This is a genomic window from Dryocola clanedunensis subsp. sulfonylureivorans (assembly GCF_016756775.1).
GTDB lineage: Bacteria > Pseudomonadota > Gammaproteobacteria > Enterobacterales > Enterobacteriaceae > Dryocola > Dryocola clanedunensis.
In genome coordinates this window covers 115,343-173,013 of sequence record NZ_JAERMU010000006.1, presented here as the reverse complement: position 1 = coordinate 173,013, position 57,671 = coordinate 115,343, and the positions used below count along the sequence as shown (strand labels likewise).

Sequence of the window (57,671 nt, the reverse complement as noted above, 5' to 3'; positions counted from 1 at the left end):
GGATATGATGCTTGAATATCTTAATGCTGAAGGCATTCCGTGGCGTATTTCGTATGTTGCCTCTACGCTTTCTGCTGTACGTGCAGCGGTGAAGGCTGGTCTGGGTATCACTGCGCGCCCTGTAGAGATGATGAGTCCCGAGCTACGCGTTTTAGGGTCCGCAGATGGTTTACCGCCGATGCCGGACACCCGCTATCTGCTCTGTCGGGATCCGCACACCAGCAACGAAATGGCCCAGGCTATCTTCAGCGCGATGGAAACCAGCCCAAATCCCTACCGTTATGGCGAAACTTCGCCAGCAGGTGACGATCCGCTGCTCGCTGAGCGAGATACCGAGTAGTTTTGGGCATTTTGTTAGTAACAATTTGTTAGCTGTAAAAAACAGGCCGCTGAAGGGGATTTTCACTCCAGCGGCCTGTTTGTTTGCGATAAGTGCTGTTATTTATTTTTATCCAATAAAAAATATCTAGCAAACAATTAGTTAGTTGAAAGCGTGTATACTTCGCATCATTCAGCTTTGACAAGTTGAAAGTCCCGATAAATGTTAAAAAAAGGGCGGCAATGTTGCTCCTTTACAACGCGAATTAACAAAAGCGTGTCTCAGATCAAGAAAATACTCCCTATTAGGGGGAGGAATAGTTGTGATTTCCTGCCAAAATAGAGGGGCTGCATATTTTTCCATGCTTTACGGACACGATTCACCATCAGTCAAAGCTGATTAATAACTCAGTGACACCGAGTATTAACGCATTAATTGTTAATGAATTGACGTCGATGTAAATTAATGTGTGGATACTTTTGTTAAAGTTGACAAAAGGTTATAGAAAGGAGTAAAAAACCCCATCAATTTGCTGGTAAAATCTTATTTTCCGGCAGTTATTGTAAGGTTATTTGTTCCTCCCCATGAATCGATGTGGTGTCCGTCTGCAAGCCAAGTGCAGAGGTTTTTGGTGCCACTTTTGATGAGTAAGCAATGAGTATGTCAACATCCACTGAAGTTATCGCTCACCATTGGGCGTTCGCTGTGTTTCTTATTGTTGCTATTGGTCTGTGTTGCGTAATGCTGATCGGACCATGGTTCCTCGGCGGGAGAGCCCAGGGCCGGCACAAGAACACCCCCTTCGAGTCAGGTATTGACTCCGTTGGTTCCGCGCGTTTACGCCTTTCCGCTAAGTTTTACCTGGTGGCCATGTTCTTCGTGATTTTCGACGTGGAAGCCCTGTATCTCTATGCGTGGTCTACTTCCATTCGTGAAAGTGGCTGGATCGGTTTCGCGGAAGCCGCAATTTTCATTTTAGTGTTACTGGCAGGCCTGGTGTATCTGGTGCGTATTGGCGCGCTCGATTGGACTCCTGCGCGTTCGCGCCGCGCCCAAATCAACTCAGAAACCGACAGTCACACTAACCGTCATACGCAGTAACAGCGAGGCATTAAGATGGACTATACGCTCACCCGCATAGACCCCAACAACGGTGAGAACGACCGTTATCCCCTGCAAAAACAGGAAGTCGTAACCGATCCTCTTGACGCAGAAATTAACCGTAGCGTCTACATGGGCAAGCTCGAACATGCCATGCACGACATGGTTAACTGGGGACGCAAAAACTCTATTTGGCCATATAACTTTGGCCTTTCTTGCTGCTATGTAGAGATGGTGACCTCGTTTACCGCCGTGCATGACGTGGCCCGTTTTGGTGCAGAAGTACTGCGTGCGTCTCCTCGTCAGGCTGACCTGATGGTGATTGCCGGTACCTGCTTCACCAAAATGGCTCCGGTTATTCAGCGCCTTTACGACCAGATGCTTGAGCCAAAATGGGTTATCTCCATGGGGGCTTGTGCCAACTCAGGCGGCATGTACGACATCTATTCTGTCGTGCAAGGTGTGGATAAATTCCTGCCAGTTGACGTTTACATCCCAGGCTGCCCGCCGCGTCCGGAAGCCTACATGCAGGCGCTGATGCTGCTGCAAGAGTCGATTGGGAAAGAGCGTCGCCCGCTGTCGTGGGTTGTTGGCGATCAGGGCGTTTACCGCGCCAATATGCAGTCCGAGCGCGAGCGTAAGCGCGGCGAGCGAATTGCAGTGACCAATCTGAGGTCGCCTGACGAAATTTAATTTGCGCCTGTCGCCCGCACAACACAGCTTCGCATATCAATAATATTAGCGCGGAGCTGCTGGCCGACAGTCATTACAGAACCATTTGCAATGGTGAGAAATATGACCGATTTAACCGCGCAAGACGCCGCCATGCCAGCCTGGCAGACAAGGGATCACCTGGACGATCCGGTAATTGGCGAATTGCGTAACCGTTTTGGGCCGGATGCTTTCAGCATTCAGCCAACCCGCACCGGGGTACCGGTAGTCTGGGTGAAGCGAGAACAGCTACTGGAAGTCATCGATTTCCTGAAAAGATTGCCGAAGCCTTATGTCATGTTGTTCGACTTACATGGCATGGACGAGCGTCTCAGAACTCACCGCGACGGTTTACCGGCCGCGGATTTTTCCGTTTTCTACCACCTGATTTCTATCGATCGCAACCGCGACATCATGCTCAAGGTGGCCTTCTCAGAAAACGATCTGAACGTGCCGACAATCACCAAACTCTTCCCGAACGCCAACTGGTACGAGCGTGAAACCTGGGAAATGTTTGGCATCACCTTTACCGGCCACCCGCACCTGACGCGCATCATGATGCCGCCTACGTGGGAAGGGCACCCGCTGCGTAAAGACTACCCAGCTCGCGCCACCGAATTCGATCCGTTTGAGTTAACCAAACAGAAAGAAGATCTGGAGATGGAAGCGCTGACCTTCAAGCCTGAAGACTGGGGCATGAAGCGCAGCAGCGAACATGAAGACTTCATGTTCCTGAACCTGGGTCCAAACCACCCGTCCGCACACGGTGCATTCCGTATCATCCTGCAGCTCGACGGTGAAGAGATTGTCGATTGCGTACCGGATATCGGCTATCACCACCGTGGCGCTGAGAAAATGGGCGAGCGCCAGTCCTGGCACAGCTACATTCCGTACACCGACCGTATCGAGTATCTCGGCGGCTGCGTGAACGAGATGCCATACGTGCTGGCCGTTGAGAAACTGGCGGGCATCAAGGTGCCTGAGCGCGTTGATGTTATCCGCGTCATGCTCTCCGAGCTGTTCCGTATCAACAGCCACCTGCTGTATATCTCCACGTTCATTCAGGACGTTGGGGCGATGACGCCGGTGTTCTTCGCGTTTACTGACCGTCAGAAAATCTACGATCTGGTTGAAGCGATTACCGGCTTCCGTATGCACCCGGCGTGGTTCCGTATCGGCGGTGTGGCGCACGATCTGCCGAACGGCTGGGAACGTCTGCTGAAAGAGTTCCTCGAGTGGATGCCGAAGCGTCTGGCCGAATACGAAAAAGCGGCGATTCGCAACACCATCCTGAAAGGCCGTTCTCAGGGCGTTGCGGCTTACGGCAAGAAAGAAGCGCTGGAGTGGGGCACAACAGGTGCAGGCCTGCGCGCAACCGGCGTCGACTTCGATATCCGTAAAGCCCGTCCTTATTCTGGCTATGAAAACTTCGACTTTGAAATTCCAGTGGGCGGTGGCATCAGCGATTGCTACACGCGTCTTACTCTAAAAGTCGAAGAGCTGCGCCAAAGCCTGCGTATTCTTGACCAGTGCCTAAAAAACATGCCTGCTGGCCCGTTCAAGGCGGATCACCCGCTGACCACGCCGCCGCCGAAAGAGCGCACGCTACAGCATATCGAGACCCTGATTACTCACTTCCTGCAGGTTTCCTGGGGCCCGGTCATGCCGGCCAACGAATCCTTCCAGATGATTGAGGCAACCAAGGGGATTAACAGTTACTACCTGACCAGCGACGGCAGCACCATGAGCTACCGTACCCGCATTCGTACCCCGAGCTTTGCGCACCTGCAGCAAATCCCGGCGGCGATCCGCGGCAGCCTGGTCTCTGACCTGATTGTCTATCTGGGTAGTATCGATTTTGTCATGTCAGATGTGGACCGCTAACTATGCACGAGAATCAACAACCACAAACCGAAGCTTTCGAGCTGAGTGCGGCTGAGCGTGAAGCGATCGAGCACGAGAAACACCACTATGAAGATGCTCGCGCCGCGTCCATCGAAGCGCTGAAAATCGTTCAGAAGCAGCGTGGCTGGGTGCCGGACGGGGCAATTTACGCCATCGCTGACGTGCTGGGCATTCCTGCCAGCGACGTCGAAGGTGTTGCCACCTTTTACAGCCAGATTTTCCGCCAGCCGGTGGGCCGCCACGTGATTCGCTACTGCGACAGCGTGGTTTGCCACATCACGGGCTACCAGGGCATTCAGTCCGCTATCGAAGCGAAGCTGAATATCAAACCGGGCCAGACCACGTTTGATGGTCGCTTTACCCTGCTGCCGACCTGCTGTCTGGGCAACTGCGACAAAGGGCCGACCATGATGATTGATGACGATACTCACAGCCATCTGACGCCGGAAGCGATCCCTGACCTGCTGGAGCAGTATAAATGAAGACGATTATTCGTACTGCCGAAACCCATCCGCTGACCTGGCGGTTGCGCGATGACAAACAGCCGGTATGGCTGGATGAATATCGCAGCAAAAACGGTTATGAAGGTGCGCGTAAAGCATTAACCGGTATGGCGCCGGACGACATTGTTAACGCCGTAAAAGACGCGGGCCTGAAGGGCCGCGGCGGCGCGGGCTTCTCCACTGGCCTGAAGTGGAGCCTGATGCCGAAAGACGAATCCATGAACATCCGTTACCTGCTGTGTAACGCCGATGAAATGGAGCCGGGCACCTATAAAGACCGCCTGTTGATGGAAGAGCTGCCGCACCTGCTGATCGAAGGCATGCTGATTTCCGCCTTCGCGCTGAAAGCGTACCGCGGCTACATCTTCCTGCGTGGCGAATACATCGAAGCGGCAGCGAACCTGCGCCGTGCGATTGCCGAAGCGACTGAAGCGGGCCTGCTTGGCAAAAACATTCTCGGTTCTGGTTTTGATTTTGAACTGATCGTGCACACCGGTGCCGGGCGTTATATCTGCGGTGAAGAAACCGCGCTGATTAACTCCCTGGAAGGCCGCCGCGCGAACCCACGTTCAAAACCGCCTTTCCCTGCTTCCAGCGGTGTCTGGGGTAAACCAACCTGCGTCAACAACGTGGAAACGCTGTGTAACGTACCGGCGATTCTGGCGGACGGCGTGGAGTGGTACCAGGGCATTGGCGGCGGCTTGAGCAAAGACGCCGGCACCAAACTGATGGGCTTCTCGGGCCGCGTGAAAAACCCAGGACTCTGGGAATTACCGTTCGGCACCACCGCCCGTGAAATCCTTGAAGATTATGCGGGCGGCATGCGCGATGGCCTGAAATTCAAAGCCTGGCAGCCGGGCGGGGCAGGGACAGACTTCCTGACCGAAGCCCACCTCGACCTGCCGATGGAATTTGAAAGCATCGGTAAAGCAGGCAGCCGTCTGGGTACGGCGCTGGCGATGGCCGTGGACCATGAAATTGGCATGGTGCCGCTGGTGCGTAACCTGGAAGAGTTCTTTGCCCGCGAGTCCTGCGGCTGGTGTACACCTTGCCGTGACGGTCTGCCGTGGAGCGTAAAAATTCTGCGCGCGCTGGAGCGTGGCGAAGGCCAGCCAGGGGATATCGAAACGCTCGAGCAGCTGTGTCGTTTCCTCGGTCCGGGTAAAACCTTCTGTGCGCACGCGCCGGGTGCGGTTGAGCCATTGCAGAGTGCGATTAAATATTTCCGCGAAGAATTCGAAGCAGGCATTGCCAAACAGGATCTCGGAAATCTGCGTGCCATCGGTGGCATTCAGCCGAACCTGTTAAAAACGCGCTGGTGATATGGCCCCTCACCCCGGCCCTCTCCCCAAAGGGGCGAGGGAGTAAAACGGGCGGTGAAGGTCGCACAAGAATTTTTGATTAACGCCTGAGGTTACTCAGGCCAACTGGAAGCATGCTGACTATGGCTACGATTCATGTAGACGGCAAAGAATATGAGGTCAACGGGGCCGACAACCTGCTAGAGGCTTGTCTCTCCCTTGGGCTCGATATTCCTTATTTTTGCTGGCACCCGGCGCTGGGCAGCGTCGGTGCTTGCCGCCAGTGTGCGGTGAAGCAATATCAGAACGCAGAAGATACCCGTGGTCGCCTGGTGATGTCCTGTATGACACCGGCTTCAGACGGTACGTTCATCTCTATTGATGACGGCGAAGCGAAGCAGTTCCGTGAAAGCGTTGTGGAATGGTTGATGACCAACCACCCGCACGACTGTCCGGTCTGTGAAGAGGGCGGCAACTGCCACCTGCAGGATATGACCGTGATGACCGGTCATAGCTTCCGTCGCTATCGTTTCACCAAGCGTACGCACCGCAATCAGGATCTCGGCCCGTTCATCTCTCACGAAATGAACCGCTGTATCGCCTGCTACCGCTGTGTGCGTTACTACAAAGATTACGTAGACGGCAAAGATCTGGGCGTCTATGGCGCTCACGACAACGTCTACTTCGGTCGCCCGGAAGACGGTACGCTGGAAAGCGAGTTCTCCGGCAACCTGGTAGAGATTTGCCCGACCGGCGTTTTCACCGACAAAACCCACTCCGAGCGTTACAACCGTAAGTGGGATATGCAGTTCGCACCGAGCATCTGCCAGCAGTGCTCTCTGGGCTGTAACACCAGCCCTGGCGAACGTTACGGTGAACTGCGTCGTATCGAAAACCGCTACAATGGCACGGTCAACCACTACTTCCTGTGCGACCGCGGTCGTTTCGGCTATGGCTATGTGAACCTGAAAGATCGTCCACGCCAGCCAATTCAGCGCCGTGGCGACGATTTGATTACCCTGAACGCCGAGCAGGCGATGCAGGGCGCGGCAGATATTCTGCGCCAGTCGAAGAAGGTTATCGGTATCGGCTCCCCGCGTGCCAGCGTTGAAAGCAACTTCGCGCTGCGTGAGCTGGTGGGCGCTGCCAATTTCTATACCGGCATTGCGGCAGGGGAGCAGGCTCGCCTGCAACTGATGCTTAAAGTGCTGCGCGAAAGCGGAGTTCATACTCCTGCGCTGCGTGAAATCGAATCCTACGATGCGGTACTGATCCTGGGTGAAGATGTCACTCAGACCGGCGCTCGCGCCGCGCTGGCAATTCGTCAGGCAGTGAAAGGTAAAGCACGTGAAATGGCAGCGGCACAGAAAGTGGCTGACTGGCAGATCGCGGCAATCATGAACATCGGCCAGCACGCGAAGCATCCGCTGTTTGTCACCAACGTGGATAACACCCGCCTGGATGACATCGCAGCATGGACCTACCGCGCACCGGTTGAAGATCAGGCTCGCCTGGGCTTTGCGATTGCCAACGCGCTGGACAGCAACTCTCCGGCAGTCGAACTGGATCGCGACCTGAAAAACAAGGTCGACGTGATTGTTCAGGCGCTGGCGGGTGCGAAGAAGCCGCTTATCGTTTCTGGTACTAACTCCGGCAGCGAAGCGGTGATTCAGGCTGCGGCGAACGTCGCGAAAGCGCTGAAAGGTCGCGGTGCCGACGTGGGGATCACCATGATTGCCCGCGCTGTGAACAGCGTTGGTCTGGGCATGATTGGCGGCGGCTCTCTTGAAGAGGCGCTGAGCGAACTGGAAAGCGGCGCAGCCGATGCGGTTGTGGTGCTGGAAAACGATCTTCACCGTCATGCTTCCGCCGCTCGCGTCGATGCTGCGCTGTCTAAAGCGCCGCTGGTGCTGGTTATCGATCATCAGCGCACGGCGATCATGGACAAAGCGCATCTGGTGCTCTCTACCGCAAGCTTTGCGGAAAGCGACGGCACGGTCGTCAACAACGAAGGTCGCGCCCAGCGCTTCTTCCAGGTTTATGACCCGTCCTACTACGACAAAAACGTCGCGATGCTCGAAAGCTGGCGCTGGCTGCACTCTCTGCACAGCACCGTTCAGAGCCGTGAAGTGGACTGGACGCAGCTCGATCATGTTATCGACGCCTGTGTGAAAGCCCTGCCGCAGCTGGCCGGCATTAAAGATGCCGCGCCTGATGCGAGCTTCCGTATTCGTGGTCAGAAACTGTCTCGTTCGCCGATTCGCTCAAGCGGTCGTACGGCAATGCGCGCTAATATCAGCGTGCATGAGCCGCGTCAGCCGCAGGATAAAGACACGATGTTCGCCTTCTCTATGGAAGGGAACAACAGCCCGCTGGCCGACCGCCAGCAGATCCCGTTCGCATGGGCACCAGGCTGGAACTCGCCGCAGGCATGGAACAAATTCCAGGCCGAAGTGGGCGGCAAGCTGCGCCACGGCGATCCGGGCGTGCGTCTGATTGAAGCAGCGGACACGGGGATCGATTTCTTCACTACCGTTCCGGAAAGCTTCCAGGCAGAAGAAGGCAAATGGCGTATCGCGCCGTACTACCACCTGTTCGGTAGCGACGAGATGTCCCAGCGATCGGAGGTCTTCCAGAGCCGCATGGTCACACCACACATGACTCTCAACCCGGCAGACGCCGCGAAGCTTGGCGTGAATGCCGGCCAGCTGATCTCCTTCAGCTACGAAGGCCAGACGCTAAGTTTGCCGCTGCAGCTGTCCGAAGGTCTGGTAGCAGGGCAGGTTGGTCTGCCAATGGGCATGCCTGGCATTGCCCCGGTACTGGCCGGTGCCCGTCTTGAAAATCTGCAGGAGGCTGCGCAATGAGTTGGTTAACACCGGATGTTATCGACATTCTGCTTACCATCCTCAAAGCGGTGGTTATCCTGCTGGTCGTCGTTACCTGCGGCGCGTTCATGAGTTTCGGTGAACGTCGTCTGCTCGGTCTGTTCCAGAACCGTTATGGACCAAACCGCGTTGGCTGGGGCGGCTCGCTCCAGCTGGTTGCCGACATGATCAAGATGTTCTTTAAAGAGGACTGGATCCCGCGCTTCTCGGATCGCGTGATCTTTACTCTGGCACCGATGATCGCCTTCACCTCGCTGCTGCTGGCCTTTGCTATCGTGCCGGTCAGCCCAAGCTGGGTGGTTGCGGATCTGAACATCGGTATCCTGTTCTTCCTGATGATGGCAGGACTCGCGGTTTACGCCGTGCTGTTCGCGGGCTGGTCAAGTAACAACAAATACTCCCTGCTGGGCGCAATGCGTGCATCCGCGCAGACACTGAGCTACGAAGTGTTCCTTGGTCTTTCCCTGATGGGCGTGGTTGCTCAGGCGGGATCGTTCAATATGGGCGATATCGTCAACAACCAGGCGCACCTGTGGAACGTCATCCCGCAGTTCTTCGGCTTTATAACCTTTGCGATTGCGGGCGTGGCGGTGTGTCACCGTCACCCGTTTGACCAACCGGAAGCCGAGCAGGAACTGGCCGATGGCTACCACATTGAATATTCCGGTATGAAATTCGGTCTGTTCTTCGTGGGTGAATACATCGGTATCGTCACCGTCTCCGCCATGATTGTGACGCTGTTCTTTGGTGGCTGGAATGGCCCGTGGTTACCACCGTTCATCTGGTTCGCGCTGAAAACCGCGTTCTTCATGATGATGTTCATTTTGATTCGCGCAGCGCTGCCTCGTCCTCGTTATGACCAGGTGATGTCGTTTGGCTGGAAAATCTGCCTGCCGCTGACGCTTGTCAACTTGCTGGTGACCGCCGCGGTCATTCTCTATCAGGCACCATAAGGGGTGAAAAAACCATGACATTGAAAGAGTTAGTGGTTGGTTTCGGCACCCAGGTACGCAGTATCTGGATGATCGGTCTGCACGCCTTCGCGAAACGCGAAACGCAGATGTATCCGGAAGAACCAGTGTATCTGCCGCCGCGCTACCGTGGCCGTATCGTGCTGACGCGCGATCCGGACGGCGAGGAGCGTTGCGTTGCCTGTAACCTGTGTGCGGTTGCCTGCCCGGTTGGCTGTATCTCTTTGCAAAAAGCAGAGACCAAAGACGGCCGCTGGTATCCGGAATTCTTCCGCATTAACTTCTCACGCTGCATCTTCTGCGGCCTGTGCGAAGAAGCCTGTCCAACAACGGCGATTCAGCTGACCCCGGATTTCGAACTGGGTGAGTTTAAGCGTCAGGATCTGGTTTACGAAAAAGAGGACCTGCTGATTTCCGGTCCGGGCAAATACCCGGAATATAACTTCTACCGGATGGCAGGCATGGCAATCGACGGCAAAGATAAGGGCGAAGCGGAAAACGAAGCCAAGCCTATCGACGTCAAAGGCCTGTTACCTTAAGGAGTCAGGAATGGAATTCGCTTTTTATATATGCGCCTTAGTGGCGATCCTGACCACCCTGCGGGTGATCACGCACAGTAATCCGGTGCATGCGCTGCTGTATCTGATTATCTCTCTGCTCTCTATCGCCGGGGTGTTCTTCTCACTCGGCGCGTATTTTGCCGGTGCGCTGGAGATTATCGTTTACGCCGGGGCCATCATGGTGCTGTTCGTCTTCGTGGTCATGATGCTTAACCTGGGTAACTCCGTGGTGCAGCAGGAGCGTGAGTGGCTGAAGCCGCAGCTGTGGATTGGGCCGGGCGTCCTGTCCGCCATCCTGCTGGCCGTGCTGGTTTACGCGATTCTGGGTCTTAACGACCAGGGTATCGACGGCACGGCAATTGACGCGAAGCAGGTCGGCATCGCGCTGTTCGGGCCATACGTTCTGGCCGTTGAGCTGGCATCCATGCTGCTGCTGGCGGGTCTGATTGTCGCCTTCCACCTGGGTCGTGAAGACCGCACAGGTGAAGTGCTGAGCAACCGTCCAGAAATGGCTACAAAAAGAAAAACGGAGGAGAACGTATGATCCCGTTGCAACATGGACTCATCCTCGCTGCCATTTTGTTTGTGCTGGGTCTGACGGGTCTGGTTATCCGTCGCAACCTGCTTTTCATGCTGATTAGCCTGGAAATCATGATTAACGCCGCGGCGCTCGCATTTGTGGTTGCCGGTAGTTATTGGGGCCAGGCCGACGGTCAGGTGATGTATATCCTGGCGATTAGCTTAGCGGCCGCCGAAGCCAGTATTGGCCTCGCGCTGTTACTGCAGCTCCATCGTCGTCGCCAGAATCTGAATATCGATTCAGTAAGTGAGATGCGTGGATGAACCTTCTCTGGTTAACCATTCTTTTGCCATTTATTGGCTTTGTTCTGTTGGCATTTTCCCGTGGCCGCTGGTCTGAAAACCTGTCTGCCACCGTCGGGATTGGCTCTATCGGCCTGGCCGCGCTGGTTACCGCCATTGCGGGCGTTGATTTCTTCAACAACGGCCGTCAGGCGTTCGTGCAGCCGCTGTGGACCTGGATGTCGGTGGGTGATTTCAACATCGGCTTCAACCTGGTGCTGGACGGCCTGTCGCTGACCATGCTCTCCGTGGTGACCGGCGTTGGCTTCCTGATCCACATGTTCGCCTCCTGGTATATGCGTGGGGAAGAGGGCTACTCCCGCTTCTTCGCCTACACCAACCTGTTTATCGCAAGCATGGTTGTGCTGGTGCTGGGCGATAACCTGCTGCTGATGTATCTCGGTTGGGAAGGCGTGGGCCTGTGCTCGTATCTGCTGATCGGGTTCTACTACACCGATCCGAAGAACGGTGCGGCGGCTATGAAAGCGTTCGTGGTTACCCGTGTGGGTGACGTGTTCCTCGCTTTCGCGCTGTTCATCCTTTACAACGAGCTGGGCACGCTGAACTTCCGCGAAATGGTGGAGCTGGCGCCTGCGCACTTCGCCGCTGGCAATCAGATGCTCACCTGGGCAACCCTGATGCTGTTGGGCGGTGCGGTTGGTAAATCTGCACAGCTTCCGCTGCAAACCTGGCTTGCGGATGCGATGGCAGGTCCAACGCCTGTTTCTGCGCTGATCCACGCTGCCACCATGGTTACCGCTGGCGTCTACCTGATTGCCCGTACTCACGGCCTGTTCCTGATGACGCCTGAAGTGCTGCATCTGGTCGGTATCGTGGGCGCGATCACTCTGGTGATGGCGGGCTTTGCGGCCCTGGTGCAGACCGACATCAAACGCGTGCTTGCTTACTCGACCATGAGCCAGATTGGCTACATGTTCCTGGCGCTGGGCGTACAGGCGTGGGATGCGGCTATCTTCCACCTGATGACCCACGCGTTCTTCAAGGCGCTGCTGTTCCTGTCATCCGGTTCGGTGATTCTGGCCTGTCACCACGAGCAAAACATCTTCAAAATGGGTGGCCTGCGTAAGTCCATTCCGCTGGTGTATGTCTGCTTCCTGGTCGGTGGCGCGGCGCTGTCCGCTCTGCCGCTGATTACCGCAGGCTTCTTCAGTAAAGACGAAATCCTTGCCGGTGCGCTGGCAAACGGTCATATGAATCTGATGATTGCAGGTCTGGTCGGTGCGTTTATGACCTCCCTGTATACCTTCCGTATGATCTTCATCGTCTTCCACGGTAAAGAGCAGATCCACGCTCACGCGGGTAAAGGCATTACTCACCACCTGCCGCTGATTGTGCTGCTGGTGCTGTCCACCTTCGTTGGCGCAATGATTGTTCCACCGTTAGCGGGCGTGCTGCCGGCAACGGCTGAACTTGCGCACGCTAGCGTGCTGACGCTCGAGATAACCTCTGGCGTTGTCGCCATCGCGGGCATCCTGATTGCAGCATGGCTGTGGCTGGGCAAACGTACGCTGGTGACGGCTATCGCTAACAGCGCGCCGGGCCGCTTCTTCGGGACCTGGTGGTTCCATGCCTGGGGCTTCGACTGGCTGTACGACAAAGTCTTCGTTAAGCCATTCCTCGGCATTGCCTGGCTGCTGAAGCGAGATCCGCTGAACTCGCTGATGAACATTCCGGCAGTCCTTGCCCGCTTCGGGGGCCGCGGCCTGCTGGTGAGCGAGAACGGTTATCTGCGCTGGTATGTGGCTTCAATGAGCATTGGTGCGGTGGTGGTTCTGGGCCTGCTGTTGGTCTTGCGCTAATTCCTTTCGTTCCCCGCTCGGGTGCAATTGGTGGATGACGCTAACGCTTATCCACCCTACCCGGGAAGGGGAGGTGAGTGATGTTTTGGTTTATTTTGACTTAGGGACACAAATGCCATGCTATTACCCTGGCTAATATTAATCCCCTTTATCGGCGGCTTCCTCTGCTGGCAAACTGAGCGCTTCGGCGTAAAAGTGCCGCGCTGGATCGCGCTGGTGACCATGGGGCTGACGCTGGCTCTCTCGCTGCAACTGTGGTTAGCCGGCGGCTACACGCTGACGCAGGCCGCTGGCCTGCCGCAGTGGCAGTCTGAATTTGTTCTGCCGTGGATCCCCCGCTTCGGGATTGAAATCCACTTAGCGCTGGACGGCCTGTCGCTGCTGATGGTCGTGCTGACCGGTCTGCTCGGCGTGCTGGCAGTACTCTGTTCCTGGAACGAGATTGAAAAGTATCAGGGCTTCTTCCACCTCAACCTGATGTGGATCCTCGGTGGCGTTATCGGCGTGTTCCTTGCCATCGACATGTTCCTGTTCTTCTTCTTCTGGGAAATGATGCTGGTGCCGATGTACTTCCTGATCGCGCTGTGGGGCCACAAAGCCTCCGACGGGAAGACGCGTATTACCGCTGCGACCAAGTTCTTCATCTATACCCAGGCAAGCGGCCTGGTGATGCTGATTGCTATTCTTGGCCTGGTGTTCGTGCACTACAACGCAACCGGCGTCTGGACCTTCAACTATGAGCTGCTGCTGAAAACGCCGATGTCCCACGGTGTGCAGTGGCTGCTGATGCTCGGCTTCTTCATTGCGTTTGCGGTGAAAATGCCGGTGGTGCCGCTGCACGGCTGGCTGCCGGATGCTCACTCTCAGGCGCCAACGGCGGGTTCCGTTGACCTGGCGGGTATCTTGCTGAAAACCGCGGCTTACGGCCTGCTGCGCTTCTCGCTGCCGCTCTTCCCGGAGGCTTCCGCTGAGTTTGCCCCAATCGCTATGTGGCTGGGCGTCATCGGTATCTTCTACGGTGCGTGGATGGCCTTCGCGCAGACCGATATCAAACGTCTGATTGCTTATACCTCCGTTTCCCACATGGGCTTCGTACTGATTGCTATCTACACCGGCAACCAGCTCGCCTACCAGGGCGCGGTTATCCAGATGATTGCCCACGGCCTTTCCGCGGCGGGTATGTTCATCATCTGTGGTCAGCTCTACGAGCGTCTGCACACCCGTGACATGCGTCTGATGGGCGGCCTGTGGAACAAAATCAAATGGCTGCCGGGTCTGTCGATGTTCTTTGCTGTGGCAACCCTCGGGATGCCGGGCACCGGTAACTTCGTCGGTGAGTTCATGATCCTGTTCGGCAGCTTCCACACCGTGCCGGTGATCACTGTGATCTCCACCTTCGGTCTGGTGTTTGCTTCTGTGTACTCCCTGGCGATGCTGCATCGCGCCTACTTCGGTAAAGCGAAGAGCGAAATCAGCGATAAACAGCTGCCGGGCATGTCGCTGCGCGAGTTCTTTATCATCCTGTTGCTGGTGGTGCTGCTGGTCCTGCTGGGCTTCTATCCACAGCCAATTCTGGATACCTCGCACGCTGCGATGAGCAATGTTCAGCAGTGGTTTAGCAGTTCAATTTCAACTACAAGGCCGTAATTCGCCATGACTATAACTCCTCAACATTTGATCGCGCTGCTGCCGCTGTTGATCGTCGGATTGACGGTGGTGGTTGTGATGCTCTCCATAGCGTGGCGACGCGACCATTTTGTTAATGCAACACTGTCCGTTATCGGGCTTAACGCGGCACTCGTCTCCCTGTGGTTTGTAGGGCAGGCCGGTGCGATGGATGTCACCCCGCTGATGCGCGTTGACGGCTACGCCATGCTCTATACCGGGCTGGTGCTGCTGGCAAGCCTCGCAACCTGTACCTTCGCGTACCCTTGGTTGCAGGGCTATACCGACAACAAAGAAGAGTTCTATCTGCTGGTGCTGATTGCCGCCCTGGGCGGGATTCTGCTGGCGAACGCCAACCATCTGGCCGCGCTGTTCCTCGGCATTGAGCTGATTTCACTGCCGCTGTTCGGCCTGATTGGCTACGCTTTCCGACAGAAACGCTCGCTGGAGGCCAGCATCAAGTACATGATTCTGTCCGCTGCGGCCTCTTCTTTCCTGCTGTTCGGTATGGCGCTGGTGTACGCAGAGTCCGGCAGCCTGTCGTTTGTTAGCCTCGGCAAGAGCCTGGCGGACAACATGCTGCACGAGCCGCTGCTGCTGGCGGGTCTGGGCCTGATGATCGTTGGTCTGGGCTTCAAGCTGTCGCTGGTGCCGTTCCACCTGTGGACGCCAGACGTTTACCAGGGCGCGCCTGCTCCGGTTTCCACCTTCCTGGCTACCGCCAGCAAAATCGCCATCTTTGGCGTGGTGATGCGTCTGTTCCTCTATGCACCAATTGGTGACAGCGAGGCCGTTCGCGTGGTGCTGGGCATTATCGCCTTCGTCTCCATCCTCTTCGGTAACCTGATGGCCCTGAGCCAGACCAACATCAAGCGTCTGCTCGGCTACTCCTCCATCGCACACCTGGGTTATCTGATGGTAGCGCTGATTGCCATGCAAAACGGCAGCATGTCCATGGAATCCGTCGGCGTTTACCTGGCAGGTTACCTGTTCAGCAGCCTCGGCGCGTTCGGCGTGGTCAGCCTGATGTCCAGCCCGTACCGTGGCCCGGATGCAGATTCCCTGTACTCCTACCGTGGTCTGTTCTGGCACAAACCGGTTCTGTCAGCGGTCATGACCGTGATGATGCTGTCCCTGGCGGGCATCCCAATGACGCTGGGCTTCATCGGTAAGTTCTACATCATCGCAGTGGGCGTTCAGGCGCACCTGTGGTGGCTGACCGGCGCAGTAGTGCTGGGTAGCGCCATCGGCCTGTATTACTACCTGCGCGTCACCGTGAGCCTGTATCTGAGCGCGCCTCAGCAGCTCAACCGCGACACCCCGGGGAACTGGGCGTTTACCGCGGGCGGCGTAGTGGTGCTGATCTCTGCCGTGCTGGTGCTGCTGCTGGGCGTTTACCCGCAGCCGCTTATCGAGCTGGTACAGTTAGCGAAGCCATTGATGTAAGCTGAGCCCTGCTTTGAAAAACCGCCGCTTGTCGGCGGTTTTTTTATGGGGGAAGATAACTCTCCCGTCGAGAAAATAAGGAACATCAGCATGTTAATCTGGCAAGACCTGCATCACTCCGAACTCAGCGTCAGCGATCTCTACAGCGTGCTGGCCCTGCGTAACGCGGTATTTATCGTCGAACAAAACTGCCCGTATCAGGATATCGACGGTGACGATCTGGTCGGCGAAAATCGTCATCTGCTCGGCTGGCGCGACGGCAAGCTTGCGGCCTACGCCCGTATTTTGAAAAGCGGCAATGACCTTGAGCCGGTGGTGATTGGTCGGGTCATTATCGACCCGGCGGCGCGCGGTGAAAAGCTGGGCTATAAGCTGATGGAGCAGGCAATGGCTTCATGCGAGCAGCACTGGCCGCAGACCACGGTTTATCTGGGGGCGCAGGCACATTTGCAGTCCTTCTACGCCCACTTCGGTTTTAAGCCGGTGACGGAAGTTTACGACGAAGACGGCATTCCTCATGTCGGCATGGCGAATCGTTAAACGTCGCGGACAGGCAAGAAGCACGCTCTTTGTCTATAGTTAGCGAACGAGCAAATTTCCTTCCTTTTCCCGGAAATAACACGGAGAACAACAATGCAACCGTATGAATCTCGTCTTGATGATGATCTGACCCTGTTGAGTGAAACGCTTGAGGAAGTCCTGCGTTCTTCCGGTGACCCTGCTGACCAAAAATACGTTGAGCTTAAGGCGCGTGCTGAACAGGCATTAAACGATGTTAAAGACCGGGTCAGCAACGCCTCTGACAATTACTATTACCGCGCTAAAAAAGCCGTGTACCGCGCTGATGATTACGTCCACGACAAACCCTGGCAGGGCGTTGGCGTTGGTGCCGCAGTTGGCCTGGTATTAGGGCTACTGCTAGCCCGCCGCTAGAGCGGCACTGGCGCATGTTTTCAACGTGCGCCAGAAAAAAGAAATCTTACCTACTGGGTGGGATTTTTTTTTGCTGCCATGTCCACGTATAATCGAGGGTTTTCAGGGAAGGTGAGGTAAACGTGAATTCAGTAACCGTCGCGCTGCAACAACTCCAGCTTGCATTGACAGGCGAATTTGCGGATGCGCCAGGGCTTCACCGTCTGTGCGTGGACGTCACGCTGAGCGATGACTCCGATCCGCTGGCCTGGCTGGCCTGCCAGAAGCTGTACCCTCAGTTCTACTGGCAGCAACGCGAGGGCAGCGATGAAGTGGCGGCGCTGGGCTCCCTGCGGCAGTTTTCTTCCCTGGCCGAAGCCCAGACATTTCTCAAAACGTATGCAAAAATTCCTTCGCTGCGTATCTGGGGTCTGAATGCATTCGACCCGGCGCAGGGTTTCCTGTTTCTCTCGCGTCTTGAATGGCGGCGTCAGGGGGGGAAAGCCTGCCTGTGGCTGCACCTCTATAGTGAAACCTCGCTCAAAGAAGATGCGCGCGAAGCCGCTGCATTTATTGGCAACCTGCTACCGGCCAAACCTTTGCTTCCCCTGCATCTGCAATGCATGAGCGAGCAGCATCAGCCGGGGCAGAATGACTGGTATCGCCTGATTGGCAAAGCAACACAGGCCATTGGCAACGGCGAGCTGGAGAAGGTCGTGCTGGCCCGCGCCACCGACCTTCGTTTCTCCGCCCCGGTTTCTCCCGCGGCATTTATGGCCGCCAGCCGTCGGGTAAACTCCCGCTGCTTCCATTTCATGATGGTCTTTGATGCCGATAGCGCTTTCCTTGGCTCAAGCCCGGAGCGGCTGTGGCGGCGTATTGGCTCCGCGCTGCGCACTGAGGCGCTGGCCGGAACGGTGGCTAATCACGTAGACGATCACCACGCCTGGTCGCTGGGCCAGTGGCTGCTGAAAGATGATAAAAACCAGCGTGAAAACATGCTGGTGGTGGAAGATATCTGCGAACGTCTTAAAAATCAGTCGGGCATGCTGGACGTGCTGCCTCCGCAGGTGGTTCGCCTGCGCAAGGTACAGCATCTTCGCCGCTGTATCTGGACCGAGCTCGCGCAGCCGGATGACGCTGTCTGCCTTGAACAGCTGCAGCCAACCGCGGCGGTTGCCGGTTTACCGCGAGAATCCGCGAAGGCATTCATTAACGATTTTGAACCCTTCGATCGTGAATGGTACGCCGGTTCGGCTGGTTATCTCTCCTGCCAGCAAACCGAATTTTGCGTGGCGCTGCGTTCGGCAAAGGTCAGCAATATCACGGTGCGGCTCTATGCGGGGGCGGGGATCATCGCCGGCTCTGACCCGGAGCAAGAGTGGCAGGAGATTGAAAATAAAGCGGCCAGTTTACGGACCCTGCTGACCAGTACAGCTTTCTGAATGATTCATTACCGATTCATATCAAAATAACCATTCCAGCATTAATTATAATGAGTCAGCGAATTTGACTCAGGACCAGAAAATGTCGATAAGCTCGTTTAACCGCCGCTGGGCGCAGGTGATCCTCGAAGCGCTCACTCGTCACGGCGTGCGCCACGTCTGCATTGCCCCAGGCTCTCGTTCCACGCCGCTGACCTTAACCGCTGCGGAGAATCAGGCTTTTATTTGCCACACCCACTTTGATGAGCGTGGGCTGGGCCATCTTGCATTAGGTCTTGCGAAAGCGAGCGGCCAGCCCGTGGCCGTGATTGTGACCTCCGGCACGGCGGTGGCGAATCTCTATCCCGCCCTGATTGAAGCGGGGCTGACGGGTGAGAAACTCATTCTGCTGACGGCGGATCGCCCGCCGGAACTTATCGACTGCGGCGCCAACCAGGCGATTCGCCAGCCGGGCATGTTCGCCTCTCATCCCACGGTTAGCGTAAACCTGCCGCGTCCGACGCAGGATATTCCTGCCCGCTGGCTGGTTTCGAGTATTGATAGCGCGCTGGGCCAGCAGCAGAGCGGTGGCGTGCATATCAACTGCCCGTTTGCGGAACCCCTGTATGGCGCGCCGGATGAAACGGGTAGCGGCTGGCTGAATGAACTCGGCGACTGGTGGCAGGGGGATAAACCCTGGCTGCGGGAAGTCTACGGGCACGAAATAGCTAAACAGCGCGACTGGTTCTTCTGGCGTCAGAAGCGTGGCGTGGTGGTGGCCGGACGCATGAGCGCCGAAGAAGGCGTTCAGGTTGCCGTATGGGCAAAAATGCTCGGCTGGCCGCTGATTGGTGACGTGCTGTCACAAACCGGGCAGCCGCTGCCCTGTGCGGACCTGTGGCTCGGCAACAGTCAGGCAACGACGGAGTTAGCCCAGGCGCAAATCATCATCCAGTTCGGCAGCAGCCTCACGGGCAAGCGCGTACTGCAATGGCAGGCCACCTGCCAGCCGGAAGAGTACTGGATTGTCGACCCGCTGCCGGGGAGGCTTGATCCCGCTAACCATCGTGGCCGTCGTCTTTCAGCTAACATCGGCGAGTGGCTGGAACTTCACCCGGCTGAAAAACGATCTGCCTGGGCAGAAAAATTAGCGCCTTTGGCTCGTCTGGCGCGGGATACCGTAAAGCTGGGCACCGCCGAATTTGGCGAGGCCCAGGTCGCTGCCCGCCTGCCGGAACTCCTTCCCGAAGGGGGCCAGCTGTTCGTGGGCAACAGCCTGATTGTCCGCCTCGTTGACTCCTTTGCGCAGATGCCCGCGGGCTACCCGGTTTACAGCAACCGCGGCGCGAGCGGCATTGACGGTCTTCTTTCGACTTCTGCTGGCGTCCAGCGGGCGACAGCTCGCCCCACGCTTGCCATCGTCGGGGATTTGTCCGCACTCTACGACATGAACTCGCTGGCGTTATTGCGTCAGGTTTCCGCGCCCTTTGTGCTGCTGGTGGTGAACAACAACGGCGGCCAAATCTTTTCGCTGCTGCCTACGCCTGCCGCCGAGCGCGAGCGCTTCTACTGCATGCCGCAGGACGTCAACTTCTCTCACGCGGCGGCGATGTTCGGGCTGGCCTACCACAATCCTTCCTCCTGGAGCGATCTTGAGAGCGTGGTGACGCAGGCCTGGAAATCGCCACGGGCTACGGTAGTTGAAATAACCGTGCCGGAAACGGACGGCGCGCAGGCTCTGCAAACGCTGCTGGCGCAGGTCAGCCAGGCATGATTCTGCATGCGGCCCACATGCCAGGCCTGCGTGCGGATCTGCCCTGCGTGGTCTGGCTGCACGGCTTTCTGGGCAGCCAGCAGGAGTGGGTACCCTTTTACGATTCGTTTGCACAGTGGCCGCAGCTCGCCGTTGACCTGCCCGGCCACGGCGGCTCGGCAGAGATTTCGGCAGAAGGTTTTGCTGCGGTTGACGATTTGCTGCGTAAAACACTGGTTAGTTACAACATACTTAACTACTGGCTGGTGGGGTACTCGCTCGGTGGACGAGTGGCGATGTATCACGCCTGTCAGGCAGAAAATACCGGGCTGCGGGGGCTGATCGTCGAGGGCGGAAATCCTGGGCTTGCGGATCCTGAGGCTCGTAAAGCGAGGCTGGCGTCTGACCAGCTCTGGGCGCAGCGCTTCCGTGAACGGCCTGTTGCTGAGGTGCTTGAAGCCTGGTATCAGCAGCCGGTGTTCCGCTCGCTGACGGATGTACAGCGGGAGGCGCTGGTGGAGCTGCGCAGCCACAACAATCCCGCAACGCTTGCTATGATGCTCGAATCCACCTCCCTGGGCGTGCAGCCCAATCTTCAGGGCGCGCTCACGCAGCTGAACGTGCCGTTTCACTATATTTGTGGTGCGCGGGATGAAAAATTCCGCGCCGTTGCCGCAGGTCTGAGCCTGTCACCGCATCTTATTCCCGCAGCAGGGCACAACGCGCACAGGGAAAATCCTGCTGCGTTTCGCGCCTGCCTGCTCACTTTATTGCGTCAATATATTGAGGTCTCACCATGATTTATCCTGATGAAAAAGTACTTTACGCCCCGGTTGAATGGCAGGACTGCTCCGAAGGCTATACCGACATCCGCTATCACAAATCTGCGGACGGTATCGCAAAAATCACCATTAACCGCCCGGAAGTGCGCAATGCGTTCCGCCCGCTGACCGTCAAAGAGATGATAAGCGCCCTGGCGGATGCCCGCTACGATGACAACATCGGCGTGATTATCCTGACCGGCGAAGGCGAAAAAGCCTTCTGCGCGGGCGGCGATCAGAAAGTACGCGGCGACTACGGCGGCTACCAGGACGCCAGCGGCACCCATCACCTGAACGTGCTGGACTTCCAGCGCCAGATCCGCACCTGTCCAAAACCAGTTGTGGCCATGGTAGCCGGTTATTCCATCGGCGGCGGTCACGTACTGCACATGATGTGTGATCTGACAATCGCGGCTGAAAACGCCATCTTCGGCCAGACCGGCCCGAAAGTCGGCTCCTTCGACGGCGGCTGGGGGGCTTCTTACATGGCCCGCATCGTGGGCCAGAAAAAAGCGCGCGAAATCTGGTTCCTGTGCCGTCAGTACGACGCGAAAGAAGCGCTGGATATGGGCCTGGTTAACACCGTAGTGCCGAATGCCGATCTGGAAAAAGAGACCGTGCGCTGGTGCCGTGAGATGCTGGAAAACAGCCCGATGGCGCTGCGCTGCCTGAAAGCTGCGCTGAACGCTGACTGTGACGGTCAGGCTGGTCTTCAGGAGCTTGCAGGCAACGCCACCATGCTGTTCTACATGACCGAAGAAGGTCAGGAAGGGCGCAACGCGTTTAACCAGAAGCGTCAGCCGGACTTCAGCAAATTTAAACGGAATCCGTAATGCGAAGCGTGGGGCTGTGGCGCTTTCAGGTGCCGATGGATGCAGGCGTAGTGCTGCGCAATCAGCGCCTGAAAACGCGCGACGGCCTGCTGGTGCGTCTTTGTGACGGTGATAAAGAAGGCTGGGGGGAAATCTCCCCGCTGCCGGGCTTTAGCGCTGAAACCGTGGACGACGCGCAAGGTGTCGCGCTGGAGTGGCTAACGGCCTGGCAATCCGGCTGGGGCAGTGAGCTGCCCGAGCTGCTTTCCGTGGCGTTTGGCCTGAGCTGCGCGCTGGCGGAGCTCAACGGTGAGCTGCCAGCGGCGGCAGACTATCGCGCCGCGCCGCTTTGCACCGGCGACCCGGACGAGCTTTTTGCGATGCTGGAAGCTTTGCCCGGCGAGAAAGTGGCGAAGGTGAAAGTCGGCCTGTACGAAGCCGTGCGCGACGGCATGGTCGTCAACTTGCTGCTTGAAGCGGTGCCTGACTTAAGTCTGCGTCTGGACGCCAACCGTGGCTGGACGCCGCTTAAGGCGCAGCAGTTTGCAAAATACGTCAATCCTGAATTGCGTCCGCGCATCGCCTTTATTGAAGAACCGTGTAAAACCCGCGAGCAGTCACGCGAATTTGCGCGCGAAACGGGCATTGCGATTGCCTGGGACGAAAGCCTGCGCGAGGCGGATTTTGAATTTGCTGCCGAGCCTGGCCTGAAAGCCGTAATTATCAAACCCACGCTTACCGGCAGCCTGGCAAAAGTACGGGCGCAGGTGGAAGCGGCGCAGGCTCTGGGTTTAACGGCTGTGATCAGCTCATCCATTGAGTCCAGTCTTGGCCTGACGCAGCTGGCGCGCATTGCCGCCTGGCTTACGCCGCAGACCGTGCCCGGGCTTGATACGCTGTCGCTGATGCAGGCGCAGCTGGTGCGGGAATGGCCGGGCAGTCCGCTGCCGTGCTGGCAGTTGGACAAGCTTGAGCGCGTACTATGAATTTTGTTAGCTGGCCCTGGCAGCACTGGGCAACGCTTAGTGGTGAAGCTGCGGCGCTACGGCTGGCGGATGAAACGCTGGACTGGCAGACGCTCTGTCAGCGAGTCGATGCGCTGGCCGGTGGGTTCTGCCAGCAGGGCGTTCGGGAAGGAGACGGCGTTGCGCTGCGGGCAAAAAACAGCGCTGAAGCTGTACTCTGCTGGCTGGCGCTGCTGCAATGCGGTGCGCGGGTCTTGCCGCTCAATCCCCAGCTCCCGGACGCTTTACTCAGCCAACTGCTTCCCGGCCTGACCATCAGCCACGCGCTGGTGCTGGATGACGCGCAGCCCGTTCCGGGATTCACCACGCTTAAGGTAATGGCAGATAAACCCTGGCAGACTGACTGGCAGCCGCAGCGGCTGGCTTCCATGACGCTGACTTCCGGCTCCAGCGGTTTGCCAAAGGCCGCGGTTCATACTTTTGCCGCGCATCTTGCCAGCGCGCAGGGCGTGCTGTCGGTGATGAATTATGGCAAGGACGACAGCTGGCTGCTCTCGCTGCCGCTGTTTCACGTTTCCGGGCAGGGCATCCTCTGGCGCTGGCTGCTTGCCGGTGGCTGCATGGTTGTGAGGCCGCTTCACCCTCTCGCGGATGCGTTGCAGGGCTGCACGCACGCCTCGCTTGTGCCGACGCAGCTCTGGCGCCTGCTCGAACAATCTGAGCCTCTGGCACTGCGTGAGGTTCTGCTGGGTGGCGCGGCAATCCCCGTCGAATTAACCGAAGCAGCACAGGCGCGCGGCGTGGACTGCTGGTGTGGCTATGGCCTGACGGAGCTTGCTTCAACGGTGTGTGCCAAACGGGCTGACGGGCTGCCTGACGTCGGCGAGGCGCTGCCCGGTCGCGAAGTGAAGATCGTTGAAAACGAGGTCTGGATCCGCGCCAACAGCCTGGCCTGCGGCTACTGGCGTAACGGCAGGCTGGTGCCGATTGTCAATGACGAGGGCTGGTTCAGCACCCGCGATCGGGGCGCGCTAAGCGGCAAGCGTCTGACGATTATCGGGCGTCTGGATAATCTCTTTTTCAGCGGCGGAGAAGGTATCCAGCCGGAAGAAGTAGAGCGCGTTATCGCTGCACACCCGGCGGTAAAGCAGGTATTTGTCGTACCCGTTGACGATGCCGAGTTTGGTCAGCGGCCGGTTGCGGTGGTCGAAGCGGATGCGGAATTTGATCTGTCGCTTATGGCCGAGTGGGTGCAGGGAAGGCTGGCGCGTTTCCAGCAGCCTGTGCGCTGGTTGCGTCTGCCAGATTCGATAAAACAGGGCGGGATAAAAGTATCCCGCGCCCGGTTAATTGCATGGGGTAATGAGAAAAGTAGGGGGGATAAGCATTAGCGCCATCCACCAAAAAATCACCCTAATTCCACCGCCGCCTTACGCTGACGACGAACCAGACGTAACAGCGGCGGCACCACAATCACCACGACCGCCAGTACCAGCAGGCTTTTCGCCACGCCGCTTTCCCACAGAATCGACAGCCCGCCGTTGCTGATGGACAGCGCCCGGCGCAGATTCTGCTCGAGCATCTCGCCCAGCACGAAGCCCAGGATCAGCGGCGACATCGGGAAGTGCATCTTACGCAGGATATACCCCAGAATCCCCAGCCCCACCATTAGCACCAGATCGAAGGTGGTGCTGTGAACCGCATACACCCCGACGGCCGAAACCGCCGCAATCGCCGGAACCAGGAACCACAAAGGGATGGTCAGCATGCGGGTGAACAGGCCAATCAGCGGAATGTTCATCACCAGCAGCATCACGTTGGCAACCAGCAGCGAAGCGATTAACCCCCAGACGATATCCGGCTGTTCGGTAAACATCGCGGGTCCAGGCGTGATGTTATAGAGCGTCAGCGCGCCCATCATCACCGCCGTGGTGCCGGAGCCCGGCACGCCCAGCGTCAGCATCGGGATAAACGACCCGCAGGCTGAGGCGTTGTTGGCGGCCTCCGGTGCGGCTACGCCGCGAATATCACCTTTGCCGAAGGTGTCGCTGTTACCGCTGATTTTCTTCTCGGTCATGTAGGTAATGGCGCTGGCGATGGTGGCCCCGGCACCTGGCAGAATGCCGACGAAGAAGCCGATTACCGATGAGCGCAGCGTTGTGCCGGTACACTGGGCCGCTTCCTTCATATTGAACATCATGCGTCCGGTTTTGCGCACCAGCGTCTGCCCGCTGCTGGTGGACTCCAGCATCAGCAGAATTTCGGACACCGAGAACAGGCCGATAACCACCACGATGAACTGCACGCCGTCAGAGAGATGAACGCTGTCAAAAGTGAAGCGATAAACCCCGGTGTTGGCGTCGACCCCGACGGTGGCAAGACCCAGGCCGATAAGCGCGGCAAGAAACGATTTCAGCGGGTTCTGTGCCATCATGCTGCCCAGACAGGCAATGGCGAAGACCATCAGCGCAAAGTACTCGGCGGGCCCGAAGCTCAGCGACCACTGCGCCAGCGCCGGAGCAAACAGAATAATCCCGCCGATGGCAATCATTGAGCCGACGAAGGAGCTGACCGCCGAGATAGAAAGTGCGACGCCGCCTTTCCCCTGCTGCGCCATCGGATAGCCGTCCAGCGCGGTCATGATAGCGGCGGCATCCCCCGGCACGTTCAGCAAAATGGATGAAATCCGCCCCCCGTATTCGCAGCCGATATAGACCGTTGCCAGCAGAATCAGCGCGGACTCGGGCGGCAGCTTGAGCGCAAAAGCCAGCGGCAGCAGTATCGCCACGCCGTTGATTGGCCCGAGTCCCGGCAGCAGCCCGACGATGGTGCCGACGAAGCAGCCGATGAGGGCAATCATCAGGTTTTCAGGGGTCAGCGCAACCGCAAAGCCCTGTGAAAGATAAAGCCAGGTATCCATAAATCCTCCGTTAGCTCAGCCAGGCGCCGAGAGGTAGGGTGACGTCCAGCAGATAATCGAAGGCGAAGAAGAGGGCGCCGCCCATCACGATCCCCGATACGACCGCCGCAGGTAAGGTGGCCCCAAACTGCATACCGATACAGATTGTCAGCAGCGCGGTGGCCAGCGGGAAGCCCAGCCATTCAAAACCCCATGCGTACAGCAGCAGGCCGATAACCATCACCAGCAGGCGTTGCAGCACTTTGTGATGAGGCCAGCTGACCACATCGGGGTGACGCAGCAGGAGAAGCACGGAACACAGCGCCATCAGCCCCACAATCGCCATCGGGAACGGCCTTGGCCCTACGGGTTCGTAAGTGTATTCGCTCTGGATTTGCCAGGCGACGAACAGGCCGCCGATGCACAGCAGCAGCCAGATACCGGCAAAAATACGATCGCTCATCATGACCTCCGAAAGCCGTTATTTCGCCAGCCCAAATGCTTTGGCCTTTTCGTGATAGCCCGACACCTGTTTTTTGACGTAGCTGTCCAGGGCAGCGCCCGTCATGTTGAACTCAAACAGGCCGCGCAGATCCCGCTGCTGTTTGAATTCTGCGGTCTGCTGCAGCTTCTCAAACTCCTTCACCCACCAGTTGTAAGCTTCGTCGCTGACCTTAGGGCCGACGTAGAAGCCGCGGATAATCGGCCAGACGAGGTCATAACCCTGCTCTTTCGCGGTGGGAACCTCTGCCAGCTCACCGGGCAGACGCTTGTCGGAAAACACCGCCAGCACGCGCAGCTTGTTACCTTTCAGATAGGGAACCATTTCGCTCAGGTCGCCAGAAACGGCCTGGATATGGTTGCCGAGCAGGGCGGTCACCGGCTCGCCGCCGCCTTCAAAGGCCACGTAGCGCATTTTGTGGGGATCGACACCAGCCTGTTTCGCCAGCAGGGCCGTCTTCATCCAGTCCTGACTGCCGATGGAGGCACCCGCGCCGAATACCACGTTAGTCGGATCTTTTTCCATTGCCGTCATCAGATCTTTCAGGCTTTTCCACGGCGAGTCGGCACGTACGGCAATCATGCCGTAGTCGGTGCCTACGCTCGCCAGCCAGCGCACATCATCCACGCCGTAGCGGCCAAATTTCCCCTGGGAAAGATTGAGCAGTGAACCGCCGGAGAAGGCGACCAGCGTGCCGGCCTCCGCCGGGCGCTGAGCCACGATAGCGTTATAGGCGACGGCACCTACGCCGCCAGGCATGTAGGTGACGCGCATCGGTTTGGTAATGGCTCCCGTCTCCTGAAGGCTGACCTGAATCAGTTTGCAGGTCAGATCGAAACCGCCGCCGGGTTTTGCAGGGGCAATACATTCGGTTCGGGAAGGGACTTCCGCCGCTATGCCCGAAAACGAGCTGCAAAGCAGTGAAACAGCGGAAAGGGTACAGAGCAGAGATTTGTTCATGTGCGTCCTCACATCAAATAATCGAAAGATGTTTTACGTTATGTGAACCGCTCTGTAGCGATTCTGTTTCTCGATTGTTAAAACAGTAACCTTTCATTTTCCTTTCATGGCGGTATTAACTTTGCAGGATGTGATATGCGTCTCTTATTAGCGGAAGATAACCGTGAGCTGGCTCACTGGCTGGAGAAGGCGTTGGTACAGAGCGGTTTTGCGGTCGACTGCGTTTATGACGGCCAGGCGGCCGACCACCTGCTGCAAAACGAAGGTTATGCCGTCGCCGTGCTGGATATTGAGATGCCACGGCTGGACGGGCTGGAGGTTGTGCAGCGTTTACGTCAGCGCGGACAAAGTACGCCAGTGCTACTGCTGACCGCCCGCCATGCGGTAGCTGACAGGGTGAAAGGGCTGAACGTTGGGGCGGATGATTATCTTGCTAAACCCTTCGAGCTGGAGGAGCTGGATGCTCGTCTGCGTGCTTTGGTACGCCGCAGCGAAGGGCAGGTTTCCGAGGCGCAGCAGTTTGGCGATCTGAGCCTGCATGACGGCAATATTTTTATGCTTCAGGACAAAGCGCTGGCGCTGACGCCGCGTGAACACGCGCTGCTGACGATTCTGCTGTATCGACGCCGCCGCCCGGTGGCGAAAAGCCAGCTGTTCGAGCAGATGTTTGGCCTGAACGACGAGGCAAGCCTCGAAAGTATTGAGTTGTATGTCCATCGGCTGCGCAAGAAGCTTCTCGGCAGCAATCTGCAAATCACTACGCTACGTGGGCTGGGCTACGTGCTGGAGTGCAGCGATGAGGCACCTTAAACGTCCGGACTCTCTGCTCTGGCAGCTGCTGCTTTTTCTGGGGCTGCCGCTGATTGGCCTGTGGGGCGTTTCTGCGCTTTCCAGCTATTCCAGCGCGCTGACGGCGGCGACTCAGGCCTACGACCGGACGCTGCTGGCCTCTACCCGAACCATCGCGGAGCGGCTGGTGGTGAAAGACGGTAAGCTGCAGGTTGACGTCCCCTGGGTGGTGCTCGACAGCTTCGAGCTGAACATGAACGACCGCCTGTTTTACAAGGTGGTTGATACGCACGGTAGGGTGATTTCCGGCTATGATGACCTGCCGGATATTCCCTCCCATATTCGACGTACCGAGCTTTATCCTGCGCTGGCCTGGTTTTATCACACCAGCTATCAAAACCAGCCCATCCGCGTGGCCAGCCTTTTACAGCCTGTCAACGAAGGGGGCGTGAACGGCATGGCGAAGATTTACGTCGCGGAAACGCTGAGCTCCCGCCGTCAGCTGGCGGCCAGCCTGCTGGTTTCTTCTTTGCTGGTGCAGGGCATTCTGGTGCTGTTGACGCTTTTTTTGGCCTGGTGGTTACTGCGAAAAGTGTTAAAGCCGATGCGTCAGCTGTCGACTATTATGGTTCGTCGCGATCCGGGCGTCCTGACGCCGTTACCCGATCTGCTCCCCTGGTCCGAAACACGCCTGCTGATAGTGGCGTTTAACCGCTACATTGAACGGCTGCGTTCGCTTATTTCCCGGCAGGAAAGGTTTAGCGCAGATGCTTCGCATCAGCTAAAAACCCCGCTCACCGTGCTGAAAACCCAGCTTTCTTTTGCGCTCGCAAGTCCCGATCCAGCACACTGGCGGGAAAGCCTTGAAGGGATGAGCGGCACGCTCGATAGCACCATCTCTTTGACGGAGCGTTTGCTGCAACTGTCTAAAATTAAGGACCAGGATCTGTCACGGCAGCGCACCCTGGAGAGGGTGGACCTGGTTGCTATCGCCCAGGAGTGCTGCTTCTCCCGTCTGGCCCAGGCCCGCAGTAAGCAGGTGGATTTGGGCTACGAAGGGAAGCCGCAGGTCTGGATTCAGGGTGACAGCATCCTGCTGGCGGAAATGTGCGCCAACCTGCTGGATAACGCGCTGAAATATACCCCTGATAACGGCACGGTGACGATACGCATCCGGAGCGAGGGAGAGTCGGTGCTGCTGGAGGTTGAGGACAGCGGGCCGGGCATTGACGCCGAGCAGCGGCAGCAGGCTTTACAGCCGTTTCATCGGCTGGACAACGCGGCGGGCAGGGTGGGGGCTGGGCTGGGGCTGGCGCTGGTCAATGATATTGCCCGCTGGCATCAGACTCGTCCGGAGCTGCTGGTCGGCGAGACGCTGGGGGGATTGTTGGTTCGGGTACGGCTAACGGCCGCATAAAAAAACGGCCGTAATGGCCGTTTTAGAATGACTTACTTATTACTTCGCTTCTTTCAACGCCTTCAGCGCGTTGGCAATACCCGCGCCGTATTCCGGGTGAACTTCACTGAACAGGCCAATCTGGCGCTCCTGAATAAATTCAGGTACGTCCTTCATATCTCCGGCTATACGGTTGAACATGCGCTGATGCTCTTCGTCGCTCAGCAGGTTGTACAGCGCGCGCGGCTGGCTGAAATAGTCGGTGTCTTCGCGGTGGTTCCAGTGATCCGCGGCACCTTCAAGGCTCAGCGCCGGTTCGCTGAAATCTGGCTGCTCCTGGAACGCCCCAAAGCTGTTTGGCTCATAGGTCGGGCCGTTGCCGCTGTTGCCATCAATGCGCATTGCGCCGTCGCGGTGGTAGTTATGGAACGGACATTTTGGCGCGTTTACCGGGATCTGGTGATGGTTAACCCCTAAACGGTAGCGGTGTGCATCGCCGTAGGAGAAGAGGCGGCCCTGCAGCATGCGGTCCGGGGAGAAACCGATGCCCGGCACCACGTTTGCAGGTGACATGGCAACCTGCTCAACCTCAGCAAAGTAGTTGTCCGGGTTGCGGTTCAGCTCCAGCTCGCCCACTTCAATCAGCGGATAGTCGCCGTGCGGCCAGATTTTGGTTAAATCGAACGGATTGTACGGGGTTTTAGATGCATCGGCTTCCGGCATCACCTGAACGTAGAATTTCCAGCGGGGGAAGTCGCCTTTCTCAATGGAGTCGAACAGGTCGCGCTGGGAGCTTTCACGGTCGTTCGCAATAATTGCTGCCGCTTCGTCGTCCATCAGGTTGGCGATTTCCTGCTGGGTTTTCAGGTGGAATTTAACCCAAAAACGTTCGTTGTCGCCGTTGATAAAGCTGAAGGTATGGCTGCCGAAGCCGTGAATATGGCGGTAAGAGCGCGGCAGGCCGCGATCGCTGAAGTCGATTGTTAGCTGGTGCAGCGTTTCCGGCTGGTGGGAGAAGAAGTCCCATTTGTAAGTGGCGTTACGCAGGTTAGTGCGTGGATCGCGTTTAACGACGTGGTTTAAATCCGGGAATTTCAGCGGATCGCGCAGATAGAACACCGGGGTGTTGTTGCCCACTAAATCCCAGTTGCCTTCCTCGGTATAAAACTTCATGGAGAAGCCGCGAATATCACGTTCTGCATCCGCAGCACCGCGCTCACCCGCGACCGTTGAGAAACGAATAAAGAGGTCAGTTTTTTTACCGATCTCAGAGAACAGTTTTGCGCGGGTAAATTTCGTGATGTCGTGGGTGACAGTGAAGGTGCCGTATGCGCCGGAACCTTTAGCATGCATACGACGCTCCGGGATCACTTCACGGTCGAAGTGGGCCAGTTTCTCAAGGAACCAGACGTCCTGTAACAGCATCGGGCCACGTGGACCTGCGGTGGCGACATTATTGTTATGGGCGACCGGGCAGCCGGCGGCGGTGGTTAATCCTTTCTTGCTCATTGTTGTCTCCATGAAAGTAATAATACGAAGTCAAAACAGGGTGTTTGTGTGCTGCGGGTTATTGTTCAGTAAGTTAGCCCCTGAACACAATGTGGCACTTTCTATCGCTGCCATTCCTTGATCCTGTCACCAGAATGCCGATCATTTTCATTTTCTTACAATCGAATAGATGAATGTATTTTCTAACACATTGATTACAAGAATACTGGCTGTACAATCAGCGTTTTTTAGGGCTTACACCTTTTATCTACTTTAGGATCCATGGAATGAACAAACTTCTACTTGCTGGCGTGGCCAGTCTTGCGTTGGTTTCCGCAGCGGCTAATGCCATCAGCATCAGCGGTGAAGCCGGCGAAAAATACACCAATGTTGGCGTTGGTTTTGGTACTGACACGACCGGCCTTGCTTTCACCGGTAACTGGGCGCACAGCGATGACGATGGCGATGTTGCTGGTCTGGGTCTGGGTCTGAATGTGCCACTGGGCCCATTGATGGGTACGGTTGGTGGTAAGGCGCTGTATCTGAATCCTAAAGATGGTGACGAGGGCTACGCTGTTGCTGTGGGCGGTGGTTTGAGCTGGAAAATTGGCGATACCTTTACGCTGTTCGGCGATTACTACTACTCTCCGGACTCTCTGTCCAGCGGCGTGAAAGATTATCAGGAAGCCAGCGCCGGTGCGCGTTGGACCATTCTGCGTCCGGTGACAATTGAAGCGGGCTACCGTTACATTGGCCTGGAAGGCAAAGATGGCAATCGTGACAACGACATTGCTGACGGCCCGTACGTTGGCGTAAGCGCAGGTTTCTAATCTCTTCTTTGCCGCGGCGTCCTGCCGCGGCAATGCATTTCTGCGATCCCTCCACTTTGCTTGAGTTATAGTGAATCGTTATCTTCCCGCGGAGTAAAACGATGATAAAAGTGGAAATGCTCTCTACTGGCGACGAAGTGCTGTACGGTCAAATTACTGATACCAACGCAGCCTGGCTTGCCGATTACTTTTTTGAACAGGGTTTACCTATGTCGCGCCGCAACACGGTGGGCGACAGTCTCGAAGATTTGATTGCCGTGCTCAAGGAGCGCAGCGAGCAGGCCGATATTCTGATTGTGAACGGTGGCCTTGGGCCAACCAGTGACGATCTGAGCGCGCTGGCTGCCGCAAAAGCGGCAGGCGTTGAACTTGTGGAACATCAAGAGTGGCTGCTGCACATGGAGAAATTCTTCTCCGAGCGCGGACGCGTCATGGCCCCGAGCAACCGTAAACAGGCTCAGATCCCGGCCAACAGTGAAATGGTGGATAACCCGGTAGGAACGGCCTGCGGCTTCGCCATGCAGCTGAACCGCTGTCTGATGTTCTTCACGCCGGGCGTCCCCTCTGAATTCAAGGCGATGGTTGATAAGCAAATCATGCCTCGCCTGCGCGAGCGCTTCACGCTGCCGGAGCCGCCAATTTGTCTTCGCCTGACGACCTTTGGCCGTTCTGAAAGTGAACTTGCGCAAAGCCTCGATCCGCTGGCTTTACCGGCTGGTGCCGTGATGGGCTATCGCTCATCGATGCCGATTATCGAGCTGAAACTCACCGGGCCGGCAAGCCTGCGCAAAGAGATGGAGGCGGTTTGGCCCGAAGTCCGGCGCGTGGCGGGTGAGAGCATCATTTTTGAAGGGACGGAAGGGCTGCCGGCGCAGATCGCCAGTCGCCTGAAAGAAAAAGGGCTTAGCATTGCCGTGAGCGAGCAGTTCACCGCAGGTCTGCTTTGTCTGCAGCTTTCCGGCGCCGATGCGCCATTGGGCAACAGTAGCGTGCTGTCCGCAAGGGAAGAGACGTTGGGTGAGTTGACCAGACGCGCGGCGCAAGAGGCTGCGGATACTGGATGTGATATCACTTTAGTCGTCGGCTCGCTTAATGATGAGCATCTCAATTTTGCTTTGCACACCCCCGGCGCCACGCACGGCCTGCGCGTGAAGTTTAACGTTAGCCGCCATGCCCTGCGCACACGCCAGGAGGTCTGCGCCATGATGGCTCTGAACATGCTGCGCCGCTGGTTGAATGACCGGGACGTCGCCGCCGAACACGGCTGGATCAACGTCGTAGAAACCCTCAAGCTTTAGGGCCGTTCGAGCGCCCGAGCCGGTTGGTCATCGGGCGCTCGCATTTTTGCTGGTGGATGTCTCAACCTGCCATTGACGGGTTCGCTGCCCGTCACAACTCGAACCACGCCGCCGCCTCCCTGTGCCTCCCACCTGAACTTTGCCCCAAATATGACTCAGCCACAGAGTGATTATTCATGTTTGATATCGAACAAAATCGAGCGCAAAACGAAAGTGAAATGTGAGCTGATGCACCTTTCCGATACTTTGTAATAAAAATGTAACGTGATGTGCAGCATTTCACACTAAAGTAACCTGATAATCCTTAATATGCGCTCGCAAAAGAACATTGCCTGACTAAACCCTGCCACGGAGGCATTTTATGCTGAGTATTTTTAAACCTGCCCCTCATCAGCCACGGCTGAAAACGGAGCATATTGATCCAACCTACCGGCGCTTACGCTGGCAGATTTTTATGGGGATCTTCTTCGGCTACGCCGCCTACTATCTGGTGCGTAAAAACTTTACCCTGGCGATGCCTTATCTGGTGGAGCAGGGCTTCTCCCGAGGCGATCTGGGTTTTGCGCTTTCCGGGATCTCCATCGCCTATGGCTTCTCTAAATTTATTATGGGTTCGGTTTCAGACCGCTCGAACCCAAGAGTTTTCCTTCCTGCCGGGTTAATCCTCTCTGCCGCCGTGATGCTGTTTATGGGCTTTGTGCCGTGGGCGACGTCGAGTATTGCGGTGATGTTTGTCCTGCTGTTCTTATGCGGCTGGTTCCAGGGAATGGGCTGGCCACCGTGCGGGCGTACTATGGTGCACTGGTGGTCGCAAAAGGAGCGTGGAGGCATTGTTTCCGTCTGGAACTGTGCGCATAACGTGGGTGGCGGACTGCCACCGCTGTTGTTCCTGCTGGGTATGGCCTGGTTTAACGACTGGCATGCAGCGCTTTATATGCCTGCGTTTGCGGCCATTCTGGTGGCGCTGATTGCCTTTGGGCTGATGCGCGACACCCCGCAGTCCTGCGGTTTGCCGCCCATTGAAGAATACAAAAACGACTATCCTGACGACTATAACGAGAAAGCAGAAGAAGAGCTGACGGCGAAGCAGATCTTCATGCAGTACGTCTTCCCGAACCGCCTGCTGTGGTACATCGCCATCGCCAACGTGTTTGTTTATCTGCTGCGTTACGGCATTCTGGACTGGTCGCCAACTTACCTCAAAGAGGTGAAGCATTTCACGCTGGATAAATCCTCATGGGCTTACTTCCTTTATGAATACGCGGGGATCCCGGGCACGCTGCTGTGCGGCTGGATGTCGGACAAAGTGTTCAAAGGCAACCGCGGCGCGACCGGCGTGTTCTTTATGGTGCTGGTGACCATCGCCACCGTTGTTTACTGGCTCAACCCGCCGGGTAATCCAGGCGTGGATATGGCCTGTATGATCGTCATCGGCTTCCTGATATACGGCCCGGTCATGCTGATTGGCCTGCATGCCCTGGAGCTGGCGCCTAAGAAAGCGGCTGGGACGGCGGCGGGCTTCACTGGCCTGTTTGGTTACCTGGGGGGGTCAGTTGCCGCAAGCGCGATAGTGGGGTACACCGTCGACTTCTTCGGCTGGGACGGTGGCTTTATGGTGATGATTGGCGGCAGCATTCTGGCCGTGCTGCTGCTGATTGTGGTGATGATCGGCGAGAAAAAGCATCATCAGAATCTGATGAAAAATAGCTAAGGAGAGCAGAATGAAGCTGGTTGCAAAAAACCTACTGGCGGGTGCCGTGCTGGCGGCGGCCGTCAGCACGCAGGCCCTGGCGGCAGATAAAATAGTCATTGCTCACCGTGGCGCAAGTGGCTACCTGCCGGAGCATACCCTGCCTGCAAAAGCGATGGCTTATGCACAGGGGGCGGATTACCTTGAGCAGGATCTGGTGATGACCAAAGACGACAGGCTGGTGGTGCTGCATGACCACTATCTGGACCGGGTCACGGACGTGGCGAAACGCTTCCCCGAGCGGGCGCGCAAAGACGGACGCTACTACGCCATCGACTTTACCCTCGCCGAAATCAAGTCGCTGAAGTTTACCGAAGGCTTCGATATCGTCGACGGTAAGCAGGTGCAGACCTTCCCCGGTCGTTTCCCGATGGGCAAGTCTGATTTCCGCGTGCATACCTTCGAAGAGGAGATTGAGTTCGTACAGGGGCTTAACCACTCAACCGGCAAGAATATTGGTATTTACCCGGAGATAAAGGCGCCGTGGTTCCACCATCAGGAAGGCAAGGATATCGCGGCAAAAACGCTCGAGGTGCTGAAGCGCTACGGCTATACCGGCAAGCAGGACAAGGTTTATCTGCAATGTTTTGACGCCGCAGAGCTTAAGCGAATTAAGACGACGCTTGAGCCGAAGCTGGGGATGGATCTGAAGCTGGTGCAGCTGATTGCCTTTACCGACTGGAATGAAACCCAGGAGAAGCAGGCTGACGGCAAATGGGTGAACTACAGCTATGACTGGATGTTCAAACCCGGCGCGATGAAGCAGATTGCTCAGTACGCAGACGGGATTGGGCCGGACTACCATATGCTAGTGGCGGCAGGCTCCACGAAAGGGAACGTCAGGCTGACGGAAATGGTGACAGAAGCACATGCCAGCAAACTGACCGTACATCCTTACACCGTCAGGGCCGATGCTTTGCCGGAGTACGTCTCTGACGTCAATCAGCTGTACGACGTGCTGTATAACAAGGCGGGCGTGGACGGGGTATTTACGGATTTCCCGGATAAGGGCGTTCAGTTCCTGCATCAGCAACCGACAAACAAATAAGTAGTAAGCCGGATAAGTCGTAGGTCGGATAAGCGTTAGCGCCATCCGACATAACCACAAAAAAAGGGCTTCTTAAAGAAGCCCTTACATTTCGATTTCGATATCGCCCTGCGCCTGACAGCAGCAGGGCAATATTTCACCGGGCTGGATAAACGCCAGCGGCTCGGTAAGCCATTTCACTTGCCCTGATACAAGCCGCGTACGGCAGGAGCCGCAGTAGCCTCCGCGGCACTGGTATTCCACGGCGACCTGGTGATGTTCCAGCGCCGCCAGCAGGGAAGGGTGCTCATCCTCACACATCAGGCGTGCGCCGGTGAGGCGAAGCGTAATCTGACCCATCGCTTAAAGCTGGAAGTTGCTCAGGTCGTCAGCGTCGATATTAGAATCGATCTGCCCAACCAGATAGGAGCTGACCTCAACTTCCTGCGGTGCAACCTGCACGTTGTCCGACACCAGCCACGCGTTGATCCACGGGATTGGGTTAGAACGAGTTTTGAACGGCAGATCCAGACCGACAGCCTGCATGCGGATATTAGTGATGTAATCCACGTACTGGCAAAGGATGTCTTTGTTCAGGCCAATCATCGAGCCGTCGCGGAACAGATAGCTTGCCCACTCTTTCTCCTGCTCGGCGGCCAGCACAAACAGGTCGTAACACTGCTGGCGGCATTCAATAGCAATCTCTGCCATTTCCGGATCGTCTTCACCGGAGCGCATCAGGTTCAGCATGTGCTGCGTGCCGGTCAGGTGCAGGGCTTCGTCGCGGGCAATTAGCTTGATGATTTTCGCGTTGCCTTCCATCAGTTCGCGCTCGGCGAAGGCGAAGGAGCAGGCGAAGCTGACGTAGAAGCGAATGGCCTCCAGCGCGTTGACGCTCATCAGGCACAGATAAAGCTGCTTCTTCAGCGCGCGCAGGTTAACGGTGATGGTTTTGCCATTAACGTTGTGCGTACCTTCACCCAGCAGATGCCAGTAGCTGGTCATCTCAATCAGATCGTCATAGTAGCCGGAGATATCTTTCGCGCGCTTGAGGATCTCTTCGTTGGTGACGATATCGTCAAACACAATCGCCGGATCGTTAACGATGTTACGAATGATATGGGTGTACGAACGTGAGTGGATAGTCTCGGAAAACGCCCAGGTCTCAATCCAGGTCTCCAGCTCCGGAATCGAGATCAGCGGCAGCAGCGCCACGTTCGGGCTGCGGCCCTGAATGGAGTCCAGCAGCGTCTGGTACTTCAGGTTGCTGATGAAGATATGCTTTTCATGCTCAGGCAGGGCCTGATAGTCGATGCGGTCGCGGGAAACGTCTACCTCTTCCGGACGCCAGAAGAAGGAGAGTTGCTTTTCAATCAGCTTTTCGAAGATATCATATTTTTGCTGATCGTAGCGTGCCACGTTAACCGGCTGGCCAAAGAACATGGGCTCAGCGAGCTGATCGTTTTTCGTCTGTGAAAAAGTAGTGTAAGCCATGAAATGAAGTCCTGTTGTGCTGATGTTCCCCTCACCTTAACCCTCTCCCCGCAGGGGCGAGAGGACTGGATCGAGAAAATCCCCTCAGCGAAGTGAGGGGATTTGGCGTTAGATTTTACATGCGCCGCTTTCGCAGCCGTCGTCCTGGATTGAAGGCGCCAGGTCGTCCTGCGCATCTTCCGCACCGTCGCGGGTATTTTGGTAGTAGAGCGTTTTCACGCCGAACTTATAGGCGGTAAGCAGGTCTTTCAGCAGCTGCTGCATCGGTACTTTACCGGACGGGAAGCGCGTTGGATCGTAGTTGGTGTTGGCAGAGATCGACTGGTCGATAAACTTCTGCATCAGGCCAACCAGCTGCAGGTAACCGTCGTTGTTTGGCAGATCCCACAGCAGTTCGTAGCGATCCTTCAGCTCTTCATAATCCGGCACGACCTGGCGCAGGATACCGTCTTTCGACGCTTTGATGCTGATGTGGCCACGCGGTGGCTCAATGCCGTTAGTCGCGTTTGAAATTTGCGAAGAGGTTTCAGACGGCATCAGCGCAGAGAGCGTGGAGTTACGCAGACCGTGAGCTTTAATGGATTCACGCAGGGCGTTCCAGTCCATGTGCAGCGGCTCGTTGCTGATCGCATCCAGGTCTTTCTTATAGGTATCGATAGGCATGATGCCTTTCGCGTAGGTGGTTTCGTTGAACCACGGGCACGCGCCTTGCTCTTTCGCCAGCTCGTTGGAAGCTTTCAGCAGATAGTACTGAATCGCTTCGAAAGTTTTGTGCGTCAGGTTGTTTGCACTGCCGTCGGAGTAGCGCACGCCGTTTTTCGCCAGGTAGTAAGCGAAGTTAATCACGCCAATACCCAAGGTACGACGACCCATTGCGCCGCGTTTTGCCGCAATGATTGGGTAGTCCTGATAATCCAGCAATGCATCCAGCGCACGTACCGCAAGGATAGCCAGCTCTTCCAGTTCGTCCAGGCTCTTAATCGCGCCCAGGTTGAAAGCAGACAGCGTACACAGCGCGATTTCACCGTTTTCGTCGTTCACGTCATCCAGCGGTTTGGTTGGCAGCGCGATCTCCAGGCACAGGTTGGACTGGCGAACGGGCGCAATAGCCGGATCAAACGGGCTGTGAGTGTTGCAGTGGTCAACGTTCTGAATATAGATACGGCCGGTAGAGGCACGTTCCTGCATCATCAGCGAGAACAGCTCGGCGGCTTTCACGCGCTGTTTGCGGATGGTGTTGTCTTTTTCGTATTTGGTGTACAGGCGTTCGAATTCGTCCTGATCGGCGAAGAACGCGTCGTACAGACCCGGTACGTCGGACGGGCTGAACAGAGTAATGTCTTCCCCTTTCAGCAGGCGGGTGTACATCAGTTTGTTGATCTGTACGCCGTAGTCCATGTGACGAACGCGGTTGCCTTCCACGCCGCGGTTGTTTTTCAACACCAGCAGGCTTTCTACTTCCAGATGCCACATCGGGTAGAACAACGTGGCTGCACCGCCGCGCACGCCGCCCTGGGAGCAGGATTTCACTGCCGTCTGGAAGTGCTTATAGAACGGGATACAGCCAGTGTGGAATGCTTCACCGCCACGGATTGGGCTGCCCAGCGCACGGATGCGGCCGGCGTTAATACCGATACCGGCGCGCTGGGAAACGTATTTCACGATTGCGCTGGAGGTGGCGTTGATAGAGTCGAGGCTATCGCCGCACTCGATCAGTACGCAGGAGCTGAACTGGCGAGTCGGGGTACGAACGCCGGACATGATTGGCGTTGGCAAAGAAATTTTGAACGTGGAGATCGCATCATAGAAGCGCTTCACGTAGCTCAGACGGGTATCACGCGGGTAGCCGGAGAACAGGCAGGCAGCAACCAGGATATAAAGGAATTGCGCGCTTTCGTAGATTTCGCCCGTGACGCGGTTCTGGACCAGGTATTTCCCTTCCAGCTGTTTAACCGCCGCGTAAGAGAAGCTCAGGTCGCGGTCATGGTCGATAAAATCGTCCATCTGCTTGAACTCTTCTTCCGTGTAGTCTTCCAGCAGATGTTGATCGTATTTGCCCAGCTCAATCATTCTGATGACGTGATCGTGCAGCTTCGGCGGCTCGAACTGGCCGTAGGCTTTTTTACGCAGGTGGAAGATAGCCAGACGCGCTGCCAGGTACTGGTAATCAGGCGCTTCGCGGGAGATTAAGTCGGCGGCAGCCTTGATGATGGTTTCATGAATGTCAGAGGTTTTGATGCCGTCATAAAACTGGATGTGGGAACGCAGTTCCACCTGTGAGACGGAGACGTTGTTCAGCCCCTCGGCAGCCCAGTCGAGCACGCGGTGAATTTTATCCAGATTGATACGCTCGGTGCGCCCGTCACGTTTTGTAACCAGCAGACTCTGATTCATGTGAGTTGACCCTGTCCGTGAAGTTAAGAATATCCCCCGCTTATCCACAGTTGCTGTCTTGTGACTAACTTTGTGGATAAATACTATATGTAGGGGGTTGCGAGATAATTGACCGCTATATGGTGAGTATTCTAGTAACTAATCGGCAGAGAACAAGTATTGATTTCGGGCGGGATTTAAGGTTGCGACGCCAGGAATTTCCCTAAGTCCACGGCACATAAGGCCTGTGACTGTTGTCAATGGGATGCAAAAAAAATGATATTTTTGATCGAGTGCTGATTTCTTAAACTTAATGGATAATTGCGCAACTTGAGCTTGCGCAATTATCGTTAGCATTATCCTAAAACAAACCGCGCTATCGGCTTTCGGTATGCAACATATAGTTAACATCCACACCGGGGGCGAGCTTAAATTTGTTGGTGATCGGATTGAAGTGCAGGCCGGTCATGTGACGCTCGCGCAGCTGCGTGGTGTCTACCCAGCTTAAAAGTTCGGCAGGCTTGATGAATTTCTTAATGTCGTGCGTGCCTTTTGGCACCATGCGCAGCACGTACTCCGCGCCAACAACCGCCATCAGCCAGGATTTGCCGTTACGATTAAGCGTAGAGAAGAAGACATGGCCGCCTGGCTTGACGAGTTTCGCGCAGGCTTGAACTACGGACTGCGGGTCTGGCACATGTTCAAGCATCTCCATGCAGGTGACCACGTCGTACTGCCCCGCGTGTTCAGCGGCATGCTGTTCAACGGTTTCCTGAACGTAATCGACCTTAATGCCGCTTTCCAGCGAGTGCAGGCGGGCGACCTGCAGAGGTTCAAAGCCCATATCCAGCCCGGTGACCTCTGCGCCTTCACGCGCCATGCTCTCGGCCAGAATGCCGCCGCCGCAACCGACATCCAGCACCTTTTTAGCAAACAGGCCGCCTGAACGTTGGTTGATGTAGCCAAGTCGCAGCGGGTTAATGCGATGCAAAGGTTTGAATTCACCTTCTAAGTCCCACCAGCGCGAGGCGACGGCTTCGAATTTTGCGATTTCTTCGTGGTCAACGTTGTGGATTACCGGCTGATTTTCGGTATTCATGGTGGCTCTTATTCCTTGCAGGTCGTAGTGGGGCAGTATATCAGCCTCGGCCAATGAATAAAGCGCTGCGCAAACGTCCTGATGTTTCCCCACCACGCGCCGCTTGTGTTATAATTTGCGACCTTTGAATCCGGGACACAGTAGAGGGATAGCGGTTACATGAGCGACCTTGCCAGAGAAATTACACCGGTCAACATTGAGGAAGAGCTGAAGAGCTCCTATCTGGATTACGCGATGTCGGTTATTGTCGGCCGCGCACTGCCAGATGTCCGCGATGGACTCAAGCCGGTACACCGTCGCGTACTTTACGCCATGAACGTATTGGGCAATGACTGGAATAAAGCATACAAAAAATCCGCCCGTGTCGTTGGTGACGTAATCGGTAAATACCACCCTCATGGTGATACCGCCGTTTATGACACAATCGTCCGTATGGCGCAGCCATTCTCCTTGCGCTACATGCTGGTCGACGGCCAGGGTAACTTCGGTTCAGTGGACGGCGACTCCGCCGCAGCGATGCGTTATACGGAAATCCGTATGTCGAAAATCGCCCATGAGCTGATGGCCGACCTGGAAAAAGACACCGTAGATTTCGTCGATAACTACGACGGCACCGAACGCATTCCAGATGTTATGCCAACCAAGATCCCGAACCTGCTGGTTAACGGCTCGTCCGGTATCGCCGTCGGTATGGCGACCAACATTCCTCCGCACAACATCACTGAAGTCATCAACGGCTGCCTGGCCTATATTGAAGATGAAGACATCACCGTTGAAGGGTTGATGGAACACATCCCAGGGCCAGACTTCCCGACTGCGGCCATCATCAATGGCCGTCGGGGCATTGAAGAGGCTTACCGCACCGGCCGCGGCAAAATCTACATTCGCGCGCGCGCGGAAGTTGAAGCCGATGCCAAAACGGGCCGTGAAACGATCATCGTTCACGAAATCCCGTACCAGGTAAACAAAGCACGCCTTATCGAAAAAATCGCCGAGCTGGTGAAAGATAAGCGCGTGGAGGGCATCAGCGCCCTGCGCGACGAGTCTGACAAAGACGGGATGCGCATCGTTATCGAAATTAAACGCGATGCGGTGGGTGAAGTTGTGCTGAACAACCTCTACTCCCAGACCCAGCTGCAGACCTCCTTCGGTATCAACATGGTCGCGCTGCACCATGGCCAGCCGAAGATCATGAACCTGAAAGAGATCCTTTCCGCGTTCGTGCGTCACCGCCGTGAAGTCGTGACCCGCCGTACTATTTTCGAACTGCGTAAGGCCCGCGACCGTGCTCATATCCTTGAAGCGCTGGCCGTTGCACTGGCTAACATCGATCCAATCATTGAACTGATTCGCCGTGCGCCGACTCCTGCGGAAGCAAAAGCGGGTCTGATTGCTCGTTCATGGGAGCTGGGTAACGTTTCTGCCATGCTGGAACGTGCCGGTGGCGACGCCGCGCGTCCTGAGTGGCTGGAGCCAGAGTTCGGTATCCGTGACGGTCAGTACTTCCTGACCGAACAGCAGGCACAGGCGATTCTGGATCTGCGTTTGCAGAAACTGACCGGACTTGAGCACGAAAAACTGCTCGACGAATACAAAGAGCTGCTGGAGCAGATCGCTGAACTGCTGCACATTCTGGGCAGCGCAGAGCGCCTGATGGAAGTGATCACCGAAGAACTGGAAGCGATGCGCGACCAGTTTGGCGACAACCGTCGCACCGAGATCACCGCCAACACCGCCGATATCAACATTGAAGATCTGATCAACCAGGAAGATGTGGTGGTCACCCTGTCTCACCAGGGCTATGTGAAGTATCAGCCGCTGACGGATTACGAAGCACAACGTCGCGGTGGTAAAGGCAAGTCTGCAGCACGTATTAAAGAAGAAGACTTTATCGACCGCCTGCTGGTGGCCAACACCCACGATACGATCCTGCTGTTCTCCAGCCGTGGTCGCCTCTACTGGATGAAGGTTTATCAGCTGCCGGAAGCGAGCCGTGGCGCTCGTGGCCGTCCGATTGTTAACCTGCTGCCACTGGAAGCTGACGAACGCATTACTGCGATTCTGCCGGTACGCGAGTACGCCGAAGGCATCAACGTGTTCATGGCGACCGCAAGCGGTACCGTGAAGAAAACGGCGTTGACCGACTTCAGCCGTCCTCGTTCTGCGGGCATCATCGCCGTGAACCTGAACGAAGGCGACGAGCTGATTGGCGTTGACCTGACCGACGGCAGCAACGAAGCGATGCTGTTCTCAGCCGCCGGTAAAGTGGTGCGCTTCAAAGAAGACGCCGTTCGTACCATGGGCCGTACCGCAACGGGCGTTCGCGGTATCAAGCTTGCGGGCGTTGACAAAGTCGTTTCCCTGATCATTCCGCGCGGCGAAGGCTCCATCCTGACCGTGACGCAGAATGGTTACGGTAAACGTACTGCGGCAGACGAGTACCCAACCAAGTCTCGTGCTACCCAGGGCGTTATCTCCATCAAAGTGACCGAACGTAACGGCAGCGTCGTTGGCGCGGTGCAGGTGGAAGATACCGACCAGATCATGATGATCACCGATGCAGGCACGCTGGTTCGTACCCGCGTTTCTGAGGTGAGCGTGGTTGGTCGTAATACCCAGGGCGTGATCCTCATCCGTACAGCGGAAGATGAAAACGTGGTGGGTCTGCAGCGCGTTGCAGAGCCGGTTGACGAAGAAGAGCTGGATGCTATCGACGGCACCCTGGCGGAAGGCGATGACGAAATCGCGCCGGAAGCGGAAGGTGACGAAGATGCGGCGGACGACGCGGACGAATAATCCGTCTTTCGCGGTCTGAGACAACGCTTAAAACGCCTGATGCAGCGCATCGGGCGTTTTTTATTTTACTCCCCTGTACTATTCTGCTGTATGAAGAGCTCAATTAAAAAGGTAAGACAATGGCTATCCCTGAGAAGTATGAAGATGTGGAGCGCTGGGCATTCGGTGACACCGAGCGTCAGGCGGATGAGCTGGCTAAGCTGGTGCTCGACGGCGTGAAAACAGCGACCTGTTCCAACCTGGATGGCGAAGGCATTCCCAAACCAGGCGATGTCTTTGTGGTGGTGGATGGCAAAAACGAGCCGGTTTGTGCGATAGAACTGACTACGGTAGATATGAAGCCTTTCGATCAGGTGGACGAAGCTCACGCCCTGGCGGAAGGTGAGGGGGATAAAACCCTGGCTTACTGGCGTAACGAGCACAAACGCTTCTTTGAAGAGTACGAACTGTTCTCCCCGGATATGACGCTGGTGCTGATGGACTTTAAGGTTATCGAAAAGTTCTGACCGTGATTCCTCATCCGGCGGCAGCTGCGATGGGGAAAATCCAGTTTTCTGCCGTTGCGGGTTAGGGCTTTTGCGGCTACCTTATCGGCATCCCAACCTTTTGATTTTCCGCGACCAGGCTCAAATTGAAATATCTCGTCTCTTTTCGCAGTACGCTCAAGATTTCCCGCTACCTTTTCAGAGCGCTGGCGCTGCTGCTGTGGCTGCTGATAGCCCTTTTTTCGGTGTTTTATATCGTTAATGCGCTGCATGAAAAAGAGTCTGATATTCGTCAGGAGCTGAACATTAGTTTCGATCAGGCACAGCGCTACATTCAGCGTACGTCTGACGTAATGAAAGAGCTGAAGTACATCGCGGAAAACCGCCTGTCCGCCAGCAACGGCGTGCTGCCATCCATTGAGCGAGACGACAGCGCGGTTGAAACGCCTAATTTCATGCCGCTGTTTCCGGACTCTGACTGCTCGGCCATGAGTGCCTCCTGGCGCAGCTCTCTGCAGTCGCTCTCCTGGTTCCTCCGTTACTGGCGAGATAATTTCTCTGCCGCCTACGATCTCAATCGTGTGTTTCTGATCGGCGGCGAAAGTCTTTGCATGGCGGATTTCGGCCTCCGCAATATGCCGCTTGAGCGAGAAAAAGCGCTCAAGACGCTGCATGAGCGCATCATGAAATACCGTAATGCGCCGCAGGATGAACGGGGCAACAGTATTTACTGGATTGGTCAGGGTCCGCGCGCGAGCATTGGCTATTTCTATACTTTAACGCCGGTTTACCTGGCAAACCGGCTACAGGCTCTGCTGGGGATTGAGCAGACGGTACGCATGGAGAATTTCCTGACGCCCGGCACGCTCCCCGTTGGCATCACCATTCTTGACGAGAACAGCCATCCGCTTATCACCCTGGCTGGCCCGGAAACCAGCTTCGACCCTCAGGCGCACTGGCTACAGGAGCGTAACTGGTTTGGCTATACCTCCGGTTTTAAGCAGCTGGTGTTGAAAAAGAACCTGCCGCCGTCATCGCTTAGCGTTATCTATTCGGTGCCGGTGGATATCGTGCTGGAACGCATCCGCATGCTGATCCTTAATGCAGTGTTGCTTAACGTGCTGGTCGGCATCGTACTGTTTACCCTGGCGCGCATGTATGAGCGCAGGATATTTATTCCAGCGGAAAATGACGCCCAGCGTCTCGAAGAACATGAGCAATTTAACCGCAAGATTGTCGCTTCGGCACCGGTAGGTATCTGTATTTTACGTACGCTCGACGGCACAAATATTCTCAGTAACGAACTTGCCCATAACTACCTGAATATGCTGACTCATGAAGATAGGCAGCGGCTCACGCAAATCATTTGCGGCCAGCAGGTCAATTTTGTCGACGTGCTGACCAGCACCCATACCAATCTGCAAATTAGCTTTGTGCATTCGCGCTATCGCAATGAAAACGTGGCAATTTGCGTGCTGGTGGATGTCAGCGCCCGCGTGAAGATGGAGGAGTCACTGCAGGAGATGGCGCAGGCCTCCGAACAGGCGAGCCAGTCAAAATCGATGTTCCTTGCCACCGTCAGCCATGAGCTGCGCACCCCGCTGTATGGCATCATCGGTAATCTTGATTTACTGCAAACCAAAGCGCTGCCGAAAGGTGTCGATCGTCTGGTGACGGCGATGAACAACTCCTCGAGTCTGCTGTTGAAGATCATCAGCGATATCCTGGATTTCTCAAAGATTGAATCCGAGCAGCTGAAGATCGAGCCACGCGAATTCTCTCCTCGTGAGGTGATGAGCCACATTACTGCCAACTATTTGCCGCTGGTGGTGCGTAAACAGCTGGGCCTTTACTGCTTTATCGAACCAGATGTACCGCTCACGCTGCAAGGCGATCCGATGCGTCTGCAACAGGTGATTTCCAACCTGCTAAGTAATGCTATTAAGTTTACGGACGTTGGCTGCATCATTTTGCACGTGTCGGTTAACGGTGATTACCTCAGCTTCCGGGTTCGTGATACCGGCGTTGGGATCCCCGGTAAAGAAGTAACGCGTTTGTTCGACCCGTTCTTCCAGGTGGGAACAGGGGTTCAGCGTAACTTCCAGGGGACGGGGCTTGGGCTGGCAATCTGCGAAAAACTGATCAGCATGATGGACGGTGATATTTCTGTGGATACGGAAGCAGGGATGGGCAGCCAGTTCACGATCCGCATCCCCCTTTACTCAGCCGTTGCCGCACCGCTGGCACAGGTAGACGGACTGGCTGAGAAGCGCTGCTGGCTGTCGGTCAGAAATGCTTCTTTAAGCGATTATCTTGCCTCGTTACTGTCCAGGAACAACATCCACAATCAGATCTACAATGGGGAGGTGCCGGGCAGTGACGATGTGCTGATCACCGATGATGCGCTGGAAACTGCCTGGGAAGGGCGTGCGGCAATTATTTTCTGCCGCCGACACATTGGGATCCCGCAGCAACAGTCACCCGGCTGCTGGGTGCACAGCGTGGCTGCCCCGCACGATCTACTGACGCTGTTGGGGCGCATTTACAGTATTGATGTTGATGTGCCGGGTAGCACCTCTTCACTGCCAACGCCGACCCAAATCAACGAGCAGAATGATGACATGATGATCCTCGTGGTTGACGATCATCCGATAAACCGTCGCCTGCTGGCCGATCAGCTGGGCTCGCTGGGCTATCAGTGTAAAACGGCCAATGACGGGGTTGATGCGCTTAATGTCTTAAGTAAGAACCATATCGATATTGTGCTCAGCGACGTGAACATGCCTAATATGGACGGCTACCGTCTGACGCAACGCATTCGTCAGCTGGGGCTGACGTTGCCGGTGATAGGCGTCACGGCGAATGCCCTTGCCGAAGAGAAACAACGGTGTATTGAGTCGGGGATGGACAGCTGCCTGTCGAAACCGGTGACGCTGGATGTCATTAAGCAGACGCTGGCGGTCTATGCGGCGAGAGTAAGAAGCGGAAGGGGCTAAGTCAGACAGCTAAAACCGGAGTCTCCCTCTCCCGCAGGAGAGGGGGCTGAAAAGAGATTACTCTTTATCAGCCGGAGACAGGCTTACCGAGGAGAGGTAGTTCAGCAGCGCGATATCGTTTTCAACACCCAGTTTCATCATCGCTGATTTCTTCTGGCTACTGATGGTTTTGATACTGCGGTTCAGCTTACGGGCAATCTCTGTCACCAGGAAGCCTTCTGCGAACAAACGCAGAACTTCGCTCTCTTTTGGCGAAAGGCGCTTGTCGCCGTAGCCGCCAGCACTGATTTTCTCCAGCAGACGCGAGACGCTTTCCGGCGTGAATTTTTTGCCCTTCTGCAACGCCGCCAGTGCCTTAGGCAGATCGGTCGGTGCACCTTGCTTAAGCACAATCCCTTCGATATCCAGATCCAGCACGGCGCTCAAAATAGCCGGGTTGTTGTTCATCGTCAGAACGATAATCGAGATAGCCGGGAAGTGACGCTTAATATATTTAATCAGCGTAATGCCATCGCCGTATTTGTCTCCGGGCATGGAGAGATCGGTAATGAGCACGTGCGCGTCTAATTTTGGTAAATTATTGATAAGTGCTGTGGAATCTTCAAACTCACCGACAACATTCACCCACTCGATTTGCTCAAGTGATTTACGAATGCCGAACAGGACAATCGGGTGGTCGTCGGCAATAATTACGTTCATACTGTTCATGTAATAAGCTACCTTTCTACAGCAGACTTTTGACGTAAGCGTCAATGTCGCTGATATATTTTTGTATGTTGGCAACATCACTCTCGCGAATGTGCTGCTCTAACGTTTCACATAACTGCTTGCCGGGTACCAGGTTAAGCATGGCGAACACGCCTTTCAGGCGGTGCGCCGTTTGTGCCAGGGCAGCAAAATCACCTGCTGCTGATTCAGTATATAATCTACTGACATCTTCCGGTACTGTGTCGACAAACAGCGAGTAATAGCCGCTGGCATGAAGTTGCGCAGTTTCGTCACCGCCAGAGGGCGATTCGGGCATCTCTTCACGCGACAGCTGCTCTTCTATCAGCCCGAGAACCGCATCCTGCATCGCTGTGCTGATATTAAAGTTAACCCGGAACTGGCCTGGACCAAGCTTCCGCATTCCGTTTTCATCATCGCTTAAAAGCAAGCCTGAAGATGTAAGATTAGACGGATTATCAGTGAGGAAGATATCAAATTCTTGACTGGCTAATCTTTCATCAGGGGTAATGCAGTCCGCACCCCAATTCTCCAGCTGGCGCGTCACGATATGACGAACTTCGTTGGAAGTAATATCCAGCATTGCCACGACTTCATCCAGTAATTTCTCATCCTGTTCATCCGGCTGCGGCTCCGCGGTCATTAAAACATGCAGATTATAGCGCGTGCCGATATCTTCACGAGACTTGATGGAGAGGTGTCCGCCAAGTTTACGGGAAAGCTGATCGCACAGATAGAAGGTCAGGCCGTTCGCCTTTCCGTAGCGATCTTCGCTGGTTTCGTTGAGGAACGGGAAGTGCAGATTATCTATCTCATCGTTCCCGATGCCTTCGCCAGTATCCAGCACGCGGAACAGCAAGCGGTCTGGTGCGGACTCTTCCTCACATATTTCCAGGGTGATTTTACCCATTTGCGTTGTGGTCACTGAATAGTGGAGCAGCAAAAGCAGAATTTTGCGCAGCGCTTCCCGGTCGCCGTGGCGCTCTTCGTCAGCCGGTAACTGGTTATTGATCAGCAACTGCAATCCCTTCCGACGAATGACGGGCAACATTTCCAGCACAACTTCATCAATCACTGACTGAATGGCGAACTGGGTGGCATTCGTTTTCCAGCTATCCGCCTCAAGCAGATTGAGTAGCTGAATTTCATCCACTAATCGAATGATTTTTTGCGATTCATTTGCCAGTTGTATGTGATCCGGGGTCTTGATTTTTGCGGCCGTTTCAGCAAGGTTTTTTACCGGCTTATGCAGCGCCTGGCCAATGTGCTGCATAAACGCTGCACGACCCTGCAGATTCTTTTCAAACAGGCGCTGGGCCTGTTTGAGCTTCTTATTCACCAGGATTTCGCGGTCCTGATCGCGGATGACAAAAATCTGCGTGCGCGGGGCTATCTGACTGCGGAACTGACGTATCTCATAAAGCTCGTTATTGATAGTGGCCTGAATCACGCCCTGATGCTGGTCTGCCATGGCGATAATATTTTGCAGGTTCAGGTGGGGCATCAGGTGATCGGCGATTTTATTGCTGATAACCGTTCTGTTGGCATCAAGATCGTGCACCAGCAGGCCAATTGGCAGCAGGGCTACTATCTCTTCATTTAATGCGCGCAGTACGTGAAGTTCGTTGTTTGCCCCTGCTGAGGTTTCCGCTGAGCGAGGTGCCTGCTGGCGAAAGGTGGTAAAGCCAAACAACGCCAGCGCGAGTAAACCGATATTCAGCAGCAGCGGCAGGAGGATATTTTGTAGCGTATCCATCAGCAGCGTCCCGAACGGCACTTGCCATACCAGACGCAGGTGGGTGCTGGCCAGCGGCGAGGCTATTTCTATGCGGGCGCTGTTAAAGTTAATGGTGACGCTATCCGCACTCTCTTTATCACCAGCACGTGGAGCGGTGAGATTTTCATCCGGCTCCAGCTGGAAGCTGTCGAGGGACATCGTGGGGGGGATCAGGTCGTTAATCGGCAGATCGAAAGCGACGACCGTTGCCAGGTGCCCCGGCTGGTTGAAGGTGGTGCGCAGGGTAAAGTAGTGGCCATTTTGCCAGGCGAGCTGCCGCAGAGGAGAAAAACTCTCGCGCTCGTCCAGCGCATTAGCCTGCTGCAACATTTCTGCGCGGCGGGAATCAACGATGGTGCCGACGCCGGTCTCTTTGAAGCCGGAAGAGAGATCTTTCAAGGGCAGGGTGGAGACCAGAATCATACTGTTGTCCTGGCCGTTCAAATAATACATCGACCAGGGGCTACTTTCCGCGCCCCATAGCGTGTCGAGATAGCTGGAGATGCGCTGTGTCATCTCAAGCGTAGAGCTGTCATGGGAGCCAAAAATCAGCGCTTCGGTTTTACGACGAGGTTTTTCCAGGTAGTAAACGTCCTGGCGCAGACGCGTTTCCTGCAGACCGTCGCCTGATGATGAGGCCGGGGTTGCTGCGATGTTGTCGTAGATTTGCCATGTGGCGTAGCGATAGGTGTCGACGCGTTTATGGATCGCGTGGGTGATATCGACTATCTGATAGCTCTTATCTTTCAGCCAGGCGTTGACGGCGCTCTGTACCATCACTCCCATGGCGACAAGCAGCACGACGATCAGCAGCAAAAAGAAGCGCGTGATATTGCCGGGAATAAGGGAAAATTTATTAGGGATCATGCCGTCTGACTGACTCATTATTTAGTGCGTAACCCGGCGAACTCTCGCCACTCAAGAAAACTAACCATGCCACCTGCCTGAAGCAGGCGTTGTAAGCGTGAGCGATGCATTAAACGCACGCGTACGTAGGATACCTTTAACGGCCGCTGGCGTCATCGTCTCTGTGTAAAACAGATGGAGTATAAGGGCAAATGGCTACTTTGCCAGGTTATTGATAACTCGCCGAAAATAACATCTTAAACAGGAGCGTCATCGGCAGGTTTTATGCTCTCTTTCTGTACTAATGTTTATTCTCTGTACAAGTTAGAAATCAGAAGGGATTGTTTTGACTGAATAAATAGAACCAGGAATTATCCTGTTATGGTGTGACAGAGGGATTATTACGCAGAGTGATTACTTAATAGTCATTATATTTTTCTGGCGTAGCACAAAAATATTAAAGTTGCGTAAAGAAGGGTAAAAAAAACCGGATGCGAGCATCCGGTATTAAATAGGGGTAAACAGACATTCAGAACTGAATGACGGTAATAAATAAAGTTAATGATGATAGCGGGGTCTATTTTATCGATAAGTTGTGAAAATATTTTGTCATTCAGTGCTACATGATGTGAACTTCTCTAATTGACTGATTTGAATGTATGTTTGTCATTTTTTGATTATAAGTGCTGAATAAATTAGCTTTTCGTGCTAAAAAAAGTTCCATTAAATACACAATTTGAAACATCTATGTGGATATCTGAAACATCTATATAGTTTTAGTATCATATTCGCGTTGGATTATTCTGGAATTGTTTCGGACAATGAGTTGCCGACTGATTAGAGGGTAATCAGTAAGCAGTGGCATATAAAAAGGCATATAACAGAGGGTTAATAACATGAAAGCTAAAGTACTGTCCCTCCTGGTACCAGCTCTGCTGGTAGCAGGCACCGCTCACGCGGCCGAAATTTATAACAAAGACGGCAACAAATTAGATCTGTACGGCAAAGTTGATGGCCTGCACTACTTCTCTGATGACGATAGCGCAGATGGCGACCAGACCTATATGCGTCTGGGCTTCAAAGGCGAAACTCAGATTAACGACCAGCTGACCGGTTACGGCCAGTGGGAATATCAGATTCAGGGCAACAGCGCTGAAAACGAAAACAACTCCTGGACCCGTCTGGCGTTTGCTGGTCTGCGTTTTGGTGACTATGGTTCATTCGACTACGGTCGTAACTACGGCGTTGTTTACGACGTCACTTCATGGACTGACGTTCTGCCAGAATTTGGCGGCGACACCTATAGTTCTGACAACTTCCTGCAATCCCGTGCTAACGGCGTTGCAACTTACCGTAACACTGACTTCTTCGGTCTGGTTGACGGCCTGAACTTTGCTCTGCAGTACCAGGGTAAAAACGGCAGCACAGATGCAGAAGGCCACACCGGCTTCACCAACAACGGTCGTGACGAACTGCGTCAGAACGGTGACGGCTTCGGCGGCTCCCTGACTTACGATCTGGGCGAAGGCTTCAGCATCGGTTCTGCAATCGCAAGCTCTAAGCGTACTGCTGATCAGAACAACAACCTGTCACTGGGTGAAGGCGATCGTGCTGAAACCTATACCGGTGGTCTGAAATACGACGCGAACAACGTATACCTGGCAACTCAGTATACCCAGACTTACAACGCCACTCGCGCAGGCGACCAGGGCTTTGCTAACAAAGCACAGAACTTCGAAGTTGTCGCTCAGTACCAGTTCGACTTCGGTCTGCGTCCTTCAGTTGCTTACCTGCAGTCCAAAGGTAAAGACATCGAAGGTTACGGCGACCAGGATCTGCTGAAATATGTTGATGTTGGCGCGACTTACTACTTCAACAAAAACATGTCCACCTACGTTGATTACAAAATCAACCTGATTGACGAAAACGACTTCACCCGCTATGCAGGTGTGAGCACCGACGACATCGTTGCACTGGGTCTGGTTTACCAGTTCTAAGTCCGATACTCGTTGCATAAAAAGCGCCTCAGGGCGCTTTTTTTATCTCTGCATCCTCAACAAACCCGCCGCTTTCCCTCATCGCTTACGCCTTTTGATATACTCTTGCGCCTCAGAACTGGAGAGCGAAAACAATGGAACGACAACTTCTGCGCCGCGGCCTGCTCGCCGTGGCACTTCTGCTTCTCGCCGGGTGCGATAATCAGCCTGCAAAACAGAACGCTGGCCTGGTGCTGGAAGGCAAAACGATGGGGACCTGGTGGCGCGCAAGCCTGGCCGGCGTGGATAAATCCCGCCAGAATGAATTGCGCACCAAAATTCAGGCGCAGCTGGACGGTGACGATCGCCTGCTGTCGACCTATAAAGCAGACTCTGCTTTGTCGCGCTTTAACCAGTCCCGCAGCACCGAACCTTATGCCGTCAGCGAAGGGATGAGCGATATCGTGACTTTATCTCTGCGAATTGGGGCTAAAACCCAGGGTGCGATGGATGTTACGGTTGGTCCTCTGGTGAATCTCTGGGGATTTGGCCCCGACAAGCAGCCGGTGAAAACGCCAACCCAGGCCCAAATCGACGCCGCTAAGGCGCTGACAGGGCTTCAGCATTTGAAAGTGATTCATCAGGCCGGACAGCAGTGGCTGCAAAAAGATCTGCCGGGGCTGTATGTCGATCTCTCCACCGTCGGGGAAGGCTACGCGGCAGACCATCTGGCGCGCCTGATGGAGCAAAACGGGATTGGCCGCTATCTGGTCTCAGTGGGCGGAGCGGTTGTGACGCGTGGGACGAACCCGGATGGCAGAGCCTGGCGCGTAGCTATTCAGAAACCGACCGACCGGGAAAATGCTGTGCAGGCGGTGGTCGATTTAAACGGCCACGGCATCAGCACCTCCGGCAGCTACCGTAACTATTACGAGCTGGACGGAAAGCGGCTGTCTCATGTTATTGACCCAACGACAGGAGCGCCCATTCAACATAAGCTGGTCTCGGCCACCGTGATAGCGACCACGGCGCTGGAAGCCGACGGCTGGGATACGGGACTGATGGTTCTTGGCACAGAAAAAGCTAAGCAGATTGCCGAGAAAGAAGGGCTGGCGGTATACCTCATTACCAAAGAGGGTGAGGGGTTCTCTACCTGGATGTCGCCGCAGTTTAAAACCTTCCTGCTGAGCGAGTAGAATTAGAAAGCAAGAATGCGGGTTTTCCAATTGGCGCTTACTGGCAAAGTCACCCTGTGACAGCAAAACAGAGGAGCAAGTCATGAAAACAATGAATGACGTCACCACTGATGAGCGCCGCTGGCAGGCCGTGGAAACCCGTGACGGGAATGCCGACGGAAAGTTTGTCTTTGCCGTGAAAACCACCGGTATTTTTTGCCGACCTTCCTGTACCGCTCGCCGTCCGCTGCGTAAAAATGTTCTCTTTTTCTTAAACCCAGACGACGCGGCAGCGGCGGGCTTCCGCCCCTGTAAGCGCTGCCAGCCGGACAAAGTTGCCCCAGAACAGCAGCGGGCAGAACGTATTATGCAGGCGTGCCGCATCATGGAAGCCAGCCCGGAGCCTCTGACGCTGGAAACGCTTGCGGCCCAGGTGGCGATGAGCCCATTCCATTTTCATCGGCTCTTTAAGAGCATCATCGGTTTAACGCCAGGCGCCTGGCAAAAAGCGCTGCGCACACAGCGTTTGCGTGACCGGCTGGCTGACGGGGAGAAAGTCACCAGAGCCGCCTACGACGCCGGTTTCCAGTCGGGCAGTAATTTTTATCAGCAGGCTGATGCTGCGCTGGGGATGACCGCGCGTCAGTACCGGCAGGGCGGAGAGAGGGCGACGGTTCAGTTCGTTGTCGGCTGCTGTCAGCTTGGTGAGTTTCTGGTGGCTGAAAGCGAACGTGGCATTTGCGCCATCCTGCTGGGCCGTTCTGCGGAAATCTTAATTGCCGAGCTGGAAACACTCTTCCCGAAGGCTAACCTTATATCAGGTGATGCGGCTTATGCGCAGCGTGTTGCAAGCGTAGTGAGTCTTCTGGAACACCCAGGCCGGGACATCGATTTACCGCTGGATATCCAGGGGACGGCATTCCAGCAGCAGGTCTGGCAGGCGCTGCAGGAAATACCAGCAGGTTCGACCGTCAGCTATCAGGATATTGCTGAACGTATTGGCAAACCGAAAGCGGTAAGAGCCGTCGCGGGAGCCTGTGCTGCGAACAGGCTGGCGGTGGTGATTCCCTGCCATCGCGTTGTCCGTAGCGACGGAGCGCTTTCCGGCTATCGCTGGGGCGTTGAGCGTAAAAAGCAGCTGTTGAGTCTGGAAGCCGAACAGAGGAAAAAGTAATGCTCGATCTCTTCGCTGATGAATCTCCCTGGCAAGAGCCGCTCGCTGATGGGGCGGTGATCCTGCGGCGTTTCGCCCGCGCTCAGGCAGAAAACCTGATCGAGCAGATCGAGCGTGTTGCGCAGCAATCGCCGTTTCGTCAGATGGTTACACCGGGCGGCTATACCATGTCCGTCGCCATGACTAACTGCGGAGAGAGGGGCTGGACGACCAACCAGCATGGCTATCTCTATTCTCCGGACGATCCTCTCACGGGGCGACGCTGGCCGGCGATGCCACAGGTTTTCCGGCAGCTATCCGATGCGGCTTCGCAAGCCGCTGGTTACCGTGGTTTTGCCCCCGATGCGTGCCTTATTAACCGCTATGCTGAAGGGGCAAAACTCTCACTTCATCAGGACAAAGACGAGCCGAACCTGCAGCAGCCTATTGTTTCTGTCTCACTCGGCCTGCCTGCGGTTTTCCAGTTTGGAGGGCTTAAACGTAACGATCCGCTCCAGCGAGTGATGCTCGAACACGGTGACGTGGTGGTATGGGGAGGTGCATCGCGGCTGTTTTTCCATGGCATTTTACCCCTCAAGCCCGGCCATCATGCCGCAACGGGAGAAGTGCGTTACAACCTGACCTTCCGCAGCACTTCAAAAAGCGAATAAAAATAAGAATTATTCTTGATGTAACCGCATTGCCGTTTAAACTGCTCGCTGTTTTGGTTTTCAGGTAGTGAGTCATGGAACTTTTACGCGTTGTTTATCGGCAGTATCGCTGGCCGTTTATCATGGTAATGGCTCTGAGCCTTGCCAGTGCCGCATTGGGTATTGGCCTGATTGCTTTTATCAATCAGCGACTGATTGAAACCCCGGACGTTTCTCTGTCGGTACTTCCCGAATTTCTTGGCCTGCTGCTGCTGCTGATGGCGGTGACGCTCGGCTCGCAGCTGGCGCTGACTACCCTTGGCCACCATTTCGTCTTCCGCCTGCGCAGCGAATTCATTAAACGTCTGATGGACACCCATGTGGAGCGTGTCGAGCAGCTCGGCAGTGCCGCACTGCTCGCGGGCCTGACCAGCGACGTGCGTAACATCACCATTGCCTTTGTCCGCTTGCCTGAGCTGGTACAGGGGATCATCCTGACTTTTGGTTCCGCAGCCTATCTGGCATGGCTCTCGCCAAAAATGCTGGCGGTGACTGCCGTCTGGGTGGCGATCACGATCTTCGGCGGCTTCCTGCTGGTAGCCCGTGTCTATAAACACCTGGCGAAGCTGCGTGATATTGAAGACAACTTATATCACGATTACCAGACGGTGATAGAAGGGCGTAAAGAGCTGGCGTTGAACCGCGAACGTGCGGAACGTCTGTATGAAGATACTTATCTCCCTCACGCCGGCGACTACCGTAGCCATATCATCCGCGCAGATACCTTCCATCTGAGTGCCGTGAACTGGTCGAACATTATGATGCTGGGCGTGATTGGCCTGGTATTCTGGATGGCGAACAGCCTGGGCTGGTCAGACACTAACGTGGCGGCGACCTTCTCATTGACGCTGCTTTTCCTGCGCACGCCGATGCTTTCTGCCGTTGGCGCACTGCCAACGCTGCTTAGCGCCCAGGTGGCGTTCAACAAGCTGAAACAGTTTGAGCTGGCACCTTTCGATGCGGCATTCCCGCGCTCAAAAGAAGCGGGCCAGTGGCAGACGCTGGAAATGCGCGATGTCGTCTTTAAATACGGCGATAACGCCTTCACCGTTGGGCCTTTGAACCTGAAAATTGAGCGGGGCGAACTTATCTTCCTGATTGGCGGCAACGGCAGCGGCAAGTCTACGTTGGCCATGCTGTTGACCGGGCTTTATCACCCGGTATCCGGGGAGATATTCCTCGATGGCAAACAAATCGATGCCAGCAGCCTGGATGATTATCGCAAATTGTTCTCTGCCGTCTTTACCGACGTCTGGCTGTTCGATCGTCTGCTGGGACAGCAGGGCGCGCAGGCCAAACCAGAACTGGTTGCCAGCTGGCTAAACCGCCTGAAAATGAGCGAAAAGCTGGAGCTGGACAATGGTACCATCCTCAATCTGAAGCTTTCCAAAGGGCAGAAAAAACGCGTGGCGCTGCTGCTTGCGCTGGCGGAAGAGCGGGACATTATTCTGCTCGACGAGTGGGCCGCCGATCAGGATCCGCATTTCCGTCGCGAGTTCTATCAGGAACTGTTGCCGCTGATGCAGCAGATGGGGAAAACGATCTTCGCCATCAGCCATGACGACCATTACTTTATTCATGCTGACCGCCTGCTGGAGATGCGTCAGGGGCAGTTAAGCGAGCTGACCGGGCAGGAGCGAGACAGCGCCTCACGGGATGCTGTTGCCAGAACGGGAAGTTAACGCCGATAAAAATGGATAAACGACAGCGTGTCATTCCCCGAATAATATCGAGTGACGCTGCGTTTTTTCGGCCTGTGAGCAAAATTAACCAGCGCTTTAAGCGCTGGTTTTTTGTTTTCTGCGCTGCATAAGGCTATAACTATCCTCGTCGTTAACAGGGAAACAACGCCAGATGTCAGCCACTCCGAAGTACAGCAATAAACAACGCGAGCAAGACCGCGCCAGAATCCTCCAGATCCTGCTTACCCATAAAGCCGTTGCCAGCGGTATCCTCAGGCGTTTTCCTGCGCCCGATGCGCAAACCGCCGAGCAGGATATTGCCGAAATCGTGTCGCTTGTCGGCAGACTGCCCGCTCCCGATCTGGCCGATGTACTCGAGGCGCTGCCCTCCGAGGAGCGAGATGCGCTCTGGAGCCTGGTTAAAGAGGATAAGCGCGGGCCGGTGCTGATCGAAGCGTCGGAAACCGTCTGGGACGATCTTATCGAAGATATGTCCGATAAAGCGCTGCTTAAAGCGCTGGCACCGCTCGATATCGATGACCAGATTTATCTGGCGCAATACCTGCCTCGTGACCTGATGGGCCGTCTGTTGGCAACGCTGCCGCAGGATGCCCGTACTCAGGTTCGTAAAGTCCTGCACTACGACAAGCATAGCGTTGGCGCAATCATGGACTTCGAGGTGATAACTATCCGGGCCGACGTAACG

At 55.7% G+C, this 57,671-nt stretch carries 47 protein-coding genes (2 of these 47 running past the window's edge); 37 read left to right on the top strand and 10 right to left on the bottom strand.

Annotated elements, in window-relative coordinates; all coding sequences use genetic code 11:
* From lrhA to menE, 22 genes are all read left to right on the top strand, one after another.
* Positions 1–340 carry the end of a transcriptional regulator LrhA gene (lrhA, locus tag HYQ67_RS07950; protein ID WP_202303098.1) on the top strand. Its footprint begins 596 nt before the window's first position, so the window shows 340 of its 936 coding nt (coding positions 597–936); the start codon falls outside the window, past its left edge; it ends in the stop codon at positions 338–340.
* A 633-nt stretch (positions 341–973) separates the two neighbouring features.
* Positions 974–1,420, top strand: coding sequence for an NADH-quinone oxidoreductase subunit NuoA (nuoA, locus tag HYQ67_RS07945; protein WP_202303096.1), 447 nt, complete (start codon positions 974–976; stop codon positions 1,418–1,420).
* A gap of 15 nt (positions 1,421–1,435) precedes the next feature.
* Positions 1,436–2,113: a NuoB/complex I 20 kDa subunit family protein gene (locus tag HYQ67_RS07940; RefSeq protein ID WP_202303094.1), complete on the top strand. Its 678-nt coding sequence runs from the start codon at positions 1,436–1,438 to the stop codon at positions 2,111–2,113.
* Positions 2,114–2,203: 90 nt separating this feature from the next.
* Positions 2,204–4,015 carry an NADH-quinone oxidoreductase subunit C/D gene (gene nuoC / locus HYQ67_RS07935; RefSeq protein WP_202303092.1) on the top strand — a complete coding sequence of 604 codons (1,812 nt, stop codon included), beginning with the start codon at positions 2,204–2,206 and terminating at the stop codon, positions 4,013–4,015.
* Between the two features lie 2 nt (positions 4,016–4,017).
* Positions 4,018–4,518, top strand: coding sequence for an NADH-quinone oxidoreductase subunit NuoE (gene nuoE, locus HYQ67_RS07930; RefSeq protein ID WP_202303090.1), 501 nt, complete (start codon positions 4,018–4,020; stop codon positions 4,516–4,518).
* Positions 4,515–5,861, top strand: coding sequence for an NADH-quinone oxidoreductase subunit NuoF (nuoF, locus tag HYQ67_RS07925; protein WP_202303088.1), 1,347 nt, complete (start codon positions 4,515–4,517; stop codon positions 5,859–5,861). Before nuoE ends, nuoF begins: the two co-directional genes overlap by 4 nt.
* Positions 5,862–5,983: 122 nt before the next feature.
* The gene (gene nuoG / locus HYQ67_RS07920; protein WP_202303086.1) at positions 5,984–8,707 is read left to right on the top strand and encodes an NADH-quinone oxidoreductase subunit NuoG; all 2,724 of its coding nucleotides are present in this window, start codon (positions 5,984–5,986) and stop codon (positions 8,705–8,707) included.
* Positions 8,704–9,681 carry an NADH-quinone oxidoreductase subunit NuoH gene (nuoH, locus tag HYQ67_RS07915; RefSeq protein WP_202303084.1) on the top strand — a complete coding sequence of 326 codons (978 nt, stop codon included), beginning with the start codon at positions 8,704–8,706 and terminating at the stop codon, positions 9,679–9,681. The genes nuoG and nuoH overlap by 4 nt, the downstream gene beginning before the upstream one ends.
* Before the next feature lie 14 nt (positions 9,682–9,695).
* A complete protein-coding gene (gene nuoI / locus HYQ67_RS07910; RefSeq protein WP_202303082.1) occupies positions 9,696–10,238 on the top strand; it encodes an NADH-quinone oxidoreductase subunit NuoI in 543 nt (180 codons plus the stop codon).
* Positions 10,239–10,248: 10 nt separating this feature from the next.
* Positions 10,249–10,803, top strand: a complete 555-nt coding sequence (gene nuoJ / locus HYQ67_RS07905; RefSeq protein ID WP_202303080.1) for an NADH-quinone oxidoreductase subunit J — start codon at positions 10,249–10,251, stop codon at positions 10,801–10,803.
* A complete protein-coding gene (gene nuoK, locus HYQ67_RS07900) occupies positions 10,800–11,102 on the top strand; it encodes an NADH-quinone oxidoreductase subunit NuoK (RefSeq protein WP_121268556.1) in 303 nt (100 codons plus the stop codon). The genes nuoJ and nuoK overlap by 4 nt, the downstream gene beginning before the upstream one ends.
* Complete coding sequence (nuoL, locus tag HYQ67_RS07895; RefSeq protein WP_202303078.1) at positions 11,099–12,940, top strand: NADH-quinone oxidoreductase subunit L; 1,842 nt, start codon at positions 11,099–11,101, stop codon at positions 12,938–12,940. The genes nuoK and nuoL overlap by 4 nt, the downstream gene beginning before the upstream one ends.
* A gap of 117 nt (positions 12,941–13,057) precedes the next feature.
* A complete protein-coding gene (nuoM, locus tag HYQ67_RS07890; protein ID WP_202303076.1) occupies positions 13,058–14,587 on the top strand; it encodes an NADH-quinone oxidoreductase subunit M in 1,530 nt (509 codons plus the stop codon).
* A gap of 6 nt (positions 14,588–14,593) precedes the next feature.
* Entirely contained in the window at positions 14,594–16,051 is a 1,458-nt protein-coding gene (nuoN, locus tag HYQ67_RS07885; RefSeq protein WP_202303074.1) for an NADH-quinone oxidoreductase subunit NuoN, read from the top strand.
* A gap of 90 nt (positions 16,052–16,141) precedes the next feature.
* Positions 16,142–16,591, top strand: coding sequence for a GNAT family N-acetyltransferase (locus HYQ67_RS07880; RefSeq protein WP_202303073.1), 450 nt, complete (start codon positions 16,142–16,144; stop codon positions 16,589–16,591).
* Positions 16,592–16,684: 93 nt separating this feature from the next.
* Positions 16,685–16,984 (top strand): stress response protein ElaB, encoded by a 300-nt coding sequence (gene elaB, locus HYQ67_RS07875; protein ID WP_202303071.1) that lies wholly within the window; start codon positions 16,685–16,687, stop codon positions 16,982–16,984.
* 122 nt (positions 16,985–17,106) lie between these two features.
* Entirely contained in the window at positions 17,107–18,408 is a 1,302-nt protein-coding gene (gene menF / locus HYQ67_RS07870; RefSeq protein ID WP_202303069.1) for an isochorismate synthase MenF, read from the top strand.
* Between the two features lie 82 nt (positions 18,409–18,490).
* Complete coding sequence (gene menD, locus HYQ67_RS07865; RefSeq protein WP_202303067.1) at positions 18,491–20,161, top strand: 2-succinyl-5-enolpyruvyl-6-hydroxy-3-cyclohexene-1-carboxylic-acid synthase; 1,671 nt, start codon at positions 18,491–18,493, stop codon at positions 20,159–20,161.
* Entirely contained in the window at positions 20,158–20,940 is a 783-nt protein-coding gene (menH, locus tag HYQ67_RS07860; RefSeq protein ID WP_202303065.1) for a 2-succinyl-6-hydroxy-2,4-cyclohexadiene-1-carboxylate synthase, read from the top strand. The genes menD and menH overlap by 4 nt, the downstream gene beginning before the upstream one ends.
* Positions 20,937–21,794, top strand: a complete 858-nt coding sequence (gene menB, locus HYQ67_RS07855; RefSeq protein WP_202303063.1) for a 1,4-dihydroxy-2-naphthoyl-CoA synthase — start codon at positions 20,937–20,939, stop codon at positions 21,792–21,794. The genes menH and menB overlap by 4 nt, the downstream gene beginning before the upstream one ends.
* Positions 21,794–22,759 carry an o-succinylbenzoate synthase gene (gene menC / locus HYQ67_RS07850; RefSeq protein WP_202303061.1) on the top strand — a complete coding sequence of 322 codons (966 nt, stop codon included), beginning with the start codon at positions 21,794–21,796 and terminating at the stop codon, positions 22,757–22,759. The genes menB and menC overlap by 1 nt, the downstream gene beginning before the upstream one ends.
* Positions 22,756–24,129, top strand: coding sequence for an o-succinylbenzoate--CoA ligase (gene menE / locus HYQ67_RS07845; RefSeq protein ID WP_202303059.1), 1,374 nt, complete (start codon positions 22,756–22,758; stop codon positions 24,127–24,129). Before menC ends, menE begins: the two co-directional genes overlap by 4 nt.
* Positions 24,130–24,146: 17 nt before the next feature.
* On the opposite strand, the gene HYQ67_RS07840 is transcribed toward menE, so the two are convergent.
* The 3 genes from HYQ67_RS07840 to HYQ67_RS07830 are packed head-to-tail and all read right to left on the bottom strand — an operon-like array spanning position 24,147 to position 27,099.
* The gene (locus HYQ67_RS07840; RefSeq protein WP_202303057.1) at positions 24,147–25,658 is read right to left on the bottom strand and encodes a tripartite tricarboxylate transporter permease; all 1,512 of its coding nucleotides are present in this window, start codon (positions 25,656–25,658) and stop codon (positions 24,147–24,149) included.
* A 10-nt stretch (positions 25,659–25,668) separates the two neighbouring features.
* Complete coding sequence (locus tag HYQ67_RS07835) at positions 25,669–26,103, bottom strand: tripartite tricarboxylate transporter TctB family protein (RefSeq protein ID WP_202303055.1); 435 nt, start codon at positions 26,101–26,103, stop codon at positions 25,669–25,671.
* A 15-nt stretch (positions 26,104–26,118) separates the two neighbouring features.
* Positions 26,119–27,099, bottom strand: coding sequence for a Bug family tripartite tricarboxylate transporter substrate binding protein (locus HYQ67_RS07830; protein ID WP_202303053.1), 981 nt, complete (start codon positions 27,097–27,099; stop codon positions 26,119–26,121).
* Positions 27,100–27,234: 135 nt separating this feature from the next.
* On the opposite strand from HYQ67_RS07830, the gene tctD reads away from it, so the two are divergent.
* Both tctD and HYQ67_RS07820 read left to right on the top strand, forming a co-directional pair.
* Positions 27,235–27,909, top strand: coding sequence for a transcriptional regulator TctD (tctD, locus tag HYQ67_RS07825; protein WP_202303051.1), 675 nt, complete (start codon positions 27,235–27,237; stop codon positions 27,907–27,909).
* Positions 27,896–29,305, top strand: coding sequence for a sensor histidine kinase (locus tag HYQ67_RS07820; RefSeq protein ID WP_202303049.1), 1,410 nt, complete (start codon positions 27,896–27,898; stop codon positions 29,303–29,305). Before tctD ends, HYQ67_RS07820 begins: the two co-directional genes overlap by 14 nt.
* 39 nt (positions 29,306–29,344) lie before the next feature.
* On the opposite strand, the gene katA is transcribed toward HYQ67_RS07820, so the two are convergent.
* Positions 29,345–30,793: a catalase KatA gene (gene katA / locus HYQ67_RS07815; RefSeq protein ID WP_202303047.1), complete on the bottom strand. Its 1,449-nt coding sequence runs from the start codon at positions 30,791–30,793 to the stop codon at positions 29,345–29,347.
* A 266-nt stretch (positions 30,794–31,059) separates the two neighbouring features.
* Here katA and HYQ67_RS07810 point away from each other — a divergent pair, with 266 nt between their 5' ends.
* From HYQ67_RS07810 to glpQ, 4 genes are all read left to right on the top strand, one after another.
* On the top strand, positions 31,060–31,602 hold the full coding sequence (locus HYQ67_RS07810; protein ID WP_202303046.1) for a YfaZ family outer membrane protein: 543 nt from the start codon (positions 31,060–31,062) through the stop codon (positions 31,600–31,602).
* Between the two features lie 101 nt (positions 31,603–31,703).
* Positions 31,704–32,900, top strand: coding sequence for a nicotinamide mononucleotide deamidase-related protein YfaY (locus HYQ67_RS07805; protein WP_202303044.1), 1,197 nt, complete (start codon positions 31,704–31,706; stop codon positions 32,898–32,900).
* Positions 32,901–33,261: 361 nt separating this feature from the next.
* Positions 33,262–34,611 (top strand): glycerol-3-phosphate transporter, encoded by a 1,350-nt coding sequence (gene glpT / locus HYQ67_RS07800; protein ID WP_202303042.1) that lies wholly within the window; start codon positions 33,262–33,264, stop codon positions 34,609–34,611.
* A 10-nt stretch (positions 34,612–34,621) separates the two neighbouring features.
* Entirely contained in the window at positions 34,622–35,698 is a 1,077-nt protein-coding gene (gene glpQ / locus HYQ67_RS07795) for a glycerophosphodiester phosphodiesterase (protein ID WP_202303040.1), read from the top strand.
* Between the two features lie 84 nt (positions 35,699–35,782).
* On the opposite strand, the gene yfaE is transcribed toward glpQ, so the two are convergent.
* The 4 genes from yfaE to ubiG form a co-directional block, all read right to left on the bottom strand.
* The gene (yfaE, locus tag HYQ67_RS07790; protein WP_202303038.1) at positions 35,783–36,037 is read right to left on the bottom strand and encodes a class I ribonucleotide reductase maintenance protein YfaE; all 255 of its coding nucleotides are present in this window, start codon (positions 36,035–36,037) and stop codon (positions 35,783–35,785) included.
* A 3-nt stretch (positions 36,038–36,040) separates the two neighbouring features.
* On the bottom strand, positions 36,041–37,171 hold the full coding sequence (gene nrdB, locus HYQ67_RS07785; protein ID WP_202303036.1) for a class Ia ribonucleoside-diphosphate reductase subunit beta: 1,131 nt from the start codon (positions 37,169–37,171) through the stop codon (positions 36,041–36,043).
* Positions 37,172–37,279: 108 nt separating this feature from the next.
* Positions 37,280–39,565 carry a class 1a ribonucleoside-diphosphate reductase subunit alpha gene (gene nrdA / locus HYQ67_RS07780; RefSeq protein WP_202303034.1) on the bottom strand — a complete coding sequence of 762 codons (2,286 nt, stop codon included), beginning with the start codon at positions 39,563–39,565 and terminating at the stop codon, positions 37,280–37,282.
* 355 nt (positions 39,566–39,920) lie between these two features.
* Positions 39,921–40,643, bottom strand: a complete 723-nt coding sequence (gene ubiG, locus HYQ67_RS07775) for a bifunctional 2-polyprenyl-6-hydroxyphenol methylase/3-demethylubiquinol 3-O-methyltransferase UbiG (RefSeq protein ID WP_202303032.1) — start codon at positions 40,641–40,643, stop codon at positions 39,921–39,923.
* A 159-nt stretch (positions 40,644–40,802) separates the two neighbouring features.
* Between ubiG and gyrA the strand changes: the two genes are divergently transcribed.
* The 3 genes from gyrA to rcsC all read left to right on the top strand — a co-directional run bounded on the left by gyrA (position 40,803) and on the right by rcsC (position 46,920).
* Complete coding sequence (gene gyrA, locus HYQ67_RS07770) at positions 40,803–43,439, top strand: DNA topoisomerase (ATP-hydrolyzing) subunit A (protein ID WP_202303030.1); 2,637 nt, start codon at positions 40,803–40,805, stop codon at positions 43,437–43,439.
* A 119-nt stretch (positions 43,440–43,558) separates the two neighbouring features.
* Positions 43,559–43,945 (top strand): ASCH domain-containing protein, encoded by a 387-nt coding sequence (locus HYQ67_RS07765; RefSeq protein ID WP_202303028.1) that lies wholly within the window; start codon positions 43,559–43,561, stop codon positions 43,943–43,945.
* Positions 43,946–44,070: 125 nt separating this feature from the next.
* Complete coding sequence (gene rcsC / locus HYQ67_RS07760) at positions 44,071–46,920, top strand: two-component system sensor histidine kinase RcsC (protein ID WP_202303026.1); 2,850 nt, start codon at positions 44,071–44,073, stop codon at positions 46,918–46,920.
* A gap of 57 nt (positions 46,921–46,977) precedes the next feature.
* Here the strand turns inward: rcsC and rcsB are convergent, their stop codons facing one another.
* Both rcsB and rcsD read right to left on the bottom strand, forming a co-directional pair.
* Positions 46,978–47,628, bottom strand: a complete 651-nt coding sequence (gene rcsB / locus HYQ67_RS07755) for a response regulator transcription factor RcsB (protein WP_202303024.1) — start codon at positions 47,626–47,628, stop codon at positions 46,978–46,980.
* 16 nt (positions 47,629–47,644) lie between these two features.
* Positions 47,645–50,290 carry a phosphotransferase RcsD gene (rcsD, locus tag HYQ67_RS07750; RefSeq protein ID WP_431355432.1) on the bottom strand — a complete coding sequence of 882 codons (2,646 nt, stop codon included), beginning with the start codon at positions 50,288–50,290 and terminating at the stop codon, positions 47,645–47,647.
* Positions 50,291–51,165: 875 nt separating this feature from the next.
* Between rcsD and HYQ67_RS07745 the strand changes: the two genes are divergently transcribed.
* The 6 genes from HYQ67_RS07745 to mgtE all read left to right on the top strand — a co-directional run.
* Positions 51,166–52,266, top strand: coding sequence for a porin OmpC (locus HYQ67_RS07745; RefSeq protein ID WP_202303020.1), 1,101 nt, complete (start codon positions 51,166–51,168; stop codon positions 52,264–52,266).
* A gap of 134 nt (positions 52,267–52,400) precedes the next feature.
* Positions 52,401–53,441, top strand: a complete 1,041-nt coding sequence (apbE, locus tag HYQ67_RS07740) for an FAD:protein FMN transferase ApbE (RefSeq protein ID WP_202303018.1) — start codon at positions 52,401–52,403, stop codon at positions 53,439–53,441.
* 91 nt (positions 53,442–53,532) lie between these two features.
* Complete coding sequence (ada, locus tag HYQ67_RS07735) at positions 53,533–54,594, top strand: bifunctional DNA-binding transcriptional regulator/O6-methylguanine-DNA methyltransferase Ada (RefSeq protein ID WP_202303245.1); 1,062 nt, start codon at positions 53,533–53,535, stop codon at positions 54,592–54,594.
* Positions 54,594–55,244, top strand: coding sequence for a DNA oxidative demethylase AlkB (gene alkB / locus HYQ67_RS07730; RefSeq protein ID WP_202303016.1), 651 nt, complete (start codon positions 54,594–54,596; stop codon positions 55,242–55,244). Before ada ends, alkB begins: the two co-directional genes overlap by 1 nt.
* Before the next feature lie 74 nt (positions 55,245–55,318).
* The gene (locus tag HYQ67_RS07725) at positions 55,319–56,965 is read left to right on the top strand and encodes a multidrug ABC transporter permease/ATP-binding protein (RefSeq protein ID WP_202303014.1); all 1,647 of its coding nucleotides are present in this window, start codon (positions 55,319–55,321) and stop codon (positions 56,963–56,965) included.
* Between the two features lie 172 nt (positions 56,966–57,137).
* Positions 57,138–57,671, top strand: partial view of a magnesium transporter gene (gene mgtE, locus HYQ67_RS07720; RefSeq protein ID WP_202303012.1) — the start only. 897 nt of this gene lie beyond the right edge of the window; 534 of the gene's 1,431 nt are visible here — the first part of the coding sequence; its start codon is at positions 57,138–57,140; its stop codon lies beyond the right edge, outside the window.

What these genes read in the sequence shown, in the direction of transcription:
- nuoA (WP_202303096.1), top strand. Translation starts at nt 974, where the DNA reads ATGAGTATGTCAACATCCACTGAAGTTATCGCTCACCATTGGGCGTTC.
- HYQ67_RS07940 (WP_202303094.1), top strand. Translation starts at nt 1,436, where the DNA reads ATGGACTATACGCTCACCCGCATAGACCCCAACAACGGTGAGAACGAC.
- nuoC (WP_202303092.1), top strand. Translation starts at nt 2,204, where the DNA reads ATGGTGAGAAATATGACCGATTTAACCGCGCAAGACGCCGCCATGCCA.
- nuoE (WP_202303090.1), top strand. Translation starts at nt 4,018, where the DNA reads ATGCACGAGAATCAACAACCACAAACCGAAGCTTTCGAGCTGAGTGCG.
- nuoF (WP_202303088.1), top strand. Translation starts at nt 4,515, where the DNA reads ATGAAGACGATTATTCGTACTGCCGAAACCCATCCGCTGACCTGGCGG.
- nuoG (WP_202303086.1), top strand. Translation starts at nt 5,984, where the DNA reads ATGGCTACGATTCATGTAGACGGCAAAGAATATGAGGTCAACGGGGCC.
- nuoH (WP_202303084.1), top strand. Translation starts at nt 8,704, where the DNA reads ATGAGTTGGTTAACACCGGATGTTATCGACATTCTGCTTACCATCCTC.
- nuoI (WP_202303082.1), top strand. Translation starts at nt 9,696, where the DNA reads ATGACATTGAAAGAGTTAGTGGTTGGTTTCGGCACCCAGGTACGCAGT.
- nuoJ (WP_202303080.1), top strand. Translation starts at nt 10,249, where the DNA reads ATGGAATTCGCTTTTTATATATGCGCCTTAGTGGCGATCCTGACCACC.
- nuoK (WP_121268556.1), top strand. Translation starts at nt 10,800, where the DNA reads ATGATCCCGTTGCAACATGGACTCATCCTCGCTGCCATTTTGTTTGTG.
- nuoL (WP_202303078.1), top strand. Translation starts at nt 11,099, where the DNA reads ATGAACCTTCTCTGGTTAACCATTCTTTTGCCATTTATTGGCTTTGTT.
- nuoM (WP_202303076.1), top strand. Translation starts at nt 13,058, where the DNA reads ATGCTATTACCCTGGCTAATATTAATCCCCTTTATCGGCGGCTTCCTC.
- nuoN (WP_202303074.1), top strand. Translation starts at nt 14,594, where the DNA reads ATGACTATAACTCCTCAACATTTGATCGCGCTGCTGCCGCTGTTGATC.
- HYQ67_RS07880 (WP_202303073.1), top strand. Translation starts at nt 16,142, where the DNA reads ATGTTAATCTGGCAAGACCTGCATCACTCCGAACTCAGCGTCAGCGAT.
- elaB (WP_202303071.1), top strand. Translation starts at nt 16,685, where the DNA reads ATGCAACCGTATGAATCTCGTCTTGATGATGATCTGACCCTGTTGAGT.
- menD (WP_202303067.1), top strand. Translation starts at nt 18,491, where the DNA reads ATGTCGATAAGCTCGTTTAACCGCCGCTGGGCGCAGGTGATCCTCGAA.
- menH (WP_202303065.1), top strand. Translation starts at nt 20,158, where the DNA reads ATGATTCTGCATGCGGCCCACATGCCAGGCCTGCGTGCGGATCTGCCC.
- menB (WP_202303063.1), top strand. Translation starts at nt 20,937, where the DNA reads ATGATTTATCCTGATGAAAAAGTACTTTACGCCCCGGTTGAATGGCAG.
- menC (WP_202303061.1), top strand. Translation starts at nt 21,794, where the DNA reads ATGCGAAGCGTGGGGCTGTGGCGCTTTCAGGTGCCGATGGATGCAGGC.
- menE (WP_202303059.1), top strand. Translation starts at nt 22,756, where the DNA reads ATGAATTTTGTTAGCTGGCCCTGGCAGCACTGGGCAACGCTTAGTGGT.
- HYQ67_RS07840 (WP_202303057.1), bottom strand. Translation starts at nt 25,658, where the DNA reads ATGGATACCTGGCTTTATCTTTCACAGGGCTTTGCGGTTGCGCTGACC.
- HYQ67_RS07835 (WP_202303055.1), bottom strand. Translation starts at nt 26,103, where the DNA reads ATGATGAGCGATCGTATTTTTGCCGGTATCTGGCTGCTGCTGTGCATC.
- HYQ67_RS07830 (WP_202303053.1), bottom strand. Translation starts at nt 27,099, where the DNA reads ATGAACAAATCTCTGCTCTGTACCCTTTCCGCTGTTTCACTGCTTTGC.
- tctD (WP_202303051.1), top strand. Translation starts at nt 27,235, where the DNA reads ATGCGTCTCTTATTAGCGGAAGATAACCGTGAGCTGGCTCACTGGCTG.
- HYQ67_RS07820 (WP_202303049.1), top strand. Translation starts at nt 27,896, where the DNA reads ATGAGGCACCTTAAACGTCCGGACTCTCTGCTCTGGCAGCTGCTGCTT.
- katA (WP_202303047.1), bottom strand. Translation starts at nt 30,793, where the DNA reads ATGAGCAAGAAAGGATTAACCACCGCCGCCGGCTGCCCGGTCGCCCAT.
- HYQ67_RS07810 (WP_202303046.1), top strand. Translation starts at nt 31,060, where the DNA reads ATGAACAAACTTCTACTTGCTGGCGTGGCCAGTCTTGCGTTGGTTTCC.
- HYQ67_RS07805 (WP_202303044.1), top strand. Translation starts at nt 31,704, where the DNA reads ATGATAAAAGTGGAAATGCTCTCTACTGGCGACGAAGTGCTGTACGGT.
- glpT (WP_202303042.1), top strand. Translation starts at nt 33,262, where the DNA reads ATGCTGAGTATTTTTAAACCTGCCCCTCATCAGCCACGGCTGAAAACG.
- glpQ (WP_202303040.1), top strand. Translation starts at nt 34,622, where the DNA reads ATGAAGCTGGTTGCAAAAAACCTACTGGCGGGTGCCGTGCTGGCGGCG.
- yfaE (WP_202303038.1), bottom strand. Translation starts at nt 36,037, where the DNA reads ATGGGTCAGATTACGCTTCGCCTCACCGGCGCACGCCTGATGTGTGAG.
- nrdB (WP_202303036.1), bottom strand. Translation starts at nt 37,171, where the DNA reads ATGGCTTACACTACTTTTTCACAGACGAAAAACGATCAGCTCGCTGAG.
- nrdA (WP_202303034.1), bottom strand. Translation starts at nt 39,565, where the DNA reads ATGAATCAGAGTCTGCTGGTTACAAAACGTGACGGGCGCACCGAGCGT.
- ubiG (WP_202303032.1), bottom strand. Translation starts at nt 40,643, where the DNA reads ATGAATACCGAAAATCAGCCGGTAATCCACAACGTTGACCACGAAGAA.
- gyrA (WP_202303030.1), top strand. Translation starts at nt 40,803, where the DNA reads ATGAGCGACCTTGCCAGAGAAATTACACCGGTCAACATTGAGGAAGAG.
- HYQ67_RS07765 (WP_202303028.1), top strand. Translation starts at nt 43,559, where the DNA reads ATGGCTATCCCTGAGAAGTATGAAGATGTGGAGCGCTGGGCATTCGGT.
- rcsB (WP_202303024.1), bottom strand. Translation starts at nt 47,628, where the DNA reads ATGAACAGTATGAACGTAATTATTGCCGACGACCACCCGATTGTCCTG.
- rcsD (WP_431355432.1), bottom strand. Translation starts at nt 50,290, where the DNA reads ATGATCCCTAATAAATTTTCCCTTATTCCCGGCAATATCACGCGCTTC.
- HYQ67_RS07745 (WP_202303020.1), top strand. Translation starts at nt 51,166, where the DNA reads ATGAAAGCTAAAGTACTGTCCCTCCTGGTACCAGCTCTGCTGGTAGCA.
- apbE (WP_202303018.1), top strand. Translation starts at nt 52,401, where the DNA reads ATGGAACGACAACTTCTGCGCCGCGGCCTGCTCGCCGTGGCACTTCTG.
- ada (WP_202303245.1), top strand. Translation starts at nt 53,533, where the DNA reads ATGAATGACGTCACCACTGATGAGCGCCGCTGGCAGGCCGTGGAAACC.
- alkB (WP_202303016.1), top strand. Translation starts at nt 54,594, where the DNA reads ATGCTCGATCTCTTCGCTGATGAATCTCCCTGGCAAGAGCCGCTCGCT.
- HYQ67_RS07725 (WP_202303014.1), top strand. Translation starts at nt 55,319, where the DNA reads ATGGAACTTTTACGCGTTGTTTATCGGCAGTATCGCTGGCCGTTTATC.